Below are 47,509 nucleotides of genomic sequence, written 5' to 3'. Positions count from 1 at the left end.
CCCCCCCCCCCCCCCCCCCCCCCCCCCCCCCCCCCCCCCCCCCCCCCCCCCCCCCCCCCCCCCCCCCCCCCCCCCCCCCCCCCCCCCCCCCCCCGGGGATGGGGCTGGGGTGGGGTGGCGAGGGGGCGAGGGGGGCGAGAGGAGGGGTGGAGCTCGGTGGGTCAGGAGGTGGCGCGCTGCACCAGGGCGGTGGGGACCACGACGGGGGTGGGGACCCCCGCACCGTCGATCACCGACAGCAGCATGCGGGCCAGCTCCCGGCCCATCTCCACGACCGGCTGGCGCACGGTCGTCAGCGGCGGGGTGGCGGCGGAGGCCAGCGGGGCGTCGTCGAACCCGACGACGCGCACCCGCCCCGGCACCGCCATCCCCGCGGCGGCCAGCGCCTGCAGGACGCCGGCGGCCATGAGGTCGTTCGCGGCGAACACCCCGTCCAGGTCCGGGACCCGGGCGAGCAGCGCCTCGGTGGCCGCACGCCCGCCGGCGACCGTGAAGTCGCCGCTCTCGGCCAGCTGCGCGCTGAAGCGGTGCCGCCGGGCCTCCAGCTCCTCGCGGAAGCCCGCCAGGCGGTCGTGCCCCACCCGCATGTCCATCGGGCCGGTGACGGTGACGACGCGGCGGCAACCGCGCTCGATCAGGTGCCGGGTGGCGGTGCGGGCACCGCCGACGTTGTCGGCGGACACGTACGGCACCGTGGAAGCCGGGTCCAGCGGCTGACCGGACATCACCACGGGGATCCCGGCGTCGGCCAGGTGCTGCGGCAGCGGGTCGCGCCCGTGCACCGAGACGAGGATCGCCCCGTCCACGTGACCGCCGCGGGCGTAGCGCTCGAAGCGCTCCCGCTCGCGCGCCGTGGAGAGCACCACCAGCACCAGCTGCACCTCCCGCTCCGCCAGCTGCGCCTGCGCGCCGGTGAGCACCAGCGGGAAGTACGAGTCGTTGAAGAAGCGCTCCACCGGCTCCACGACCACGAGGGCCACCGACCCGCTGCGACGGGTCACGAGCGAGCGGGCCGCCTGGTTGGGCACGTACGACAGCTCGGAGGCGGCGCGCAGCACGGCCTCGCGGGCCGCGGGGCTGACCCGTTCCGAACCCGACAGCACCCGCCCGGCGGTGGCGCGGGAGACGCCGGCGAGGGCGGCGACGGACTCCAGGGTCGGTGCGCTCGCGCTCGGCACGGCTCCTCCAGCTCTCGGGGCCCCGGCGGGCCGTCGGGTCGGGTCAGGTGCGGGGGTGGCGGCGCGCCCCGCGCAGCCCGCGGACCCCGATGGCCGCGATGGCCGTGCCCAGCGCGAGGCTGACGACGACGAGCACCAGGTGCACCAGGAAGAAGGGCTGCGGGCCGTCCTCGAACGAGCGGGGGTCGTTCCAGATGTTGCGCAGGAAGTTGGGCCAGATGAACCAGCTCCACACCCCGAACGCGACGAGGAACCAGCTGGTGCGCGCCGAGAGGACCACGGCCCCATCCTCGCAGAGCCCGTGCGCGGACCGGATCACCCGTGGCCGGTCCCCGCCCGCGGCGGTTCAGCGGTGGCGCAGCCCCCGCAGCGCCCGGCGCGCCGCCACCAGGGCCCCGGCGCCCAGGGTCCCGACGGCGAGCGCGGAGGCCACCTGCTCGCGCCCGCGCCCGGTGCGGTCCTCCTCGGCGGGGTGGTCGGCCGGCAGCGGCCCCAGCGGCACCTTGTACTCGGCGACGACGCGCTCCAGCAGCGTGCCGGCGTCCTCGGCCACGGTGGCGGCCCACGCCGCGGCCAGCAGGATGAGCCGGCCGATGAGGTTCATGAGCACCAGCAGCACGACGATGCTGGCAGCGGCGCCGAGGAAGGCGTTGTCCTGCGCGCTCCTGCTGGCGATGCCGGTGCCGAACTGCTTGAGCAGCCCGATGCCGATCCCGCCGAGGACGGCGCCGGAGAGCAGGTGGCGCAGCGGCACGTCGGCGCCGGGCAGCACCCGGAAGACCGCGAGGAAGGTGCAGGTGTCGATGCAGAAGGCGACGAGGAAGCCTGCCGCGGTGAGCAGCCCCTCACCGGCCGCGGTGCTCTGCACGTCGAACAGCCCCAGCAGCCACTCCCCCGCCCCGCGGGTCAGGACCACCGACGTCACGCTCAGCGCCACGCCCAGCCCGATGACGACGAGCACGACGAGGTCGCGCAGCTTCAGCAGGACGGGGTTGCCGGCGCGCGCGTCCTCCCCGAAGGCGGCGCGGATCCCCTGGCGCATGCCGTCGATCCAGCCCAGGCCGGTGAACAGCAGCGTGCCCAGGGAGGCGAGCAGGCCGATGGTGAGGGTGGTGTCGTCGAGGTAGTCGTCGATGTAGATGCCGCCGGTGGCCTCACCGCCCGCCGGCGTCGAGCCGGCGTGCACCAGGCCGGGCAGGTAGTCGTCCACGCCCTCGACGAGGTTGCGCACGACGTAGTCGCGCACCTCGGGGAACCCCTGCATGGTGAAGCCCAGCAGCGTCAGCGCCACCGCGAGCGCGGGGAAGACGGAGAAGAACGCGAAGTAGGCGATGCCGCCGGCCAGCACGTTGCCGCGGGCGTCGCTGTAGCGCTGGTAGGCGCGCCCCGGGTGGGTGGCCTTGAAACGGGCGAGGAGGCCCTGGACCCGCTGAACGACGCCCACCGGTGCTGGGACTCCTCTACGGTGCGGTGAAGCCGAAGTCCTCCCGTGGCCGCCAGACGCCGTCGGCGCCGTGCTCGTAGAGGCTGAACCCCTTCACGGTGAAGGTGGCCTCCCAGTCCCGCAACACGAGCTCGGCGCGGTCCAGGGACCGTTCGGGCACGTCGTGGGCGACGGTGACGTGCGGGTGGTACGGGAAGGACAGCTCCCGGCTCAGCGGCCCGCGCCGCACCTGGCCCTGCAGCAGCTCGCACTCGGAGATGCCCCGGGTGACCTGCACGAACACCACGGGCGAGACGGGCCGGAACGTCGCGGTGCCGCGCAGGTGCACCTCGAAGGGGGCGTGCAGCGCCGCGGTGCGCCCCAGGTGCCGGCGCACCGCGTCCAGGGCGTCGGCCCGCAGCTCGCTGGGCGGCAGCAGGGTGATGTGCGGCGGCACGGCGTGGGCGAGGGGGTCGCCGAAGTCGGCGCGCCACGCCGTCAGCTGCTCGGCGTAGGGGTCCGGGACGGGGATGGACACGCCGATGGTGCGCGTGCCGGTGCGCCCGGCGGTCCCGGGGCGGCCGAGCGCCGCCCGGGCCCCGCCTCCCGGGACGCTCACCGCCGGCGGCCCACGAGCCCCACCCGGTCGTAGACGCGGGCCAGGGTCTCCTCGGCGATCGCGTTCGCCCGCTCGGCGCCGCGGGCGAGGACCTCGTCCAGCGCGCCGGGGTCCGCCGCGAGCTGCCGCGCGCGCTCGCGCACGGGGGTCAGGGCGTCGGTGACGACCTCGGCGAGCTCCTTCTTCAGGTCGCCGTAGCCGCGGCCGGCGAAGTCGGCCTCCAGCTGGGCGATGCTGCGCCCGGACAGCGCCGAGTGGATGGACAGCAGGTTGGACACCCCGGCCTTCTCGGCGGGGTCGTAGCGCACCTCGCGGCCGGTGTCGGTGACGGCCGAGCGGATCTTCTTGGCCGTGACCGCGGCCTCGTCCATGACGTCCACGATGCCGTTCGGCGAGGACGAGGACTTGCTCATCTTCGACCCCGGTTCCTGCAGGTCGTAGATCTTGGCCGTCTCCTTGAGGATGTACGGCTCGGGCACGGTGAAGGTGGCGCCGTAGCGGCTGTTGAAGCGCTGGGCGAGGTCTCGCGTCAGCTCCAGGTGCTGGCGCTGGTCCTCGCCGACGGGGACCTCGGCGGCCTGGTAGAGCAGGATGTCGGCGGCCATGAGCACCGGGTAGGTGAAGAGCCCCACTGTGGTGCCCTCGGCGCCCTGCTTGGCGGACTTGTCCTTGAACTGGGTCATGCGGCCGGCCTCGCCGAAGCCGGTGAGGCAGCTGAGCACCCACGCCAGCTCGGCGTGGGCGGGCACGTGGCTCTGCACGAACAGCGCCGAGCGCTCGGGGTCCACGCCCGCGGCGACGTACTGCGCGGCGGTGATGCGAGTGCGCTCGCGCAGGGCCGCGGGGTCCGGGCCGACGGTCAGGGCGTGCAGGTCGACGACGCAGTAGAGCGCCTCGTGGGTCTCCTGCAGGGCCACCCACTGCTTGAGCGCGCCGAGGTAGTTGCCCAGGTGCAGCGAGCCGGAGGTCGGCTGCATCCCCGACAGCAGGCGCGGGCGCGCCCCCGTCCCCTGCGCTGGTGACTGCTCCATGCCTCCATCCTGCCAGCCGCGCAGCGGTTGACCCGCCGTGGGGCGAGGGCCAGGCTGCGGGCGTGCGCGACTGGATCACCGGGCCGGGACTGGCCTTCGGAGCCGACTACAACCCCGAGCAGTGGCCGGAGGCGGTGCGCGCCGAGGACGTGCGCCTGATGCGCGAGGCCGGCGTGACGCTGGTCTCGGTCGGCATCTTCGCCTGGGGCCTGCTGGAGCCCGAGCCGGACCGCTTCGAGACGGGCTGGCTGGAGCGCGTCCTGGACGACCTGCACGCCGGCGGGGTGGGCGTGGACCTGGCCACGGCGACGGCCTCGCCGCCGGCGTGGCTCTCGCAGCGCCACCCCGAGGTGCTGCCGGTGGACCGCGAGGGCCGGCGGGTGGTCTTCGGCTCCCGGCAGAGCTGGTGCCCCTCCTCCCCCGTCTACCGCGAGCGCTCCCTGCGGCTGGTGGAGGAGCTGGCCACGCGCTTCGGCGGCCACCCGGCGCTGCGGATGTGGCACGTGAGCAACGAGCTGGGCTGCCACAACGCCCGCTGCTACTGCGACGTCAGCGCCACGGCCTTCCGCCGCTGGCTGACCGGGCGGTACGGCGACGCGGCGGCGCTGAACGAGGCGTGGGCGACGGCGTTCTGGAGCCAGCACTACACCTCCTTCGAGCAGGTGCAGGTGCCGGCCCTGTCCAGCTCCTTCCCCAACCCCGCGCAGGCGCTGGACTTCGCCCGCTTCAGCTCCGAGGAGCTGCTGGGCCAGCACCTGGCGGAGAAGGAGGTGCTGCGCCGGCTGACCCCGGACGTGCCGGTGACGACGAACTTCATGGTCTCGGCCGGGCTGGGCGGCATGGACTACGGCCGCTGGGCGCTGGAGCAGGACGTCGTCTCCAACGACCACTACCTGCTGCACACCGGGCCCACCGCGGTGGCCGACCCGCGCGCGGAGCTGGCGTTCTCCGCGGACCTGACCCGCGGGGCGGCGCGCGGGCCGTGGCTGCTGATGGAGCACTCCACGAGCGCGGTGAACTGGCAGCCGGTCAACCCGGCCAAGGCGCCCGGGGAGACGGTGCTGGACTCGCTGGCGCACGTGGCGCGCGGCGCGGACGGGGTGTGCTTCTTCCAGTGGCGCGCCTCCGCGGGCGGCGCTGAGCAGTGGCACTCGGCGATGGTGCCGCACGCCGGGGAGGACTCCGAGCGCTTCCGCGAGGTCGTCGAGCTGGGCGCGCTGCTGGGCCGCCTCGGCGACGTGCGCGGCGCGGCCGTGGAGGCCGACGTGGCGGTGCTGGTGGACTGGGTCAGCGCCTGGGCGATGGAGGCGCCGACCCTGCCGTCGGAGCGGGTGGGCCCGGTGGACGTGGCCCGCACCGCGCACCGGCTGCTGCGCGCCGCGCAGGTCGGGGTGGACGTGGTGCCGGTGGGCGCGCACCCGGACGACCTCGCGCAGGCGCTGGGGCGCTACCGGGTCGTCGTGGTGCCGACCCTGTACCTGTGCGACGACGCCACGGCCGCGGCGGTGCGGGCCGCCGCCGAGGGCGGCGCGCAGGTGCTGGTGACGTACTTCTCCGGGGTCGTCGACGAGCACGTGCGGGTGCGCCTGGGCGGGTACCCGGGGGCGTTCCGCGACCTGCTGGGCGTGCGCGTGGAGGAGTTCCACCCGCTGCTGGAGGGCGTGGCCACGGAACTGGACGACGGCTCGCTGGGCGACGTGTGGTCGGAGCTGACCACCGTCGCCGAGGACGTGGAGGTGCTGGCCCGCTACGCCGACGGCGCGGTCGCCGGGTGCGCCGCGCTCACCCGGCGCGAACTGCCGGGCGGTGGCGCGGCCTGGTACCTGGGCACGCTGCCCGACGACGAGGCGTTCGCCGGGCTGCTGCGGCAGGTGTGCGAGGCGGGCGGCGTGCAGCCGGTGGCGCAGGCCTCCGGGCCGGTGGACGTGCAGCGCCGCCGCCGGGCCGACGGCACCTCCTTCCTGTTCGCGCTGAACCACGGCGACGAACCCGGCACCGTGCGCGCCAGCGGCCTCGACGAGGTCTCCGGCGAGGAGGTGGACGGCGTGCTCGACCTGGACCCGGGCCAGAGCGCCGTCGTGCGCGAGCGCTGAGACCACCGGGCCCCCACCGGACCGGCACGCCTCCCCCGCGCGGCCCCCACGGCGATGCGCTGGGGGAGCCGCGCGGCGCGGTGGCAGGATGGCCGCGTGGTGAACCTGGGTCAGTCACGAAAGCTCGCCGACGTCCTCTACGACGTGCGCGGTCCCGCCCTGACGCGGGCCCACGAGCTGGAGCAGGCCGGGCACCGCGTCCTGAAGCTCAACATCGGCAACCCCGCCCCGTTCGGTTTCGAGGCCCCGCCGGAGCTGCTGGAGGACATCATCGCGAACCTCCCGGTGGCGCAGGGCTACAGCGACAGCAAGGGGCTGCTGTCGGCGCGCCGGGCGGTGGTGCAGCACGCCGAGTCCAAGGGCATCACCGGCGTGGACGTCGACGGCGTCTACATGGGCAACGGCGTCAGCGAGCTCATCGTCATGGCGATGCAGGCGCTGCTGGACGAGGGCGACGAGGTCCTCGTGCCCGCCCCGGACTACCCGCTGTGGACGGCGGCGGTCAGCCTGGCGGGCGGCCGGCCGGTGCACTACCTGTGCGACGAGTCCGCCGACTGGTCCCCGGACGTGGAGCACCTGCGCTCGAGGGTGACCCCGCGCACCAAGGCGCTGGTGCTCATCAACCCGAACAACCCCACCGGTGCGGTGTACGGCCCGGAGGTGCTGCGCGAGGTGCTCGCCGTCGCGCGCGAGCACGGCCTGCTCGTCCTGTCCGACGAGATCTACGAGAAGGTCCTCTACGACGGCGCCACCCACGTCTCGACGGCGGCGCTCGCCCCGGACCTGATGTGCCTGACGTTCAACGGGCTGTCCAAGGCGTACCGGGTGGCGGGTTTCCGCTCCGGCTGGATGGTCGTCTCCGGCCCCACCGGCCACGCCCGCGGGTACGTCGAGGGCCTGGACCTGCTGGCGAACATGCGCCTGTGCGCGAACGTGCCCGCGCAGCACGCGGTGCAGGCCGCGCTGGGCGGGCACCAGTCGATCAACGACCTCGTGCTGCCCGGCGGACGGCTGGCCGAGCAGGCGCGGCGCACCTGGGAACTGCTCAACGAGATCCCCGGCGTCAGCTGCGTGCGTCCGCGCGGTGCGCTGTACTGCTTCCCGCGCCTGGACCCGGAGGTCCACCGCGTCGAGGACGACTACCAGCTGATCTGCGACCTGCTGGAGCAGCAGCACGTCCTGGTGGTGCAGGGCACCGGGTTCAACTGGCCCAAGCCCGACCACTTCCGGATCGTCACGCTGCCGCGGGTGGAGGACCTGGAGATGGCGGTGGGACGCATCGCGGAGTTCCTGGGGAACCGCGCCCGCGCCTGATCCGGGAGGGCGGAAAACTCCTTGCGGCCCGCCGCCGGGCGGGTGCACCGTCGTGGTGTCCTGCCGTCGAGCCGAGGAGGCCCCGGGTGCTCGTCTGACGTGCTCCGCACCGAGGGATCCGCGCACGTGCGCGCGGTCCAGCGAACGCACGTCACGAGGAGGACCCGTGCCCGCCCACCCCCCTGCCCCCGCTGCGACCGGACCGTCCCCGCGCACCGGACCGTCCGCGCGCACGACGACGGGCGCCACGACCTCCCTCGCGCTGCGCGCGGTGACGAAGTCCTACGACCACCGCGTCGTCCTCGACGGCCTGACGGCCTCGATCACCCCCGGGGTGGTCACCGGGGTCGTCGGGGAGAACGGCTGCGGCAAGTCGACCCTGCTGCGGCTGCTCGCGGGCACCGAGGAACCCGACTCCGGGCACGTCGTCGCCGTCGCCACCGCGGGCCTGGCGCACCTGCCGCAGGAGTCCACCGCCCCACCGTCGTGGACGGTGCAGCGCGTGGTCGACGAGGCCCTGGCCGAGGTGCGCCGGCTCGCGCACCGGCTGCGGGAACTGGAGAGGTCGATGACGGACGCCGCGGAGGCGGACCTCGAGGCGCTGCTCGCCGAGCACGGCGAGGCGAGCACCGCGTTCGAGCTGCGCGACGGGTGGTCCGCCGACGCCCGCGTCGAACGCGCCCTCGCCGGCCTCGGCCTGGCCGGTCTGGACCGGTCGCGCCCCCTGGGGCGGCTGTCCGGCGGGCAGCGCTCACGCCTGCACCTGGCGGCGCTGCTGGCGGCCGACGCGGAGGTCCTGCTGCTGGACGAACCCACCAACCACCTCGACGACACCGCCGCCGGCTGGCTGGAGCAGCACCTGCGCTCGCGCCGGGGAACCACCGTGGTCGTCTCCCACGACCGGGAGTTCCTCGACCGCACGGCCGCCGACCTGCTCGAGGTCGGCGCCGGCCGCGCCACCCGGTACCCCGGCGGGTACGACGCCTACCGCGCCGCGAAGACCGCCGAGCGCGCCCGCGCCGAGCAGGAGTGCGCCGCGTGGGAGGAGGAGGTCCGGCGGCTGCGCACCACCGGGGACGCCGTCGCGCGGCAGGTGGCTCACGACCGCCCGCCGCGCGACGGCGCCAAGATGCTCTACGACTACAGGGGCGGGCGGGTGCAGGACTCGCTCGCGTCCCGGGTGCGGGCCAACGCCGAGCGGCTGCGCCGCCTGGAGGCCGCAGAGGTCCCGCTGCCGCCGCGGCCGCTGCGGTTCACCCCGCCCGCCGGCCTGCACGTGCGGGCCGGCGCGCACCTGGTGGCCGAGGGCGTCTCGGTCACCGGCCGGCTGGCGCGCACCGACGTCCGCGTGGAGCGGAGCACCCGGCTGCTCGTCTCCGGGGTCAACGGCAGCGGCAAGTCGACGCTGCTGGACGTGCTCGCCGGGACCCTGCGCCCGGACACCGGCAGCGTGCGGCGCCACGCCCGTGCCGGCCTGCTGCGGCAGGACCCTCCCGCACCCGTGCCCGGTCAGGACGTGCTGCGCGCCTTCGCCGCCGGCCGGCGCGGCGGCGCGGACGAGCACGTGCACCGGCTGCTGTCGCTGGGGCTGTTCGAGCGCGAGCAGCTCGGCGTGCAGGTGGCCCGCCTGTCCACCGGCGGCCGCCGGCGCCTGGACCTGGCGCGGCTGCTCGCCGACCCGCACGACGTGCTGCTGCTGGACGAGCCCACCAACCACCTCGCCCCGCAGCTCGTCGAGGAGCTCGAGCAGGCGATCGCCGCCTTCGACGGCGCGGTCGTCGTCGTCAGCCACGACCGGCGCTTCCGGGCGGGCTGGACCGGCGACCTGCTGCTCCTGGAACCGGTGCCGGGGAGCCCCGGGAGCGTCACGACCGGGTGCTCGCCCCGGGCGTGACGCACCCCGCCGGCACGCTCAGCCCAGCGGGCGCAGCACCAGCGAGAACGTGCGCGGCTGCGCCTCCAGGCGGTGCTGCGGCAGGGCGCCGGGCCCGCAGGACCCGGTGCCGATGCCGTGCTGGGCGACGTCCAGGTGCAGGTGCACCGATCCGGAGTCGGCCAGTTCCGGGGTGTGCGTCGCGGCGTCCAGCTCGGCGGTGCTCCACCGGCGCGCGGCGAAGCCGAGGACCGGCTCGCCCTCGACCCGCAGGCCCCCGGCGGGGCCGCGCAGTTCCACCCACCGCGCGTCGGCGCGCCGGCCGTTCTCCTGCGGGCGCACGTACGGCGTCTGCAGCTCCTCCACGGTGGCGTCGAACCGGCCGACGCGGGTGGCGACACCGGTGTCGGAGTACGCCTCCCCCGGCCCGCGCCCGAACCACGTCACCCCGGTCAGCCCCCTCGGCAGGCGCAGCCGGACCCCCAGGCGCGGCAGCGGGGCACCGAGGGAACCGGTGGGCAGTTCAGGGGTGAACTCCACCGCCAGGCGCACCGCGCCGGTGGCGTCCGCCGACCAGCGGAACACCGCGACGAAACCGGTGTCGGTGCCCGCGGCGGCGGTGCGGGTGGCCACGACGAACTCCTCGCCCTCCACCGCGGCCGAGGCGGTGCGGGTGCGCAGCCGGTCCAGGCCCAGCTCGCGCCACGTGGCCTCCAGCGCCTCGCCGTGCCGGCCGGCGTCGTTGTCGGTGGGGGCGCGGAACAGGTCCAGCACCGGACCCTCCTGCACCGCCAGGCCCCCCAGGGAGCGCAGCGCGCCCGTGCGGGCGTCCAGGACCGCCGGGCCCACCAGCACGTCCGCGCCCCGGCGCACCGGGGCGAGCGCGTCGCCGCGCGGAGCCGGTGCGGCCGGGGACAGCTGCACCTGCCCGGTGGACAGCACGTGCCCGGCCGGTGCCCACGACGCCGGCGCGGCCAGCGCCGCGGTCACGGTGAACCACCGCTCCCCCGCAGCCGGGGCCAGGGCCAGGACCTCCTCCGGAAGTTCCAGCAGGGCGGAGGCGCGCGGGGCCAGTCCCGGGGTGGGCAGCACGCCGCGGGCGACCTGCACCCCCTCGTCCTGCACGGTCCACGTCAGGACGACGTGGGAGAGGTCCACGACGTCGTAGCGGTTCGTCAGCCGCAGCAGGTCCCCGCCGGGGGTCTCCTCGACGGTGAACCGGACCTGGGAGACGACCGCGGCGTAGTCCAGCAGGCCCGGCGAGGGCGTGCGGTCGGGAAGCACCAGGCCGTCGGCGACGAAGTTGCCGTCGTGCAGGTCCTCGCCGAAGTCGCCGCCGTAGGCGAACCGCTCGCGCCCGGCGGCGTCGCGCTGGCGCAGGCCGTGGTCGATCCACTCCCACACGAAACCGCCCATGCACCGGTCGGAGGACTCGAACAGTTCCTGGTACTCCACCAGGCCGCCGGGGCCGTTGCCCATGGCGTGCGCGTACTCGCACTGCACGAACGGCATCGCACGCCGGCGGGTGTCGGCGTCGGCGTCGGCCAGCGCCTCCTCGGCCCGCTCGGCGATCGCGGCGACCTCCTCGTGGGAGGCGTACATGCGCGAGTAGACGTCGACGTAGGGGCTGTCCCAGTCGTGCTCGTAGTGCACCGGGCGGGAGGGGTCGCGGTCCTTCAGCCACGCCGACATCGCCCGCAGGTTCCGCCCCGTCCCGGACTCGTTGCCCAGCGACCACAGCACGATCGAGGGGTGGTTCTTGTCGCGCTCGACGGTGCGGCGGATCCGGTCCAGGTACGCCTGCTCCCACGCCGGGTCGTCGGAGGGGTTGCCGCGCCAGTCCAGGAACACGAACCCGTGCGTCTCCAGGTCGCACTCCAGCACGACCCACAGGCCGTGCTCGTCGCACAGCTCCAGGAAGCGCGGGTGCGGCGGGTAGTGGCTGGTGCGGACGGCGTTGACGTTGTGCCGCTTCATGAGCAGCACGTCGGCGAGCATCTCCGCCTCGGTGAGGGTGCGGCCGGTGTCGGGGGAGAACTCGTGCCGGTTGACGCCGCGCAGCTTCACCGGGCGGCCGTTGACGGTGAACACCCCGTCGGTGATCTCCACCCGCCGGAACCCGATGCGCAGGCGGGTGCGCTCGCCGGCGGCGACGACCTCGGCGTCGTACAGGCGCGGCACCTCCGCCGACCAGGGTTCCACCGCGCTCAGCTCGACGTCCTCGCCGCAGGCGGCGTCCACCCCCAGCTCCGGCACCAGCACGCGCGCGCCCACGGGGCCGCCGTCGGCACCGGTGGCGTCCACGCGCAGCAGCCCGCGGCCGGTGGCGGCGTCGAAGTCGGCGTGCACGAACACGTCCTCGGCGGCGCCGGCGGGGCGGGCCAGGAGGGTGACGTCGCGGAAGATCCCGGACAGCCACCACATGTCCTGGTCCTCCAGGTAGCTGCCCGAGGACCACTGGTGCACGCGCACGGCCAGGACGTGCTCACCCCCACCGCCGGCGGCGAGGGCGTCGGTGACGTCGAACTCGACGGCCAGGCGGCTGCCGACCGAGCGGCCGACCTCCACGCCGTCCACCCAGGCGGTGAAGGCGGAGTCCACCCCGTCGAAGCGCAGCACGGCGCGCGCGCCGGGTGCGCCGGGGAAACCGTCCGGGAGGGTGAAGGTGCGGCGGTGGTCGCCGGTGGGGTTCTCCTGCGGCACGCGGGGCGGGTCGACGGGGAAGGGGTAGACGACGTTGGTGTACGCGGGGGCGCCGTGGCCCTGCAGCTGCCAGTGCCCCGGCACGGTGATCGAGCCCCACGCGGCGTCGTCCAGCGTGGGGTCGGCGAGGTCGGCGGGGGTGTCGGCGCGCGCGGCGCAGCGGAAGCGCCAGCGGCCGTTCAGCGACAGGGCCGGCGCGTCGCTGCGCGTCCAGGCGCGCGCGGGCAGCGCCCCCCGCGAGGGCGCGTGCTCCTCGAACCACATCGTGCGAACCCCTTCGTCCGGAAGCTGTGCCACGCCCCCGACCCTGGCCCGCCGGGGCCCCTGCGTCAACAGCGACGCACAGCAACGAACACGTCGGTTGTTCGTCCGTGTTCGGCCGTGTTGACTCCGCAGGCCCGCAGGGGCATCCTCGACCGGTCGCCGGCCCGTGAGGAGGAGTGCCCCGCCGTGCTCGCCCGCAGCCGCCAGGAGGCGATCCTGGACGCCGTGCGCCGCCGCGGCGGCGTGCGCGTCGCCGACCTCGTCGAGCAGCTCGGCGTCTCGGACATGACGGTGCGCCGCGACATCGCCGAGCTGGCCCGGCGCGGGCTGGTCGAGCGGGTGCACGGCGGGGCCGCCGCCGCGGGCAGCAGCGCAGAGCCCGGTTTCGCCGCCAAGTCCACGATCCAGACCGCGCAGAAGCGGGCCATCGGCGCGCTGGCCGCCTCCCTGGTCGAGCCCGGCGCCTCGGTGGCGCTGTCCGCCGGCACGACCACCGTGGAGGTCGCCCGGCACCTGCGCGACGTGCCCGGCCTGACCGTGGTCACGAACTCCCCGCCCGCCGCGGAACTGCTGCACGACCCCGCGCGCACCGACCGCACCGTCGTGCTGACCGGCGGGATCCGCACCCCCTCCGACGCGCTCGTGGGGCCGGTGGCCGTGCGCAGCCTGCAGGACCTGCACGTGGACCACCTGTTCCTGGGCGTGCACGGCGTGGACGGGCGCGCCGGGCTGACCACCCCGAACCTCGTCGAGGGCGACACCGACCGCGCCCTCGTGGCCGCCGCCTCCCGCGTCGTCGTGGTGGCCGACGCCACGAAGTGGGGCGTGGTGGGCCTGACCACGATCGCGACGCTGGAGGAGGTCGACGTCCTCGTCAGCGACGACGGCCTGCCCGCCGACGCCCGCCGCGCGCTCGCCGAGCGCACCGGCCACCTGCTGCTGGCCGAGGTCCCCGCCGGCACCACCGCACCCCAGGAGGAGAACGCGTGAGCACCACCCCCGGCCCCGGGCACGCCCCCGAGGACGGCCTGCACCGCAGCGCCACCCACGAGTTCCGCCGCACCTCCACGCGCATGGCCGACGGCCGCGAGCTCATCCACTTCGACGACACCGACCCGTGGCTGTCCGGTGAGCGCCCCCGCGACGCGGTGGACTCGCGCCCGCTGCCGCCGGCCGACGAGGTCGTGCGCGGCGGTTCGCAGGTGCGGTACGACCCGCTGACCGGCGACTGGATCGCCATGGCCTCGCACCGCAACGACCGCACCCTCATGCCGCCGCCGGACCAGGACCCCCTGGCCCCCACCGTGCCGGGGGGCTTCCCCACCGAGATCGCCGACTCCAGCTACGACGTCGTGGTGTTCGAGAACCGCTTCCCCTCCTTCTCCACCCGGGTCGGCGGCGAACCCGGGCTCGTGGACGGCGAGGAGCTGTGGCCGGTGCGGCCCGGGATCGGCCGCACCGAGGTCATCTGCTTCACCAGCGACAGCGCCGGGTCGTTCGCCACGCTGCCGCCGCGGCGCGCGCGCACCGTCGTGGAGGCGTGGGTGGACCGCACCGAGGGGCTGGCCCGCACGCCGGGCGTGGAGCAGGTGTTCTGCTTCGAGAACCGCGGCGTGGAGATCGGCGTCACCCTGCCCCACCCGCACGGGCAGATCTACGGCTACCCCTACGTGACACCGCGCACGCGCACGATGCTGGCTCGCGCCGCCGAGCACCGCGCGGCCACCGGCCGCAACCTGTTCCGCGACGTCCTGGACGCCGAGCGCCGCGCCGGCACCCGCGTCGTCCTGCAGACCGAGCACTGGACCGCGTACGTGCCCGCGGCGGCCCGCTGGCCCGTGGAGGTGCACCTGGCCCCGCACCGCGACGTGCCGGACCTGCCGGCCCTGGACGACGCCGAGCGCGCCGACCTGGTCACCGCCTACCTGGACCTGCTGGGCCGGCTGGACCGCTACTACCCCGACGACCACCCGCTGCCGTACATCGCCGGCTGGCACCAGGCCCCGGTGCGCACCGGGCGTGAGGAGTTCCGCTTGCACCTGCAGGTCTTCAGCGTCCTGCGCGGCCCCGGCAAGGTGAAGTACCTGGCCGGCTCGGAGTCCGCGATGGCCGCGTGGATCAACGACACCACCCCGGAGAAGGTCGCGGCGCGGCTGCGGGAGGTGGCCGCGTGAGCACCCCCGCGTTCTTCCAGGCCCCGGAGCGCGCCGAGGCCGCCGAGGCCGTCGCCGACGCGTACCGCGACACGTACGGGGAGAGCCCGGAGGGCGTGTGGTCGGCGCCGGGGCGGGTGAACCTCATCGGCGAGCACGTCGACTACACCGGTGGGCTGTGCCTGCCGCTGGCGCTGCCGCACCGCACGTTCGTGGCGCTCAGCCCCCGTCACGACGACGTCGTGCGGGTCCGCTCGGCGCAGGAGTCGGGGGCGGACTGGGAGGGCTCCCTGGCCGAGGTCGGCCCCGGTTCCCCCGCCGGGTGGGCCGCGTACGTCGCCGGGGTGCCGTGGGCGATGGGCCACGAGCACGGCTTCGACGCCGTCGTGGACGGGCACGTGCCGCTGGGCTCGGGGCTGTCGTCGTCGGCGGCGCTGGAGTGCGCGGTGGCCATCGCCCTGGCCGACCTCGCGGAACTGCCCACCGACGACGCCGGACGCGCGGAACTGGCCGGGGCGTGCGTGCAGGCCGAGAACGTCGTGGCCGGCGCCAGCACGGGCGGCATGGACCAGGCCGCCTCGCTGCGCTGCCGGGCCGGCGGGGCGATCCTGCTGGACACCCGCGACGACACCGTCGAGCACGTCCCGCTGGACCTGGCCGGTGCGGGGCTGGCGCTGCTGGTGGTGGACACCCGCGCCGCGCACTCGCACTCCGGCGGTGAGTACGGCGCGCGCCGCGCCGACGTCGAGCGGGCCGCGCGCGTGCTGGGCGTGCCGGACCTGCGGGCGATCGCCCCCGCCGACCTCGACGACGCCCTGGAGCGGCTGGCCGGTGAGCCGGGCGCGCCGGTGCTGCAGCGGCGGGTGCGCCACGCCGTCACCGAGATCGAGCGGGTGGCCCGCACCGCGGAGCTGCTGCGCGCGGGGCGCGTGCGGGAGGTCGCCGAGCTGATGGACGCCTCGCACGAGTCGCTGCGCCACGACTACGAGGTCTCCTGCCGGGAGCTGGACCTCGCGGTGGACACCGCCCGCGCCGCCGGGGCGCTGGCGGCCCGGATGACCGGTGGCGGGTTCGGCGGGTCCGCGGTCGCCCTGGTGGAGCAGGACGCGGCCGGGACGGTCGCCGCCGCCGTGGCCGACGCCTTCGCCGCAGCGCGCCTGCGGGCGCCGCAGTTCCTGCGCGCGCTGCCCTCGGTGGGGGCCGGCCGGGACGCCTGAGGCGGAACCGGCCCGCACCGGCACCGCCTCCCCCGCGCGTTCGCCCGCGGTTCACCGCGCGTCCGCCCGGTGCTGGCCGGGCGGCGGCCGGAGGTGGGCAGCATCGAGCGGGTGCACGGGTGGGGCGTCGCGGCGGTGGCGACCTCCGCGCTGCTCTCCGGCGCGGTCCTGGCCGCGTCCTGGTGGCTGAACCGGCGCGCGTGGCGTTCGCGCGTGGAGGCCGACCGGCGCTGGCTGCGCACCCACGGCGTCGACGCCGGGGAGGTTCCGCGCACGCCGGCCGCCTGGCGGCTGGTGCTCACGCCCGACCTCGGCCCCGACGGCTCCTTCCTGCTGGACGTGGCCGAGCAGGGCGCCGTGGCACCGGACGCGGTGCGCTCGCCGCGACCCCGCCGCCGGGCGGTGGACCGGTCCCCGGACCCGGGTCGACGGTGAGGGAGCGGGGACGCAGCGCGACGGCGTGCGCTCCGTCCGGGCGAGCGCGGTGCTCCGGTCGGGTTCCCGCACCGACGCCCCGGCCGGAGCCGGGAGGGCGCGGCGGCACCCTGGGGTGAGCCCGGGACCCCGGCGCACCACCGCGACCCCGGGAGGACCGCACGTGCCCGACCTGCGACTGGACACGACCGACCTGGAGAGGGCCGCCACCGGTCTGGACGCCGTCGCCCGCGCGCTGGCCGGCACCGACACCCTCGCCGGCGACGGCGCCGGCGACCTCGGGCACGACGGCGCGGCCGCGGCGCTGCGCCGGTTCGCCGAGTCCTCCACCCGCCGCCGCGACGAGCTGGGGCGGGCCGTCGAGGAGTTCGCGGGCCACCTGCGCGAGTGCGTGAGCACCTTCGACGGCACCGAGCGCTCGCTCGCCGAGGGCCTGGGCGGTGCCGCGTGAGCCGCCGGCCCACCGGCTGGCACCCCCTGGCCGCGACCGACCCCGTGCCCGGCGACCCCGTCGCCGTGGCCGAGACCGCGAAGCGCGTGGAAGCGGTCGCCCGCGGGCTGGAGGAGCAGGCCGGGGCCCTGCGGCACCTGGCCCGCTCGAGCACGGCCGTCGCGAAGACCGTCGACGCCCTGGAGGAGAAGGCCACCGACCTGTCCACCCGGCTGACCGGTGCGGTCGAGCGCTACCGGCGCACCGCCGCCGCCCTCGGCGCCTACTGGCCCGAGCTGGAGGAGGCGCAGAGCGAGAGCGCCCGAGCCCTGCAGGACGCGCGCGACGCCGAGGAGCGGCAGCGGGCCGCCGAGGCGGTCGCCGCCGCGCACGCCACGCCCGCACCGGCCCCCGCGGACCCCGCCGACCCGGTGGCCGCCGACGCCCACGCCCGGGCCGAGCGTGAGCGGACCTCGGCCCGCTCCAGCGCGCAGCGCGCCGCCGCCCTCGCCGCCGGTGATCTGCAGACCGCCCGGGAGCGGCTGGCGGAGGCCGTCGAGCTGCGCGACCGCGCCGCGGCCCGCGCCCGCACCGCGATCGACGAGGCCTGCGACGGCGACCCCCTGGCCGACTCCTGGTGGGACGACGTGCAGCAGGCCGTCCACGAGCGGGCCGAGGACGTCTCGAAGTGGGCCGACCTGCTGGGGAAGGTCTCCGCCGCGCTGGGTCTGCTGGCCCTGTCCGTCGGCTGGATCCCCGTGGTCGGCCAGGCCCTGGCCGCGGTCCTGGGCCTGGCCGCCCTGACCCTGTCGGTGCTGACGCTCCTGCTGCACACCGCCCTGTTCGTCTCCGGGGACGGCGACTGGGTGGACCTGGCCGTCGACGTCGTCGGCCTGCTGACCTTCGGCGTCGGCCGGGCCGCCGCGCTGAGCCTGAAGGCGGTCGGCCCGACCCTCTCGACGGCCTTCACGGCCGCGCGCGCCGGGCGCGCCGCGCAGACCGCCATGGCCGCCCGCGTCGCCCGCGAGGGCGGGTCCGTGCACGGCCGCCTCGCCACCGGCGCCCCCGTGGACACGGCGCGCACCGCCCTGGCCATGGCCACCGACCGGCTCTCCACCCCGGCGCGCAACGCCCTGGCACGGGCCTGGGGGATCTCCGGCAACGCCGTGGACGACGTCACCGCCCGCACCCGCGCGGCGTGGCGGGCCCGGGACCCCGACGCGGCCACCGGCCTGGCGCTGGCGAACGCCCGGCTGCGACCGCCGTCCCTGCGCGAGTTCCTCGACGTGCCCGGGGAGGCCTGGCGCGAGAGCGCGGACGCCGTCGCGAAGCTGCGGCGCGGGGACCTCGGCGCCGAGCTGGGGGCGCTGACCCCCGCGCAGGTCGCGGGGCTCTTCGCGGACTCCGTGGTCGGCGCCTCCGTGCACCAGACGGTGCTGGCCGGGCGGGCCGGCGCCGTGGAGCTGAGCGGGCAGGTCGCCGCCACCGCGGCCCGCACCGTCGGCCTCGCGCTGGACGGCGCGCACCAGGCGGCCCACGACCTGACCGCGGCGGACGGGCAGGACCCGCCGTGGACGGTGGGAGGGGTCACCGAGCGGACCGGTCAGCTCGTCGACGCGGCGGTGTCCCGGTGAGCGCCGCGGCGCCGCAGCGCCTCGGCTACCGGCTGACGGTCCCGGCCGCCTGGGACCGGGTGGACCTGACCTCCCCGCACCGCGACCGGGTGGTGCGCGACCTCGTCGCCCGCCAGTTCGCCGGCCTGGACGACCAGCCGGTGGCACGCCGGCGCGCCACCGCCCTGCTGCTCGAGCAGGTCTCCCGGGCCCACGACCTCGGCGGCCTGGAGGCGCACCTGTCGGTGCGGCCCGTGGGGGGCGTGGTGGTGCCCGCGTCCCTGCTCGTGCACGCGCTGCCGGGCCGGCCGGGGCCGCGGGAGCTGCACGAGCGCCTGAGCGGCTCCGGCGACGTGACCGTGAGCCGGTTGCCCGCCGGGGACGCCGTGCGGCGCCGGCGCACCACGGGCGCCGGCCAGGGCGCGGACGACGCGGCCCGCTGCTGCCTGCTGGAGCACTTCGTGCCCGTCCCCGCCGCGCCGGGCCTGTCGCCGGCGGTGCTCGTGCTGGCCGGCACCACCGTCCCCGGCCCCCTGGAGGAGCCCCTCGTGGAGCTGTTCGACGTGATCGCGCGCTCGCTGCGCTGGACCGGGGAGGCGGCGGCGTGACGGCCGGACCGCGCGAGCGCGGGGTGCGGCTGGAGCTGGGGGCGCAGGGCTGGCTCGTGCTGCCGCGCGAGCGCACCGTGGACGCCGCCGGGTGGGCGCTCGCCGCGCACCGCTGGACGGGCACCGCCGGTGGCGGGGACGCCGGCGACGACCCGTCCGCGGCGCGGGCCAGCGGGTACCTGGCCGCCCTCGTCGAGCAGGCCCGCGACGTGCTCGGTGACGGGCCGGGCGTGGCGCTGGCGCACCTGCCCGACGGGTGCCGCCCGGCGACGGCGTGGGCCTTCGCGCAGGTGGCCGCGGACCCGGACGCGGTGGCCGAGGCCGACGACCTGGCCGCCCGCGCGCAGCGCCCCGGGCCTGCCGCCGCGGGCACCGCGACACCGGTGCGGCTGCCGGCCGGCGCCGCCGTGCGGCTCCTCACCGGCGTCGCGCCCGCCACCGGCGGGGACCCCCACGAGGGGTGGGCGGAACTCACGCACGTCGTGCGCCCCGACGCCGACGAGCGCACCCGCGTGCTCCTGCGCGCGGCCTGGTCGGTGCTCGCACCGGCCCCGGGGACGGAGCGGGCCGTGGACGAGCTCGCCCGGTCGGTCGCCGTCCACGTGCGCTGACCGGGCGACGGACACCCCGCACCGACCCGCCACCCCCACCACCTCCGCCACCCCGGGGGTGGACAGGACGAGGAGCACACCGTGACCCGGCTCAGCAGCGAGGACCCCACCCGCACCGTGCGGCCACCCGGCGCCGTGGCCGTCCCCGCCGACCGGGACCGGCCCTGGCGCTGGGTGGCCGCCCGGTGCCGGGCGCGGTACCGCGACGGCGCGATCGTCCTCACCGGCACCGGCCGCGAGCAGCGCTTCGAGCTCGGCGGTGCCGACCCCGTCGTCGACGCCCTCCTCGTCGACCTGCGCGGCGCCGGACAGGACGTGCGCCGCGACCTCGGCGGCGACTGGGGCGTGCTGCTGCTGCGCACCGCCGGGCGCGTGCGCCACGTCGTCGACCTCGACGAGTGGGGGCGCCTGCGCGAGACGGCGGAACGCGCCTCCCCGCGCGGCGGGCTGTACTGGGCCACCCCGCGGCAGGAGGCGCCGCAACCGCCCGGCGGGTACCCGCTGGGCACCGGCTTCGACGTCGACCTGCGCGACGTGCGCCAGGCCGCCGAGGCGTCCGGCTGGCTCGACGTGCTCGCGGAGGCCGGTGTCCCGGTGCGCGTCCTGTCCCCCGACGCCGGCGCGCGCGCCGCGCACGCCGACGTCACCGCGCGGGGCGGCCTGGCCGGTGCGCGGCGCGTCGAGCTGCCCGACGCGCCCTGGCGGCGCACCGCGCGCGTCGTGCGGCGGCTCGCCCGGCTGCACCTCGCCCTCACCCCCCTGCTCCTCGCGGGGCTGGTGGCGGGGTGGACCGGCGGCACCACCTGGCCCGTCCGGGCGGCCCTGGTGCTGTGGCTGCTGCCCGCGCTCGCCGCCGCCACCGCCGTGACCGTCCGCCAGTCGCCCGTGCTGCTGCGCGAGCTGCGCACCGGCCGGGTGCTGGAGCGCGTGTGGACGCCGCGCAGGGTCCCCGGGGCGACGCGCATGGGTCGCCCCGGCAGCGCCGGCATCGGCCGCGACACCCGCGGGGACCTGGTCCTGCGGCACCTGGGCACCCAGCGCTGGATCCCGGGCGCCGGTGCGCAGGCCGTCGCCGCCGTGCGCCGGGTGCGCCCGGGCGGGGACCGCGACCACGTCCTGCTGGAGACGGCCGGCGGACTGCTCCTGGCCGCCCTGCCGGTGCGCGACTGGTGCGCGGGGCCCGGCGACGACCAGGACCTGGCCGACGCGCTCGGCGTCCCCCTGCTGCCCGCCCGCGGCGAGGGGCCGGCGTCCGTGCCGTGGCCGGGGGCGGCCGACCCCGGCGGGGAGATCTCCCTGGTGGACCCGGAGCACCCGGCCTCGCCGAGGCCGGCGCGCGTGCCCGGCGCCTTCCGCCTGGACGCCGGACCGGTCGGGGGGCGCCTGCAGGGCTTCGGGACCGCGTCCACGGAGGTGACCTGCACGTCCAGCGGCGCGGTCCTGCTCGGGCTGGTGGCCGCCGGGGCCCTGACGGGCGCCACCGCCGTCGCGGCGGTGGCGGCGGCGGCCGTCCTGCTGTCCGGGTGGGTCAAGGTCCCGCTGCTCGTGGCGCTGGCCCGGCGCTCGCGACGCGGCGAGCTGGTGGACCCGGCGACGGCCGGCTGAGCGCCCTCAGCCGCCGTCGGAGGTGACGTCCATGCGCTGCAGCCGCCACGACGCCAGCACGACCGCCACGACGGCCACCCCGGCGAGCACCAGCGCCGACGTCGTCACCCCCGAGGCGGCGACCGTGCCCAGCGGCACGTCGCCGGGGGTGGCGAGGGTGACGACGCGGCGGCCGTAGGAGCCGATCGACAGCCCCCGCAGCGCGGGCGCCAGCCCCGCCAGGAACGTCTCCCACAGCACCACGTAGGCCAGGCCCGCCAGCAGGCCGCGCCGCGCCAGCAGCGACAGCAGCACGAACAGGGCGCAGTACGCCGCCGAGGTCAGCGCCGTGGCCAGCACCAGGCCGGCGACCACCTCGCCGGCGGGCAGGCTGATCGAGGTCCCCACCACCGCGCACGCCACGACCGCCGGCACGCACACCACGACCGTGGACACCCAGGCCGCCGCCGTGCGCGCCACCACGACGTGCCAGCGGGGCCGCACCAGGTTCCGCAGCAGCGGCAGCGTGCCGCTCTCGCGCTCGTCGCCGAACGCGCCGGTGCCCAGCACGAGCGCGACGATCGGCACCACCAGCCCCACCAGCAGGTCCCCCGCCAGCGTCGTCTGCAGCCCGTAGCGGGCGGGCACGCTGGTGGCGGCCAGCACCACCACGGCCACGGCCGCCACCGCCAGCGGCAGCAGCGCCAGCGCCGCGGTGCGCCCGCGCACCAGCAGGCCCCGCAGCGAGAAGCCGAACAGGGTCGTGGAGAACCCCCCGGAGCCGCCCCGGACCCGCGCGGCGCCGCCCGCCGTCCCGCCCCCGCCCGCCGTCCCGCCCGTCGTCGCACCCGTCGTGGCGCTCACCTGCCCGCTCCCCTCGCCCGGCGCACCAGGTGCGCGAACGTGCTCTCCAGGTCCTCACCCACCGGTTCCACCCGCCGCAGGGTGGCGCCCACCCGCCGCGCCAGCGCCGGCACCGCCTCGGCCAGCGCGGTGGCGCGCGGCGCCTGCACCAGCACGCCGCCGCGACCGCTCGCGTCGCGCTGCACGGACTCCACGACGCCCTCCGCCAGCAGCAGCCCGGCCAGCTCCAGCACGCGCGGGCCGTCCAGGTGGACGCTGCGCGGGCGGTCCACCAGCAGGTCGCGGATCGCGGCGGGCTCCCCCTCGGCGACCAGGCGGCCGTTGACGACGACGAGCACCCGCTGCGCCATCCGCTCCACCTCGGCCAGCACGTGCGAGGACACCAGCACCGTGCGCCCCTCCTCGCCGAGGGCCGCCACCAGGTCCACGTCGGCGCGGCGCTGCGCGGGGTCCAGGCCGTTGAACGGCTCGTCCAGCAGCAGCACCTGCGGGTCGTGCACGAGGGCCTGCGCCAGGCGCACCCGCTGGCGCATCCCCTTGGAGAAGCCGCCCACCCGGCGGTGCGCGGCCTCGCCCAGGCCCACCCGGCGCAGCACGGCCGCGGCCGCCGAGGAAGCGTCCCGCACACCGCGCTGGCGGGCCAGGAACGCCACCTGGGCGTGGGCGGTGGCGTGCGCCCAGGTGCCCTCCCCGTCGGGCACGACGCCCAGGGCGCGGTGCACGCCCTGCTCGGCGTGCGGGTCGCCGCCCAGCACCCGCACCCGCCCCTGGCTGGGCCGCACGACCCCCGCCAGCAGCGAGAGCACCGTGGACTTGCCCGCGCCGTTGTGCCCGAGCAGGCCGGTGACGCCCGGCCCCAGGGAGAACGACACGTCCGACAGGGCCACCGTGTCGCCGAACCAGCGGCTGACGCCGTCCACCTCCACCACGGCGCGCGCCGACGCACCCCCCACCGCGCCCACCGGGCCGCCCGCTGTTCCGCTCACCGTCGCGCTCACGCGTCCTCCCCCCTGCCGTAGCGGCCGACCAGGACGGCCGAGCCCGCGACGACCAGCGCCGCCCACACCACCCACGCCAGCGCGCCCTGCGGAGCGGGCGAGCCGTCCACCACCGTCGTCGCCAGCAGCACCGGGCCGCCGGCCGGGTCGAACGCCAGCGGCCAGTCCGCCTCCACGACCACCGCCACCAGGCGGGTCAGCACCGGCCCCACCAGCACCACCGCCAGGTAGCCGCCCACGGCCACGACCCGCCGCGACGTCAGCGACGCCACCGCCAGCCCCAGCGCCGCGTTCGGCAGCACCACCACCAGCGAGGCCAGCAGGATGCGCGGCAGGTCCCCGGCGGAGTCGGCGAACCAGCGCCCCGGGTCGTCCGCCGTGGCGATCGAGCCGACGAACAGCACCAGCGCCGGCCCCAGCACGATCAGCAGCAGCAGCGCCACCGCCGACAGCGCCATCCCCAGCACGTACTCCGCGCGCGAGAGCGCCGTGGCGAAGTACAGCGACAGCACCCGGTCGCGCCGGTCGCGCGTGAGCACCGCGGGCACCGCGGTGGCGACGAACGCCAGCACCACCACCGAGTTCGTCGCCAGCAGCTGCGGGTAGCCGATGAGCTCGGTGGGCTGCACCCCCACCTGCGGCACCAGCAGCGGCACCGCCACCACCGCCAGCGCCGGCATGTACGCCACCGCCAGCAGCAGGAACGGCCACACCTTCGCGCCCGCGCTGCGCCGCAGCCCCAGCGGCCGGCGCACCCCCGCCGCCACGAGCGCGCCCACCGCGCTGCGCCGCGGGCGCAGCGCACCCGTGAACCGCGAGTACCGCACGTCGTGCAGCACCGCCCGGGGCGCCCCCGCTCCGCCGGGCACCCCGCCCGGAACCCCGTCGAACGCCCCGCTCGGCACCTCAGCCACCGGTCCGCTCACCGCGCCCCTCCATCGCGTCCAGCACCACGTCCTCCAGGCCGCGCCCGGAGCTCACCAGCCGCACCAGCGCACGGCCCTGCTCGGCGGCCAGGTCCCGCACCGCGTCCAGCGCCGCGTCCGTGCCGGCGCTGAGCCCCACCTCCCCCGCCGGCGTCGGCGCGACGCGCACCCCCAGCGGTTCCAGCCGCTGCGCCAGCGCGGCCGCGAACGCCGCGACGTCCCCGCCGACGCTCACCCGCACCGCGCCGCCGGGGTCGTGGCCCACCGCCACGGGGCGCTGCGCGGCCAGCGCACCGGCGCGCAGCACGACGACCTCGTCGCAGGTGCGCTCCACGTCGTCCAGCACGTGCGAGCTGGTCACCACCCGCACCCCCAGGTCGCGCGAGAGCCGCCGCACCAGTTGCAGCATCTCCTCGCGCCCCGCCGGGTCCAGCCCCGACGTCGGCTCGTCCAGCAGCACGAGCTCCGGGCCGTGCACGAGCGCCTGCGCGAGCTTGGTGCGCTGCTGCATGCCCAGCGAGTACGTGCCCACCGGCCGGCGGCGCTCCTCCTCCAGCCCGACCGCGAACAGCACCTCGCTGGCGCGGCGCACCGCGTCGCGCCGCCCCAGCCCGCGCAGCCGGGCCAGGTGCACGCACACCTCCTGCGCCGACATGTCCAGCGGCAGGCACGGGTGCTCGGGCATGAACCCCACCCGCCGGCGCACCTCGCCGCGCTCGCGGGCCGCGTCCATCCCCAGCACGCGCAGCGTCCCGGAGTCCGGCCGCACCAGCCCGAGGGCGGCGCGCATGAACGTGGACTTGCCGGCGCCGTTGGCGCCCAGCAGGCCGGTGGCGGGAGCGGTGAAGGCGACGGTCAGGCCGTCCAGCGCGCGCACCTCGCCGAACCCCTTGCTCAGCCCGGCGCACTCGATCGCCGGGACGTCCGTGGTCAGCACGACGCCAGACAACCACTCCGCGCGCCCTCGCGGGTCGGTCGTGCGGCGCGGGTAGGTCGGACGTTCGGTGGTGATCCTGTGCGCCGCCCGTGCGACGGGCGGGCACGGGCGGCGGCGGCCCCGCTCAGCGGACGGCGAGCAGCTCCTCCACACCGGCGCGCAGCGCCTCGGCGGCCGCGGCGGGGTCGGCGAGGTAGCCGGCGACCGTGGCACCGTCGCGCAGCACGAGCCAGCGCTGCGCCGCCGCGGCCGGGTCGGGGTGGCCGGAGCGCTCGAAGGCCCCGGCGACGGTGTCCGTCAGCCACCGCCGGTGGACCTGCACGGCCCGGCGGACGGGGCCGGTCGCGTCGGGGTGCTCGGCGGCGGCGTTGATGAAGGGGCAGCCGCGGAAGCCGCTGCCGCACAGCTCCTGCGAGAGCCGCCCGGACAGCCCGCGCAGCCAGTCCGCCGCGGCCGCGGCGCCCTCCGGCACGGGACCGGCCTGCTCGCGCACCACGGCGTCGACCGCGCGGAGGTAGGCGACGACCAGGTCCTCCTTGCCGGGGAAGTGCCGGTAGAAGGTCGCGCGGGTCACGCGGGCCTCGGCGACGACGCGGTCGACGCCGACCGCGCGCACCCCCTCGGCGTAGAACAGCGCGGACGCGGTGCGCACCAGCCGGTCCCGGGCCGCGGAGGGGCGCGCGGCGCGCGGGTGCTCGTTCACCGCCGTCGTCACCCGACCACGGTAACCGCGCCCGCGCCCGCTTGACCCGGGCGGCCCACCGGTGTCCACTGAGGGAGAACGAACGTTCTCTCTACTCCTTCGGAGGACCCCGTGCCCGCGATCTACACCGCCGTCGCCACCGCCACCGGTGAGGGCCGCGCCGGCCACGCCCGCACCGACGACGGCCTGCTCGACCTCGACCTCGCCCTCCCCCGCGAGATGGGCGGTCCCGGCGGCGCCACGAACCCCGAGCAGCTCTTCGCCGCCGGCTACGCCGCCTGCTTCCACAGCGCGCTGAAGTCCGTCGCCCGCGAGCGGGGGAGCACCTTCACCGACTCCGCGGTGACCGCCGAGGTCGGCATCGGCCCGAACGGCGCCGGCGGCTTCGGGCTGGAGGTCACCCTGCACGTCGAGCTCGGCGGGCTGGAGCAGGCGGCGGCCGAGGAGCTCGTCGAGGCCGCCCACCGGGTCTGCCCGTACTCCAACGCCACCCGCGGCAACGTCGAGGTCACCCTCGAGACCGTCACGGCGTGAGCGCGCCCGACGACGCGCGCCCGGCCCCGCGCTCCCGCGCCGTGCGCGCCGTCGCGCAGGCCGCTCTCGGCCTGGCGCTGGCCGGTGCCGGCACCGGCCACCTGACCACGCTGCGGCAGGAGTTCCAGGCGCAGGTGCCGCCGTGGCTCCCGCTGGACCCGGACCTCGTCGTCCTCGCCTCCGGGGTCGTCGAGCTCGCGCTCGGCGGGGCGCTGCTGCTCACCTGGCGCCAGCCGGCGCGTGCCGTCGTCGGCGCCACGACCGCGGTGTTCTTCGTCGCGGTCTTCCCCGGCAACGTCTCGCAGCTGGTGACCCGCACCGACGCGTTCGGCCTGGACTCCGACACCGCCCGCGCCGTGCGCCTGGCGTTCCAGCCGGTGCTGGTGGCGTGGGCGCTGTGGGGCACCGGGGCGTGGCGGCTGTGGCGCGAGCGCGTCAGACGTCGTAGGTGACGACGACCGGGGCGTGGTCGCTGAAGCGTTCCGCGTAGGAGGCGGCGCGGTCCACCACCGCGGCGCTCGCGCGCGCCGCGAGGTCCTCGGTCGCCACGTGCAGGTCGATGCGCCAGCCGGTGTCGCGGTCGAACGCCTGGCCGCGCCAGCTCCACCAGGAGTACGGACCCTCCACCCCGGGGTGCAGGGAACGCACCACGTCCACCCAGCCCGCCTCGAACCAGCGGTCGTAGTACGCCCGCTCCTCGGGCAGGAAACCCGCCTTCTTCAGGTTGCCCTTCCAGTTCCTGATGTCCTCGTTCCGGTGGGCGACGTTGTAGTCGCCGCACACGACGGCGTGGTTCCCGCTGCGGCGCAACTGCTCCAGCCGCTCGGTCACCGCGTCGAGGAACGCGGTCTTGTCGTCCTGCTTGGGGGTTCCCGCCTCGCCGGTGTGCACGTACACCGACACCACCGTCACCGTGCCCGACGGCGTCTCGACGTCGAGCTCCACCCAGCGGCCGGCGCCGTCGAAGCGCGGGTGCAGGGCGGTGCGCTGCTCCCCCACCGGCAGCCGGGTGGCGACCGCGACGCCCGCGCGGCCCTTGGTGCCGGCGTCGGTGGGCTCGCAGTGCGCGACGTGCCAGCCCTCGCCCAGGGCCTCGTCGAGCACCGCGCCCAGGACCTCGTCGGGGGCGCGGACCTCCTGCAGGCACAGCACGTCCGGGTCGCGCTCGGCGAGCCAGGAGGCCATGCCGCGGCGCGCGGCGGCGCGGATGCCGTTGACGTTGACGGTGGCGACGGTGAGCACCCGCCCATCCTCCCGCCGGCCGGGCGCCGGCCCGGCAGGGGGGCCACCCGGCAGCCGAGCACCCCGGGGCGCGCTCAGCGGTAGACGACGTCCACCCGGCGGAAGGCCCCCAGCGCGTGGTCGGCGCGGAAGGCGGCGTGGTCGGCGCGGGCGCGCTCGGCGGCCTCACCGGCGAACCGCACGACGTCGTCGACGAACAGCTCCTCCGGACCGATCGCGGCGGTGATCGCCGGTTCCACGTCGTGGTCCAGCCCGCCGCCCTCGTCGGACAGGGCGTGCACCTGCGCGACGACACCTCCGCAGACCCGGGCGTACTGCACCCACTGCGAGGTGGACAGGGCTCCCAGGTCCAGGGAGTTGCGCAGCGGTGAGCGCTCGCGCACCAGCAGGCTCAGCCCGTCGTGCTCGACGCTGCCGTAGAAGACGTCAGCGCGCGCCAGCTGGGCCCGCTGGGCGTGCGCCACCCGGTCGCCGTGGCCGGAGGAGTCGAAGTCGGACGGCGGCACCAGCCCGTCCAGGGCGGAACGACGGGCCTGCTTGAACTCCAGCACCACGTCGTCGGTGCCGTCGCCCGTGCACCCCTCGACGAGGACGTAGTAGCGGGTCAGGCCCAGGGACGCGGTGCCCTGCCCCTTGCGCTCGGCGACGTCCTTCACCCGCATCCCCGCGGTGCGCTCGGGCACGTCGAGGTCGTTGGCGGCGACGTACCGGTCGACGACGCCCTGGAACTCCTCGCGCCGGCTGGAGACCGGCACGAGCTTCTTGCTGGCCTTGAACCCGCGGCGGTGCTCGTCGAGGTAGCCCTCGGCCAGCCACCGGGCGCGGCCCGGGGACAGGGCGTCGTCGATGAGGTCCCGGACGAGCTTCGGGGAGTTGTCGCGGCGCAGCTCGTGCTCGAGCTCGTTCTCCTCGGTGGCGTAGGAGCCGATCGCCTCCACGTAGCCCTCCACGAACGCCCGGGCGATCCGCTGCTGCTTGCCGCGGCCCTTCCCCCCCAGCTCGTCGGCGGCCAGGACGAAACCCGTGGCGCCGCGCTTGAGGTCCCAGGTGAACGGGGCGAAGAACGCCTCGTCGTGGTCGTCGATGCCGAAGACCGGCACCTCGTCGCGGTTGGGCAGGACACCGAAGTTGTCGGGGTGCACGTCACCGGCTGCCAGGACCGTGGGCATCCAGGCGTCCTCACCGGCCATGTCGCGGTAGAACAGCAGGCTCGTGCCGCGGAAGAAGCTGAACAGCGAACCGGCGAGCTTGTCGAACTTCGCCCGAGACTCCTCGTCGCCGCGGGCGATGCGGACCTGGTGGTCCTCCCGGATCGTCTGGCGCACGTGGACGCGCCGGTCGTCACCGGTCAGGACGCGCGGCAGCAGCACCATGTCGCCGTCCGCGCGGGCCTGCGCGAGGCGCCGGAACGGCTCCAGCCGAGAGGCGATCGGGGGCTGGCGGTCCGGGTGGGTCTCGGCGTTCGTCCCCGCCTCCGGCGCGTCCTGCGCGGTGGCGCCGCCGGCCAGGTGCCGGGCCAGCTCACCCTTCGTCATCCGGTCGCGCCCGGGGACGCCGCGCTCACGGGCCAGGTCGAGCAGTTCGCGGCGGGTGGGGCTCGGGGCGGGGGCGAGGTCCATGCCAGGACCAGTACCCCCCGCCCCCGGCGGGTCATGCGCCGAGCGGCCCGACGTCACACGACCGCAAGGTTCGTCACCCGCGGGCCGCACGGGCGATCGCCGCCCGTGACGCGCCGCTGCGGTGCGTCAGCGCAGGCCGGCGGCCCGCTCGGCGCTCTCCACCACGTTCGTCAGCAGCAGCGCGCGCGTCATCGGCCCCACCCCGCCGGGGTTGGGGGCCATGAACCCGGCGACCTCGGCCACGTCGAGGGCGACGTCCCCGGTCAGCTTCGCCCTGCCCGTGACCGGGTCCGGCACGCGCGAGACGCCCACGTCGAGGACCGCGGCGCCCGGCTTGACGACGTCCTTCGTCACCAGACCCGGAACGCCCGCCGCCGCGACGACCACGTCGGCGCGGCGCAGGTGGGCGGCGAGGTCCCTGGTACCGGTGTGGCAGAGGGTGACCGTGGCGTTGGGGTGCCGGCGGGTCAGCAGCAGCCCGATGGGGCGGCCCACCGTGACCCCGCGCCCCACGACGACGACCTCCGCACCGTCCAGCGGGACGTCGTGGCGCAGCAGCAGGTCGATGACGCCGCGCGGGGTGCACGGCAGCGGCGAGGTGATCTCCTCGCCCACCCGCAGCACCAGCCGGCCCAGGTTCGTCGGGTGCAGGCCGTCGGCGTCCTTGGCCGGGTCGACCATCTCCAGCACCCGGTTGGCGTCGACGCCCTTGGGCAGCGGCAGCTGCACGATGAACCCGGTGCAGTCCGGGTTCGCGTTCAGCTGCGCGATCTCCGACTCGATCTCGCCCTGGGTGGCGGTGGCGGGCAGTTCCACCTGGATCGAGGAGATGCCGACCTCGGCGCAGTCGCGGTGCTTGCCGCGCACGTACGACGCCGAGCCGGGGTCGTCACCGACCAGGACGGTGCCCAGGCCCGGCACGACGCCGCGCTCGCGCAGCACCGCCACGCGCTCCTTCAGGTCGGCCTTCACGGCCGCCGCGGCGGCCCTGCCGTCGAGGACGACCGCGCTCACGCGAAGGTCTCCGCGGCCGGGTACAGCGGGAACGCCTCGGTCAGCTTCGCCACGCGCGCGCGCAGCGCCTCCGCGTCGAACTGCGGCTTCAGGGCCTGCGCGATGACGTCGGCGACCTCGGTGAACTCCGCCGCGCCGAAGCCGCGGGTGGCAAGCGCCGGGGTGCCGATGCGCAGGCCGGAGGTGACCATCGGCGGGCGCGGGTCGAACGGCACCGCGTTGCGGTTCACGGTGATGCCGACCTCGTGCAGGCGGTCCTCGGCCTGCTGGCCGTCCAGCTGCGACTCGCGCAGGTCCACCAGCACCAGGTGCACGTCGGTGCCGCCGGTCAGGACGGACACGCCGGCCTGCTTCGCGTCGGCCGCGGTGAGGCGCTCGGCGATGATCTTCGCGCCCTCCAGGGTGCGCTCCTGGCGCTCGCGGAACTCCTCTGAGCCGGCCACCTTGAACGCCACGGCCTTGGCGGCCACGACGTGCATGAGCGGGCCGCCCTGCTGGCCGGGGAACACCGCGGAGTCGATCTTCTTCGCGAACTCGCCGGTGGTGAGGATCAGGCCCGAGCGGGGCCCGGCGAGGGTCTTGTGCACGGTGGAGGTGACCACGTGCGCGTGCGGGACCGGCGAGGGGTGCAGCCCGGCGGCGACCAGGCCCGCGAAGTGGGCCATGTCCACCATGAGGTGCGCGCCGACCTCGTCGGCGATCTCGCGGAACGCGGCGAAGTCGAGCTGCCGCGGGTACGCCGACCAGCCGGCGATGATGAGCTTGGGCCGCGCCGACAGCGCCGTGGCGCGCACGACGTCCATGTCCACGCGGAACGTCTGCGGGTCCACCCCGTAGGCGGAGACGTCGTACATGCGGCCCGAGAAGTTGATCTTCATGCCGTGGGTGAGGTGGCCGCCGTGGGCCAGCTCCAGGCCCAGGATGCCGTCGCCGCCGCGGATGAACGCGTGCATGGCCGCAGCGTTCGCGCTGGCGCCGGAGTGCGGCTGCACGTTGGCGTGCTCGGCGCCGAACAGCTCCTTCGCGCGGGTGCGGGCCAGCTCCTCGGCGACGTCGACGTGCTCGCAGCCGCCGTAGTAGCGCTTGCCCGGGTAGCCCTCGGCGTACTTGTTGGTCAGCACCGAACCCTGGGCCTGCAGGACGGCGCGCGGCGCGAAGTTCTCGCTGGCGATCATCTCCAGCGTGTCGCGCTGACGGCCCAGCTCGGCGTCGAGGACCGCGGCGATCTCCGGGTCGACCTCGGACAGCGGCCGGTCGGTGACCCCCGCGGCCGCGGTGGGGGTGGGCAGGACGTCGGTCACGTTGCGCTCCTCTGGCTCGGGCGGCGGTGGCGACGCGAGGCCCAGGCGGACGACCCCGTGAACGGCGGGCGAGCCCGCTGCGCGAGCCGCCCGTTGCCGCTCCCCGGTGGTGACCACCTTCGCCAGTCGCGGCGCGGCCAGCCTAGCCCAGCGCAGCACGAGGCAGCAGCGCACCGGCCGGTGGTGCGCTGCTCAGCGGCGCACGGCCGCCTCCAGCACCGTGCGCATCTTCGCCGCCGTCTCGCGCACCTCCGCGTCCGGGTCGGAACCGGCCACGATCCCCGCACCGCCCAGGATGCGCAGCAGCCGCCCGGCGACCTCCGCGCAGCGCACCCCCACGACCCACTCGCCGTCGCCGTCGCCGTCCTGCCAGCCGACCGCACCCGCGTAGCAGCCGCGGTCGACCTCCTCGACCTCGCGGATCACCTGCGCCGCCGCCCGGCGCGGGGACCCGCCGACCGCCGGGGTGGGGTGCAGCGCCGCCACCAGGTCCACCGACGTGGTGGTGGTGTCGTTCAGCAGGGCCGTCACCCGGGTGGCCAGGTGCCACACCGTCGGCGTCGCCAGCAGCTCCGGTTCCGGTGCGCTGACCGTGCGGCACAGCGGCCGCAGCGTCTCCACCACCGCCTCCACCACGTACGCGTGCTCGCGGCGGTCCTTGTCGGAGGCCATCAGCGCGTCCGCGCGGCGCAGGTCCTCCTCCGGCTCCGGCGAGCGCGGCACCGACCCCGCCAGCGGGCGCAGCAGCACGCTCGGCCCCCGCCGGCGCAGCAGCAGCTCGGGGCTGGCGCCGACCAGCCAGCGGCCCCCGGCCTGCGCCGGGTCGTCCACCGGCACCGCCAGCGTCGTGGCCGCGGGGTTGCGCGCGGCCAGCTCGGCCACCAGGTCGGGCACCGACCAGTCCACCAGGGCGGTCAGCTCCAGGGAGCGGGCCAGCACCACCTTCTGCACGTCGCCGGACTCGATGCGCGCCAGCGCCTCGCGCACCGCCGCCGCGTACCGCGCCGGCGAGGGGTGCGGGCGGCTGCGCGCCACCGTCGCCGGGCGCACGACGCGGGCGGCGTCCGGCGTCAGCGGGCCCCGGGTGCGCACCGCGGGACCCACGCGCAGCGCTCCCGGCGCGGACAGGTCGAAGGGCACCGCCCCGGCGACGAGCACCCCCTCGGGCTCCTCCTCGAGGGCGCGGGCGGTGCGGCGCAGCTGCTCGGCACCCGAACCGCCCGGCACGAGCGGGCGCGGGCCCGTCTGCACCAGGGTGCTCTTGGCGTCGGAGAAGACGGTGGCGCCGGCGTGCACCGCGAGGGTCGCCGCGGCGGGTTCTGGCACCCGCTCACCATAGGCTTCACCCCCGTGAGCGCACGCCCGAGGGTCCTGACCCTGTCCTGCCCCGACCGCCCCGGCATCGTCCACGCCGTCACGGGGGCCCTCGTGGCGCTGGACGCCAACATCACCGAGAGCCAGCAGTACGGGGACCCCGATACCGGGCTGTTCTTCATGCGGGTCGCCTTCGACGCCGCCGCCAGCGACGAGGCGCTGCGCGAGACCGTCGGCGTCGTCGCCGCCCGCTTCCAGCTGACGTGGGACCTGCGCGACGCCGCCGCCCGCCTGCGCACCCTCGTGCTGTGCTCCAAGCAGGGGCACTGCCTCAACGACCTGCTCTTCCGGCACCGCTCCGGCGACCTGCCCGTGGACGTTGCCGCGGTGGTGTCCAACCACACCGACCTGGCCCCGCTGGCGGAGTTCTACGGCGTGCCCTTCCACCACGTCCCGGTGGTGACGGGGGACGCCGCCTCCAAGGAGGCCGGCGAGGCGCGGCTGCTGGAGCTGGTCGCCGAGCTGGACGTGGAGCTGGTGGTGCTGGCGCGCTACATGCAGATCCTGTCCGACGGCCTGTGCCGGGAGCTGTCCGGGCGGGCCATCAACATCCACCACTCGTTCCTGCCGAGCTTCAAGGGCGCCCGCCCCTACCACCAGGCCCACGCGCGCGGCGTGAAGATCATCGGCGCGACGGCGCACTACGTGACCGCCGACCTCGACGAGGGCCCGATCATCGAGCAGGAGATCGAGCGCGTCGACCACCGCCACACCCCGGGCGAGCTGGTGCGCCTGGGCCAGGACGTGGAGGCCCGCACGCTGGCGCGCGCGGTGCGCTGGCACGCCGAGCACCGGGTGCTGCTCGACGGGCACCGCACGGTCGTCTTCCGCTGACGCGCGAGGGCGGGGCAGAACCTCGATCGGCGATCAGGACCAGTCCCGTGGACCTAGGTGACGTCGTGATCCACCGTGATCGCGTCCGAACGGCGGCACGTGCGTGGAGCCGGGAGCGACCACGCTGAAGACCTCCTCACCGGCATCGAGCCGATCTGCAGGAAGCGGTCGCGGCGCCCACCGGTCCGCGCCGGCGACGAGCGCGCGGTCGAGCGGGCCACCCCGAGCGCTCCGGTGCGACTGAACGCTCACCCACGCACGGCGACCCGCCGGCGCGCTCGACGCCGGACGCGAGCACCTGGAAGCGCTTCGGTCCCGGCCCGGCGCGAGGTCGAGGACCTGCTGCAGCCGTGCACCCAGCACCTCCCCGCAGGAGGCTGATGGTGGTCACGCGTCCCGGCACGTGGATCGGTGCTGCCGGCGGTGCTGCACTGCTGAGACGCACCGGGACCGGTGGCGGCACCACGGCGGGGTACCGCGGCACAGCCCCCCTGACGCCCCCCGTGCTCGCGGACGCAGCGCGACACGGTGGTGACCGGTGGACCGTCGGACACCCGGGTCGCCCCGCACCTGCGCGGAAGCGGTCAACGCAACGGGCTGGCACCGTCGAAGCCGTGAGGAGCCGACCGACGGCGAGAGCCGCGATGAGAGCTGGGACGAGCCCCTGACCCACCTGCCCTGCCGTCGCCCCCCTCCGAGGACCGCCGCGACCTCCAGCGCGCTCCACATGCCGGCTGAGCTCTGAACGTGACGGTGTCGGCGCACCTGCCACCGGTGCAGGCGGTGACCGCGCTGGTCGAGAACTGGACGTCGATGTGACCGCATCCCCTGCCGCGCCCATCAGGACCCGACGCGCACCGAGGGGGTAGACGCTCACGACAGCTCTGCCGGGCTCCGGACCGAGCGCCGCGCGCGTGGGCCCTGGCGGTGATCAGGAGGTCCGTCGTGCGGCCTCGCGGTTGCCGGTCGACCCCGACGATCGCAGCGGCCAGTTGCCCGACGCTGGCGGCGACAGCTTCGCCGAGGGGACAGAGGGGCTGCCGACGGCGCCAGTGGCAGGTCCACTCGGTCCAGGTCCCGATAGCGATGCGCAACTCCTCCCGAGCGGCCCGGGATCGACGGTCGAAGACGTTGTCCTGCGGCCCGCGGTCGCTGCGGATCACGCAACCGGCCACACGCATGCCCTGGACGCGGCGGACCAGCACCGGGCAGCGCGTTGACCACCGGTCGGCAGTTCAGCCGCATGTCGATGAAGCACCCGACGACCCACCGGGAAGGGCGCCTTCGACGACGCGGAGGTGGAACTCGCTCTCGGCCGTGAGGTGCCAGGGGAGGCACCGCACGCTCGCGGGAGGGGCGGTGAACCGGAGCTTCTCGGACGCCCTGGCGGTGGGGGCACCGAACCCGGGGGCAGACACGCTGGACGAGGTCGCCGTGAACAGGCGACCCAGGGCGCCTGCCGTTCCTACTGCGCCGCCCGTTCTCGCTGCGACGCTCGGCGGACACACTCCACCAGCCCGTGTCCGAGCGGATCCGTCAGGAGGTCCGCTCGGCCATCACCCGCCCGGCAAGACCTCCTGCTCCGGGTTCAGGAACTCGATCCAGCGATCAGCCTCGCGCAGTTTCGTGCCCTCATCGGTGGAGGTTCCCGGCTTCGCACCGGGATCGACGTCAGCCTGGCGCATCCACGTCGACAGCGCACGACACGGATGCCGAAGCCGACGGCGATCTGCACCAGCGTCACACCGGGCTCGCGGCCTCGGGCGAGGCGCACGACGTCGCCTCGGCGCTCGCGGGGCAGGTTTCAGGCACAGGGCCATCCTTCCAGGCCGCCGTGCGGGCGAGCTAGCACCGGTGTCACCGATCAGTGCAGCGAACCGGGGCGCTTCGAATGAGTTGCGCCTCTACCTACTGCGTCCTACTATGTAGTCAATGGCACTCATCGACTGGACCGCCGAACTGGCGCGTGGCGTACTCAGCCAAGCCGTCCTGGCCGCACTGGCGCACAAGGAGCGCCACGGCTATGAACTCGTGTCTGTCATGCGCAGGCACGGCTTCCCCCGCGTGCAGGGCGGCACCCTCTACCCCCTGCTGCGACGACTGGAGCAGCAGCAACTGGTGACCTACGCGTGGGACACCTCCATCGCCGGTCCTGCGCGCAAGGTGTTCAGCCTCACCGAGGTCGGCAGAGCTGAACTGCACCACGCACGATCCGCCTGGGACCAGATGGGCCAAGCACTACTCTCGCTCGAAAACGCTGACCGGAAGGTGCCGAAGTGAGCTACACACACGATCTAGCGTTCGCGCTTCGACTCCGAGAAGCCGACGAGGACTTCATCGCGGACGTGATCCGCGAAACCGAGGGCCTGCGCCTTCGCGATGAGGCCCTGGAGGAGGAACTGGGCTCGCCGTACGAGTACGCCGAACAGCTCGTACCACAAGCACCCGCCAAGAAGAAGCGCGTCGGCCCGATCCTGGCAGCGAGCTTGTGCCTAGCCCTGCTGTGGCTGGTCTTCGTCCACACGGCCCACTTCTGGGGCTGGAACGCCAAGCAGGACCTGGGACGGATGTTTACGTTCCCGGCGTGGGCGCTCCTGGCGGCAGGGATCCTCGGTCAGTTCCTCGCCGACTACCTGCGCCCGACCCCCAAGAAGCGGGGTGGGTCCAGGGCTCCGGCAAAGTCATTCAGCTGAGCCGTTGAAGGATCCGCAGCGGTCGGGCCCGGTCGTAGGAGTGGTGCTCCAGGGCGGCTCGGATGTTGTCGCAGCCGAGTAGTCGCAGCACGGTGATGACGAGGTTGCGCAGGCTGGCCAGGACCGCTGCTCCGTGGCCGGTGCGGGCTCGGCAGCGGTCTTCGTCGAAGGCGGTGTCGCGGACGTAGTGCAGCCGGTTCTCCACCGCCCAGTGCCGGCGGACGAGTCCGGCGAGGACCTCGGGGTGGTGACGGTCGGAGCTGATCGAGGTGATCACGTAGACGATCTCGATGCTGTCGTGGAGGGGCTTCTGGTGCAGGCCGCGGCGGCGGCGGACGATGCGCAGGGCTGTCCGCGCTCCGGGGAAGTTCAGCAGGCCGCCGAGGTTGGCGGCGATTTCGGCGATGCTGGTGTGGCGTTCCTCGATCCGGCCGTAGCCGCGGTCGACCTCGGAGTGCGCGGTGGGGATCTGGTCTCAGGGCAGGGCGGCGAGGTGGTCGTGCAGTTTCGGCTGGTTGCGTTTGACGGTAAGGGCGTAGTCGATGCCGAGATCGGTGATGGCTTGGGCGGTGTCGCGTTGGGTGTGCAGTGCGTCGGCGGTGATGACGGCGTCTGCGGGCAGCAGGTCACGCTCGTTGAGCGTCGTCAGAAGTGTTGGTAGGTGAGTGACTTCGTTGGTCTTGGCGTCGACGGTCGCTTGGCCCAGGACGGTGGCGGTGTCGGTGTGCAGGGCGGCGAGCAGGTGGGCTCCTGGGCGGTGTCCGTCGCGGGAGCCTCGGACGGTCTTCCCATCGATGGCGATCACGCATGCCGTCAAGAGCTCGCCGTGGGTGCGCGCGGCGGGTTTTTCCGCTGCCCGTGACCGTTCTCGTTGGCGCTGCTACAGGTTCTGCAGTCGGTCGAGGTGCCCGGCCAGCCAGGTGGCGATGAGGAGCATCAATTCGTCGGAGTCCAGGGCTTGCAGGATGCGGCGGAAGGTGGACTCGCTGGCGATCGCTGCGCGGTGAGAGTCCAGGGCCTCCAAGGTTTCGGGGGAGGGCTTGGGCGCTCCAACGCCAGATCGCGGTGTAGCCGCGGGCCCCGGTCAGGACGGCCATGATCGACAAGGCCAGGACAGCGAAGAAGTCGTGGCGGACGCCGCGGCGGGCGCGGGGGTCGGGTACTTGGCGCAGCATGTCCAGCAGGCCCGGCGCAGCGGTCAGGGCTTCGTCGAGGTCGAGTGGTGGCGTGTCGGTGGGCAGGGTGATGGGGCAGGGTGATGGGGCAGGATGGAGCGGCGGGCATGGTTCCTTCAGGTGATCAGGGCGGTGTGAGAACTCCATGATCACCTCTGGGGCCATGCCCGTCTTGCGTGGGTCTGCGCGGCGTCTCGCGCTTGACCTACCTCACCTCACCGGACTTTGCCGGACCCCTGGGGGTGGGTCCCTGCTGAAGTAGCAAGGACCCACCCCACCACATCGACGCAGGCGTCAGCCGATGCCGAAGAGCCACACCGCCGTCTCGTAGATCTCCTCCGCCGAGACGGTGCCGAAGATGGCCTTGACCCAGCCAGGGGTCGTCTTCCACCACTTGACGAATGCGATCTTCCCCTTGGCCACCTGGCGCAGGACGGCCCAGTACCAACTCGCGTTCGTCTTCTTCAACACCTGGAAGGCGGCCTTGATGGCGATGCGGACGACGATCGGTACAGCTTGAGTGCCTTGCTGGCCGACGACCTTGGGGGTCGCCGAACCCTTGGGCGAGGCGGGAACGCCGGGAACCACCACGACAGCGCCCGCCTGACCGACCACTCCTGATGCCTGGAGCGACACGGACGTGGTGAGGCTCGCCACGGCCGAGGTGGTTACCGACGGACTGCTGGTCGTGGTCGGCGCTGCGACGGCTCCCGAACCGAGTCCGAAAACCATGGAACCAGCGAGGGCGGCGCCCAAGGCGGCCTGAGAAACGCGCTTCCGCTTGCTCATTGTCCAAGTCCTATCTGCTCGAATGACCAGTCACCCCACATCAACGCGGGGTGCCGCTACATCACGGGAAAACGCCAGAACGTCCGCGGATGCACCACCGGACAACCGGGTAAGGCACCGAGAGTTTCTTGGCGGCCGCTAGTGGCCTACGAGGTGGATGACCTCGTCATTACTTCAACCCTGTTGGGGTGTAGAACCACGTCGAGGCTCGGCGGTCAGGTGCGAGAACCGGTGACGGGCGAACTCGTTCCCCACGACCTTCTGCGCTCACGCCGACTCGAGCGAGCAGCGCGTGGGACTACTTTCCGCCGAAGATCACGTACACCGCCCGCACAACATCGACGGAAGCCCCGGCGGCCAGCGGATAACGAGGGACCACCCGCTTCTTCCAGTACTCGGCCCAGAAGTGGTTCCACCCCTTCTTGGCTGCTGCCGCCGCCTCCTTGGCCGCGGCGGGCACCTTCTTCAGCATTTCGACGATCGCCTTGATCAGGACAGAGTCCCTGGAGGGCAGGATCGTCGCCGCGGAGGTACGAGTGACGGCGGAAGGTGCTTGGGTCGACGCGCTGGCTGTCATCGCTTCCGCCGATGCGGATGAGGCTCCGACACCCAGACCTGTCACCACCAGAAGGCCTGCAGCAATTGTCCGCTTGAACGTGCTGGTGCGCATCGTGTACCCCAGAGGACTAGGAGGAGGACGCGTTGAAGTGGCCAACGCGAGAGCCGTGGATATTCGGGGGAGGACGACGTGGGCGGCTGCCCGGAGCCGATAGCCGCCCCCGATGCGGACGATCCTGGGCGAGCTGGGCGTTCGGCGCAATGCACATTACTTCTTGCGAAGAAACTCTGCAGATCGACCGGTTCGCACTGCTGAACAGGCCGAGTTGGAAGATCTCTCGGTGGCCCACCTCCTTGTCGTTCAGGCAGCGGATCACCGCCCTCCCCGCCGGTAGTGGGCGGCGCCGAGCGCGCTGCTCCGGCGCACCGTTTTCGAGATCGACCATCGCGCGCCCGGGCGTCGAAGTTTCCGGGGCGCCGCTGCGCTCGCCTCGAGGGGCACTTCGCGCGACGATAGAAACCAGTTCTCGGACGTGGCGAACGCCGCCGCGACGTGGCGCCTCGTGGTGCCGGCCCCGGAGGCCGCACTGAGGTCACAAGCCACCTGGGGATCGCTCCTCGAGTGCTCCCGCCCTCTGCGGGGGCAGCGGTGAGCTGAGTTGGCGGTGGTTGAAGGTGCGGTTCGACACTGCGCCGAACCTCGAGCATCCCCCGACTCTCGACCACGGTGCGGTACCGCTCACACTGGAACACCAGTCCGGCTCGGTGCGCACCACCCCAGCAGGGCGAGGCGGAGGAGCTGCCCATGATGGTTTCGGGTGCCAGTCCTGACCACCGGCTTCCCGAGCCCACCGCCCGGCAGGGACGTAGACGGCACCGGCGCCGATGTCAGCGACGCGGGATGGCAATGCACGGATGCAGCACCTGACGCACAGGGCTCAGGCTGGACAGCACCAGAGCCTCTTCCATGCACCGCGCAAAACCCGCCCTTGTCGTGTCGGCAGCACCCGGCGCTCGGGCTGCTCGCGCACCGACCTCACGAAATCCTCCTCACCGCACCGCCTGCGTCGATGTGGTGGGGTGGGTCCTTGTTACTTCAGCAGGGACCCACCCCGCTTCTTGGGGGTCGGGCGCAGGTAGTCGGCGAGGAACTGACCGAGGATCCCTGCCGCCAGGAGCGCCCACGCCGGGAACGTAAACATCCGTCCCAGGTCCTGCTTGGCGTTCCAGCCCCAGAAGTGGGCCGTGTGGACGAAGACCAGCCACAGCAGGGCTAGGCACAAGCTCGCTGCGAGGATCGGGCCGACGCGCTTCTTCTTGGCGGGTGCTTGTGGTACGAGCTGTTCGGCGTACTCGTACGGCGAGCCCAGTTCCTCCTCCAGGGCCTCATCGCGAAGGCGCAGGCCCTCGGTTTCGCGGATCACGTCCGCGATGAAGTCCTCGTCGGCTTCTCGGAGTCGAAGCGCGAACGCTAGATCGTGTGTGTAGCTCACTTCGGCACCTTCCGGTCAGCGTTTTCGAGCGAGAGTAGTGCTTGGCCCATCTGGTCCCAGGCGGATCGTGCGTGGTGCAGTTCAGCTCTGCCGACCTCGGTGAGGCTGAACACCTTGCGCGCCGCTGCGGTGGTCCGGTCGACGAGCGCTATCAACTGCACAGTAGGAGGCACTAGGTAGAGGCGCAACCCATTCGAGACACCGCCCGGCCACGGCGAACGACTCGCCCGGCCGGCTGCCCGAGCAGTGCGCTGCCGGTGGCGCGTGGCGATGGATCGTCTGGGCGACGACCCCGGCTCGCAGCCCTCCGGTCCGCACCTGCCTCTCCCGCCAGAGGGACCCCGCGATGAGGCTGAACTCCTGCACTCCAATCGCCCGCTCCGCGCGCGTGGCGGGAACTCGAGCACCCGCCGCGACAAGCTACGACCGCCTGCAGCCACCCCCGCGACGCCTCGGCGGGCGGAGCGACCACATGTCGAGTCCTCAAGCACTCGAAGTGACGCTGGTCACAATCGGGCGAGTTCTCCGCGGAGCCTCGGGCAGGCTACTTAGAGTGCCCACGCCAGTTACTGTGAGCAATGGGTGCTCGAGTGCGCCGTACTGGAGGTGCAGGGGTGTCAAGCTTTTGCGACAAAGTCAGCGTCAGGGACCTGGAGATACTCGAGATGGTCGCTCAAGGTAGGTCGAACGAGCAGATCGGCACCGCGCTGCACCTGTCTACCCAGTCGATCGGCAGGTACATCAGCTTGCTCATCGCACGCATGCACGTCAGCAACCGGGCGGCGCTCGTGGCGCGGGGGTACACGGAGGGGTTGCTGGACGCCTCCACGTGGCCTCCCCGGGCACCCCACGCGCAGGACCACGCCGAAATCGCGTTTCCCACGACGAGCCGGCGCGCCACCCCGGCACGCGTGCTCGTCAGGCTGGACGAGCACGATGACGTCTCTGGTGACCTGGTGAACCGGCAGCGGTGAACAGGACCGTGCGGCAGTCCGGTCCCCCCGTCCCGGATCCACCGGACCCCGCGCAGTGAGCGAGCGCTGCTCAGCGGCCGTTACGACTCCCGAGGCTCATCCCGAGCGCCGTCCCAGACGAGCAGGCCGTCCGGCTGCCGGCGGGCGCCGGCCGCCACCGGGTGCGGGGTCGTCCGCCCGTCCGGCATGACGTGCTCGACGTCCACCCCGCGCCCGAGCACGGCCACGTCGGCGATGAGGCGGCGGTGGCAGCGCCACCACACCCCCTCGCTGCACACCACCGCCACCGGGACGCGCGCGGCCTCGGCGAGGAGGTCGTCCAGGGCCTCGGTGAACTCCGGGGTGCGGGTGTGCGCGGCGTAGGCCCGGAAGGCCGCCACGGTCCACCAGGTGTCCGCCTCAGGCGTGCCGGCCGGCACGTGGCGCCGCCCGCCCAGGCGCGGTTCCCAGCGGTAGCCGACGCCCTCCTGCGGCAGCCACTCCTGCAGCGCGTCGCGCGCGACGTCGGGCGAGGTGCGGCTGCCGGGGAAGCGCCGCACGTCCACCAGCAGCTCCACCCCGGCGCCGGCGAGGCGGCGGCCCAGCTCGGCGCGGTCGGTGCGGCCGTGCCCGAGGGTCCGCAGGGGCGGCCCCACGTCAGTCCGCGCCGGCCATGACCGGCAGGAGCTCGACCTCCGGGTGCAGCCGCTGGAAGCTGGCCAGACGCCAGCGGTCGGCGAACAGGGCCAGCGCCTGCCCGTCGCTGCGGAAGACCACCTCGCTGCCGCGGTCGGCGTCCACGACCGCGGCGTGGCGCGCGTCGATGCGGCGCACCTCGGAGTACGGCAGCGGCTCGATGCGCAGCGGGGCGCGGAACTCCTGCGCCATGCGGTGCGCGGCGACCTCGTACTGCAGCGGCCCGACGGCCGCGACGACCGGCTCGCCCTGACCGCGGCGCTCGGAGTGCATCAGCTGCACCACGCCCTCGGCGTCCAGGGCGGCCAGACCCTGGCGGAACTGCTTGCCGTGGCTGAGGTCCAGCGCCTGGGCGATGCCGAAGTGCTCCGGCGTGAAGGCCGGGATGGGGGGGAACGTCACCGCCGGCCCCTGGAAGAGGGTGTCGCCGACGCGGACGTGGGCGGCGTTGACCAGGCCGATCACGTCACCGGGCCAGGCGTGCTCGACGGTCTGGCGGTCCGAGCCGAACACCGTCTGCACGTGCTTGAGGACCAGCGGGCGCCCGGTGCGGGACTCGGTCACCGTCATGCCCCGCTGGAAGGCGCCGGTGCGGATCCGCGCGAAGGCCAGCCGGTCCCGGTGGGCGGGGTTCATGCCGGACTGGACCTTGAAGACCTGCGCGCTGAAGGGGGCGTCCAGGGCGCGCTCGCGGCCCTGCGCGTCCAGGGGCGCCAGCGGGGGCGGGGCCAGGTCGGCCAGGGCCTGCAGCACCTCGCCCACGCCGAAGTTGACGACCGCGGCGGTGAACAGCACCGGGGTGCTGCGGTGCCCCAGGAAGGACTCCCGGTCGAAGTCCCCGCCCAGGGCCTCCAGGAGCTCGCTCTCCTCCTGCGCCTGGACCCAGGCGTCGCCCTCCGCGCGGGCGGCGGCCGCGGCGTCCATCCGCTCCACCCCCGCCAGGCTGGCGCCGCCGGGCGTGCGGGTGAAGCGCGCGTAGTCCCCGGTGCGGCGGTCCAGCACCCCGCGGAAGTCGCCGGCGATGCCCACCGGCCAGTTCAGCGGCGTGGGCTGCAGGCCGGTGACCTCGGCGATCTCGTCGAGCAGCTCCAGGGCCTCGCGCCCCGGCCTGTCCCACTTGTTGATCACGGTGACGATGGGGATGCGCCGGTGGTGGCAGACCTCGAAGAGCTTGCGGGTCTGCTGCTCCATGCCGTTGGCGGCGTCGACGAGCATGACGGCGGCGTCCACGGCCGCCAGGACCCGGTACGTGTCCTCGGAGAAGTCCGAGTGCCCGGGGGTGTCGAGCACGTTCAGCACGCGCCCGTCGTGGTGCAGCTGCAGGACGGCGGAGCTGATGGAGATGCCGCGCTGGCGCTCCATGTCCTGCCAGTCCGAGACCACGCCGGCACGGCCGGCCTTGCCGTGCACGTGCCCGGCCTGCCGGATGGCGCGGGCGTGCAGGGCCAGGGCCTCGGTGAGCGTGGACTTGCCCGCGTCGGGGTGGCTGATGATCGCCAGCGTGCGCCGGCGCGCGGCCTCGGCCACGACCTCCGGCCCCACCGGCACCTCCGTGCCGACCGGCGCTGCGCTCACGACACCCCCCGCTCCTCGTGCTCCTGGACCCCCGACCCTACGTCCGGGAGCGGGCGCGGCCGGACCGCGCCCGCTCCCCGCGCCGCTCACCCCGCCGCCGGTCCCCCGCCGAGGCGCAGGTGGTCGGCGTCGATGCTGTCGGCGCGCACCAGGTCGTCCTCGAAGTCGACCTCCACCACGTCGAAGCGCGAGACGTCCACCGGCACGATCCGCACGCCCCGCTCGATCGCCGTCTCCAGGCCCCGCTCGAAGTAGTCCGTGGCCGCGCAGGCGCCCAGCTCCTCGATCAGGACCTGCTTGTCCGCGCCGGACACGTAGTTGATGCCCACGGCCTCGCCCAGCCCGCCGACGACGGTCTTGGACAGCTCGCGCACGAAACCCTCCGCGTCGACGGTGTACTTGACCTCCTCCTCGCCCACGGCGGCGGTGTTCACGCACACGAACGTCTCGTCGCGCTGCAGCCACGGCAGCACGTGCTGCAGGACGCGCGGGTCGAAGACGACGTCGCCGTTCATCCACAGCACCCCGCCGGGGTGGGAGGTCGTCAGCGCCCGCAGCAGGCTCTTGGAGGTGTTCGTGGAGTCGAACAGCTCGTTGTACGCGAACAGCACGTCCGGGCGGGCCTCCATGATGACGGTGGCCTTGAAACCCACCACCACGGTGATCGGCACGTCCTCGCCGAGCACCGAGCGCAGGTTCTCCACCTGCTGCTCCATGATGGTGCGCCCGTCGCGCAGGCGGGTCTGCGACTTCGGCAACGGCCGGCCCAGCCGGGTGCCCAGGCCCGCGGCCAGGATGACGACCTGCACCCCGGTGCGCTCGTGGCCCGTGGTGCTCGTGCCCGTGGCGCTCACGCCCGCACCTCCCCCGCCGGCAGGACCAGGTCGAGCACGCGGTCGGCCGCGTGCCCGTCCTCGGCGTGGCAGAACGTCTCCCGGAACGCCGCGTAGCGCTCCGCGAAGCGGGAGCGCACCCCGTCCAGGTCGGCGAGCGCGTCCAGCACCTCCTCCGACTCCGCGACCATCGGCCCCGGGGCGATCTCGTGCGGATCGAAGTAGAACCCGCGCAGCACGTCGCGGTACCGGTCCAGGTCGTAGACGTAGTAGACGATCGGCTTGCCGGTCACGGCGAAGTCGAACTGCGTCGAGGAGTAGTCGGTCACCATCGCGTCAGCGGCCAGGTACAGGTCGCTGATGTCGGGGTGGAACGACACGTCCAACACGCCGGGCACGTCCAGGCCCTGCAGGGCCGCGGAGACCATGTAGTGCAGCCGCAGCAGCAGCACGTGGTCCGGGCCCAGGCGCTCGGTGAAGCGCTGCAGGTCCAGGGCCAGGCGGAAGTCCGGGCCGTCGCCGAACAGGTCGTCGTCGCGCCACGTCGGCGTGTACAGGACCGCCGTCGTGCCGTCCGCGACACCCAGCTCGGCGCGCACCCGGGCGCGGCGCTCCTCGGCGTCGCCGGCGCTGAGGACGTCGTTGCGCGGGTACCCGGTGACGTGCACCGGGCCGTCGAAGCGGAACGCCCCCGCGAGCGGGCCGACGCTGGCGTCGTTCGGGGACAGCAGCAGGTCCCAGCGGGCCACGTCGTGGTCCAGCCGGTCCAGGCGACCGGCGGGGGCGAACAGGACGTCGCGGTGGATGCGCTTGAGCGGCGTGCCGTGCCACGTCTGCAGGTACGTGGTGCCCGGGCGCTTGTCCCAGTCGAAGTCCAGGTGGGTGTTGGAGACGACCAGGTCGGCGGACTCCAGGGCCGCGACCGCCTCCGGGGAGTCGATGTCCACCGTGGCGGTGCCCGCGGGGAAGCCGTGCGCGTGCGCCGGGGTGGACAGCCAGACGTGCTCGGCGTCGACGCCACCGCGCGCCAGCAGCCGCTCGTGCAGGGCGCGCGGGTTGTCCGAGTACCGCCCCTCGAAGCTGTGGTAAACGATCTTCACGGCACCCCTCGTCGTTCCGGGCCGGGGCGGACTCCTGGTTCGGTCGTGCCCGCGGCGAGATCGTTCCCGATGATGGGGCACGGCCGCGCAGCGCGCAGCACCGCGCCCCGCCCGGTCCCCGCACCGGGTGGTGCGGGGCCCGGGTGGCGAGCCGGGGACTCAGCCCGCGACCGCGTCCAGCCGCAGGTGCTCGGCGTCGATGCTGTCGGCGCGCACCAGGTCGTCCTCGAAGTCGACCTCCACCACGTCGAAGCGTGAGACGTCCACCGGCACGATGTGCACCCCGCGCCCGATGGCCGTCTCCAGGCCCCGCTCGAAGTAGTCGTCGTCCGCGCAGGCGCGCAGCTCCTCGATCAGCAGGGCCTTGTCCGCCGCGGAGACGTGGTTGATGCCCACGGCCTCGCCCAGCCCGTCGACGACGGTCTTGGACAGCTCGCGCACGAACCCCTCCGCGTCGACGGTGTACTTGACCTCCTCCTCGCCCACGGCGGCGGTGTTCACGCACACGAACGTCTCGTCGCGCGCGATCCACGGCAGCACCGACTGCAGCAGGCGCGGGTCGAAGACGACGTCGCCGTTCATCCACAGCACCCCACCGGGGTGCGAGGTGCTCAGCGCGCGCAGCAGGCTCTTGGAGGTGTTCGTGGAGTCGAACACCTCGTTGTACGCGAACAGCAGGTCGGGGTGGGCCTCCATGACGACCATCGCCTTGAAACCCACCACCACGGTGATCGGCACGTCGGGGCCCAGGACGGCGCGGACGTTGTCGACCTGCTGCTGCATGATGGTGCGCCCGTCGCGCAGGTGGGTCTGCGACTTCGGCAGCGGCCGGCCCAGCCGGGTGCCCAGGCCCGCGGCCAGGATCACCACCTGCACGTCGAGGGGTCCACGGTTCGGGGTGGTCACGCTCGCACCTCCGTGCGGTTCAGGGCCAGGTCGAGCACGCGGTCGGCCGCGTGCCCGTCCTCGGCGTGGCAGAAGGTCTCCTGGAACACCTCGTAGCGCTCCTTGAACGCCACCCGCACGCCCTCCAGGTCGGCCAGGGCCTCCAGGACCTCCTCGGAGGTCCTCAGCAGCGGGCCGGCGGCGATCGCCTGCGGGTCGAAGTAGAACCCGCGCAGCACGTCGCGGTAGCGCTCCAGGTCGTAGACGAAGTGGACGATCGGCTTGCCGGTGACGGCGAAGTCGAACACCGCGGAGGAGTAGTCGCTCACCAGGACGTCCGCGGCGAGGTACAGGTCGTTGATGTCCGGGTGCCGCGAGACGTCGACGACGCCGGGCACGTCCAGGCCGCGCAGCGCGTCGGGCACGAGGTAGTGCAGCCGCAGCAGCAGCACGTGGTCCGGGCCCAGGCGCTCGGTGAAGCGCTGCAGGTCCAGGGCCAGGCGGAAGTCCGGGCCGTCGCCGAAGCGGTCGTCGTCGCGCCAGGTGGGCGCGTACAGCACCGCCGTGGCACCGTCCGCGACACCCAGCTCGGCGCGCACCCGGGCACGCCGCTGCACGGCGCCGGGTGCCAGCAGCGCGTCGTTGCGGGGGTAGCCGGTGACGGGCACCGGCCCGGGGAAGCGGAACGCCCCGCGCAGCGGCACGGCGGCGGCCTCGCTGGGCGCCAGCAGCACGTCCCAGCGGGTGACGTCGTCGTCGAGGAGGCTCATGACGTCCTCGCCGTCGGGCTGGGTGAAGTGCGCGTCGCGGTGGATGCGCTTGAGCGGCGTGCCGTGCCAGGTCTGCAGGTACGTGGTGCCCGGGCGCTTGTCCCAGGCGGGCAGGTGGTTGTCGGCGATCACCAGGTCGGCGGACTCCAGCGCGGCCAGGGCGCCGGGCGTGCCCAGGCCGACGGTGCTGGTGCCCGCGGGGAACGCCCCCGCGTGGTCGGGACCGGCCAGCCAGACGTGCTCGGCGTCGACGTCGCCGCGGGCCAGCAGTCGCTGGTGCAGGGCCCTGGGGTTGTCGGAGTACCGCCCTCCGAAGCTGTAGTAGACGATCTTCACGGTGTTCCTGTCGTTTCGGGCCGGGACGGGCTCGTGGAGGCCCGCCCTCGGCGCAGGCGCCCATGATGCCCGCTCGAGCCGCCTGCCGGGTCCGCTCCGGGCTCGCCGGGACCCGTTCGGGCGCGCTGCAGCCCCCGCGCGCACCGCGCGCGGGGGCT

General features: G+C 74.8%; 44 protein-coding genes and 2 pseudogenes. 18 read left to right on the top strand and 28 right to left on the bottom strand.

Annotated features, from left to right (window positions below):
* Positions 1-161 precede the first annotated feature (161 nt).
* The 5 genes from ACRYR9_RS08930 to trpS all read right to left on the bottom strand — a co-directional run bounded on the left by ACRYR9_RS08930 (position 162) and on the right by trpS (position 4,251).
* On the bottom strand, positions 162-1,178 hold the full coding sequence (locus ACRYR9_RS08930; protein WP_432495940.1) for a LacI family DNA-binding transcriptional regulator: 1,017 nt from the start codon (positions 1,176-1,178) through the stop codon (positions 162-164).
* A 43-nt stretch (positions 1,179-1,221) separates the two neighbouring features.
* Complete coding sequence (locus ACRYR9_RS08925; protein ID WP_432495937.1) at positions 1,222-1,458, bottom strand: SCO4848 family membrane protein; 237 nt, start codon at positions 1,456-1,458, stop codon at positions 1,222-1,224.
* A gap of 66 nt (positions 1,459-1,524) precedes the next feature.
* The gene (locus ACRYR9_RS08920; protein WP_432495935.1) at positions 1,525-2,622 is read right to left on the bottom strand and encodes a YihY/virulence factor BrkB family protein; all 1,098 of its coding nucleotides are present in this window, start codon (positions 2,620-2,622) and stop codon (positions 1,525-1,527) included.
* A 16-nt stretch (positions 2,623-2,638) separates the two neighbouring features.
* The gene (locus ACRYR9_RS08915) at positions 2,639-3,145 is read right to left on the bottom strand and encodes a 2'-5' RNA ligase family protein (protein WP_432495954.1); all 507 of its coding nucleotides are present in this window, start codon (positions 3,143-3,145) and stop codon (positions 2,639-2,641) included.
* Between the two features lie 71 nt (positions 3,146-3,216).
* Entirely contained in the window at positions 3,217-4,251 is a 1,035-nt protein-coding gene (gene trpS / locus ACRYR9_RS08910) for a tryptophan--tRNA ligase (protein ID WP_432495932.1), read from the bottom strand.
* A 62-nt stretch (positions 4,252-4,313) separates the two neighbouring features.
* On the opposite strand from trpS, the gene ACRYR9_RS08905 reads away from it, so the two are divergent.
* The 3 genes from ACRYR9_RS08905 (at position 4,314) to ACRYR9_RS08895 (ending at position 9,552) form a co-directional block, all read left to right on the top strand.
* Entirely contained in the window at positions 4,314-6,344 is a 2,031-nt protein-coding gene (locus ACRYR9_RS08905) for a beta-galactosidase (RefSeq protein ID WP_432495929.1), read from the top strand.
* A gap of 99 nt (positions 6,345-6,443) precedes the next feature.
* On the top strand, positions 6,444-7,658 hold the full coding sequence (locus ACRYR9_RS08900) for a pyridoxal phosphate-dependent aminotransferase (protein ID WP_432495951.1): 1,215 nt from the start codon (positions 6,444-6,446) through the stop codon (positions 7,656-7,658).
* Positions 7,659-7,929: 271 nt separating this feature from the next.
* Positions 7,930-9,552 carry an ABC-F family ATP-binding cassette domain-containing protein gene (locus ACRYR9_RS08895; protein WP_432495948.1) on the top strand — a complete coding sequence of 541 codons (1,623 nt, stop codon included), beginning with the start codon at positions 7,930-7,932 and terminating at the stop codon, positions 9,550-9,552.
* Between the two features lie 18 nt (positions 9,553-9,570).
* On the opposite strand, the gene ACRYR9_RS08890 is transcribed toward ACRYR9_RS08895, so the two are convergent.
* The gene (locus ACRYR9_RS08890; RefSeq protein ID WP_432495946.1) at positions 9,571-12,498 is read right to left on the bottom strand and encodes a glycoside hydrolase family 2 TIM barrel-domain containing protein; all 2,928 of its coding nucleotides are present in this window, start codon (positions 12,496-12,498) and stop codon (positions 9,571-9,573) included.
* 186 nt (positions 12,499-12,684) lie between these two features.
* Here ACRYR9_RS08890 and ACRYR9_RS08885 point away from each other — a divergent pair, with 186 nt between their 5' ends.
* From ACRYR9_RS08885 to ACRYR9_RS08845, 9 genes are all read left to right on the top strand, one after another.
* A complete protein-coding gene (locus tag ACRYR9_RS08885; protein WP_432495927.1) occupies positions 12,685-13,488 on the top strand; it encodes a DeoR/GlpR family DNA-binding transcription regulator in 804 nt (267 codons plus the stop codon).
* 83 nt (positions 13,489-13,571) lie between these two features.
* On the top strand, positions 13,572-14,672 hold the full coding sequence (galT, locus tag ACRYR9_RS08880) for a galactose-1-phosphate uridylyltransferase (RefSeq protein ID WP_432495943.1): 1,101 nt from the start codon (positions 13,572-13,574) through the stop codon (positions 14,670-14,672).
* Positions 14,669-15,868 (top strand): galactokinase, encoded by a 1,200-nt coding sequence (galK, locus tag ACRYR9_RS08875; protein ID WP_432495925.1) that lies wholly within the window; start codon positions 14,669-14,671, stop codon positions 15,866-15,868. The genes galT and galK overlap by 4 nt, the downstream gene beginning before the upstream one ends.
* A 111-nt stretch (positions 15,869-15,979) precedes the next feature.
* Entirely contained in the window at positions 15,980-16,303 is a 324-nt protein-coding gene (locus ACRYR9_RS08870) for a hypothetical protein (protein ID WP_432495923.1), read from the top strand.
* Between the two features lie 163 nt (positions 16,304-16,466).
* A complete protein-coding gene (locus ACRYR9_RS08865) occupies positions 16,467-16,754 on the top strand; it encodes a hypothetical protein (protein ID WP_432495921.1) in 288 nt (95 codons plus the stop codon).
* The gene (locus tag ACRYR9_RS08860; RefSeq protein WP_432495919.1) at positions 16,751-18,367 is read left to right on the top strand and encodes a hypothetical protein; all 1,617 of its coding nucleotides are present in this window, start codon (positions 16,751-16,753) and stop codon (positions 18,365-18,367) included. Before ACRYR9_RS08865 ends, ACRYR9_RS08860 begins: the two co-directional genes overlap by 4 nt.
* Positions 18,364-18,954, top strand: coding sequence for a hypothetical protein (locus tag ACRYR9_RS08855; RefSeq protein WP_432495917.1), 591 nt, complete (start codon positions 18,364-18,366; stop codon positions 18,952-18,954). Before ACRYR9_RS08860 ends, ACRYR9_RS08855 begins: the two co-directional genes overlap by 4 nt.
* Positions 18,951-19,565: a hypothetical protein gene (locus tag ACRYR9_RS08850; RefSeq protein ID WP_432495915.1), complete on the top strand. Its 615-nt coding sequence runs from the start codon at positions 18,951-18,953 to the stop codon at positions 19,563-19,565. The genes ACRYR9_RS08855 and ACRYR9_RS08850 overlap by 4 nt, the downstream gene beginning before the upstream one ends.
* Before the next feature lie 81 nt (positions 19,566-19,646).
* Positions 19,647-21,170: a hypothetical protein gene (locus ACRYR9_RS08845; RefSeq protein WP_432495913.1), complete on the top strand. Its 1,524-nt coding sequence runs from the start codon at positions 19,647-19,649 to the stop codon at positions 21,168-21,170.
* 6 nt (positions 21,171-21,176) lie between these two features.
* Here the strand turns inward: ACRYR9_RS08845 and ACRYR9_RS08840 are convergent, their stop codons facing one another.
* The 5 genes from ACRYR9_RS08840 to ACRYR9_RS08820 form a co-directional block, all read right to left on the bottom strand.
* Positions 21,177-22,013 carry an ABC transporter permease gene (locus tag ACRYR9_RS08840; RefSeq protein ID WP_432495910.1) on the bottom strand — a complete coding sequence of 279 codons (837 nt, stop codon included), beginning with the start codon at positions 22,011-22,013 and terminating at the stop codon, positions 21,177-21,179.
* Positions 22,010-23,011 carry an ABC transporter ATP-binding protein gene (locus ACRYR9_RS08835; protein ID WP_432495907.1) on the bottom strand — a complete coding sequence of 334 codons (1,002 nt, stop codon included), beginning with the start codon at positions 23,009-23,011 and terminating at the stop codon, positions 22,010-22,012. Before ACRYR9_RS08835 ends, ACRYR9_RS08840 begins: the two co-directional genes overlap by 4 nt.
* Positions 23,008-23,937: a hypothetical protein gene (locus ACRYR9_RS08830; protein WP_432495905.1), complete on the bottom strand. Its 930-nt coding sequence runs from the start codon at positions 23,935-23,937 to the stop codon at positions 23,008-23,010. Before ACRYR9_RS08830 ends, ACRYR9_RS08835 begins: the two co-directional genes overlap by 4 nt.
* Positions 23,918-24,874 carry an ABC transporter ATP-binding protein gene (locus ACRYR9_RS08825; protein ID WP_432495903.1) on the bottom strand — a complete coding sequence of 319 codons (957 nt, stop codon included), beginning with the start codon at positions 24,872-24,874 and terminating at the stop codon, positions 23,918-23,920. The genes ACRYR9_RS08830 and ACRYR9_RS08825 overlap by 20 nt, the downstream gene beginning before the upstream one ends.
* A gap of 124 nt (positions 24,875-24,998) precedes the next feature.
* Positions 24,999-25,589, bottom strand: a complete 591-nt coding sequence (locus tag ACRYR9_RS08820) for a TetR/AcrR family transcriptional regulator (RefSeq protein ID WP_432495901.1) — start codon at positions 25,587-25,589, stop codon at positions 24,999-25,001.
* A gap of 99 nt (positions 25,590-25,688) precedes the next feature.
* Here ACRYR9_RS08820 and ACRYR9_RS08815 point away from each other — a divergent pair, with 99 nt between their 5' ends.
* On the top strand, positions 25,689-26,111 hold the full coding sequence (locus ACRYR9_RS08815) for an organic hydroperoxide resistance protein (RefSeq protein ID WP_432495898.1): 423 nt from the start codon (positions 25,689-25,691) through the stop codon (positions 26,109-26,111).
* A complete protein-coding gene (locus ACRYR9_RS08810) occupies positions 26,108-26,563 on the top strand; it encodes a DoxX family protein (RefSeq protein WP_432495896.1) in 456 nt (151 codons plus the stop codon). Before ACRYR9_RS08815 ends, ACRYR9_RS08810 begins: the two co-directional genes overlap by 4 nt.
* Here the strand turns inward: ACRYR9_RS08810 and ACRYR9_RS08805 are convergent.
* From ACRYR9_RS08805 to ACRYR9_RS08785, 5 genes are all read right to left on the bottom strand, one after another.
* Positions 26,547-27,353, bottom strand: a complete 807-nt coding sequence (locus ACRYR9_RS08805) for an exodeoxyribonuclease III (protein WP_432495893.1) — start codon at positions 27,351-27,353, stop codon at positions 26,547-26,549. The two genes, ACRYR9_RS08810 and ACRYR9_RS08805, sit on opposite strands and share 17 nt — an antisense overlap.
* A 74-nt stretch (positions 27,354-27,427) precedes the next feature.
* The gene (locus ACRYR9_RS08800; RefSeq protein ID WP_432495890.1) at positions 27,428-28,972 is read right to left on the bottom strand and encodes a DUF2252 domain-containing protein; all 1,545 of its coding nucleotides are present in this window, start codon (positions 28,970-28,972) and stop codon (positions 27,428-27,430) included.
* A 126-nt stretch (positions 28,973-29,098) separates the two neighbouring features.
* Positions 29,099-29,986 carry a bifunctional methylenetetrahydrofolate dehydrogenase/methenyltetrahydrofolate cyclohydrolase gene (locus tag ACRYR9_RS08795; protein ID WP_432495888.1) on the bottom strand — a complete coding sequence of 296 codons (888 nt, stop codon included), beginning with the start codon at positions 29,984-29,986 and terminating at the stop codon, positions 29,099-29,101.
* A complete protein-coding gene (gene glyA / locus ACRYR9_RS08790; protein WP_432495886.1) occupies positions 29,983-31,287 on the bottom strand; it encodes a serine hydroxymethyltransferase in 1,305 nt (434 codons plus the stop codon). Before glyA ends, ACRYR9_RS08795 begins: the two co-directional genes overlap by 4 nt.
* Before the next feature lie 192 nt (positions 31,288-31,479).
* Positions 31,480-32,613 carry an isochorismate synthase gene (locus tag ACRYR9_RS08785; protein ID WP_432495884.1) on the bottom strand — a complete coding sequence of 378 codons (1,134 nt, stop codon included), beginning with the start codon at positions 32,611-32,613 and terminating at the stop codon, positions 31,480-31,482.
* 24 nt (positions 32,614-32,637) lie between these two features.
* On the opposite strand from ACRYR9_RS08785, the gene purU reads away from it, so the two are divergent.
* The 3 genes from purU (at position 32,638) to ACRYR9_RS08770 (ending at position 36,188) form a co-directional block, all read left to right on the top strand.
* Entirely contained in the window at positions 32,638-33,495 is an 858-nt protein-coding gene (gene purU, locus ACRYR9_RS08780) for a formyltetrahydrofolate deformylase (RefSeq protein ID WP_432495882.1), read from the top strand.
* A 1,932-nt stretch (positions 33,496-35,427) separates the two neighbouring features.
* The gene (locus tag ACRYR9_RS08775) at positions 35,428-35,775 is read left to right on the top strand and encodes a PadR family transcriptional regulator (RefSeq protein WP_432499179.1); all 348 of its coding nucleotides are present in this window, start codon (positions 35,428-35,430) and stop codon (positions 35,773-35,775) included.
* A complete protein-coding gene (locus tag ACRYR9_RS08770) occupies positions 35,772-36,188 on the top strand; it encodes a hypothetical protein (RefSeq protein WP_432496176.1) in 417 nt (138 codons plus the stop codon). Before ACRYR9_RS08775 ends, ACRYR9_RS08770 begins: the two co-directional genes overlap by 4 nt.
* On the opposite strand, the pseudogene ACRYR9_RS08765 reads toward ACRYR9_RS08770, so the two are convergent.
* From ACRYR9_RS08765 to ACRYR9_RS08740, 6 genes and pseudogenes are all read right to left on the bottom strand, one after another.
* Positions 36,181-36,993 (bottom strand): annotated as a pseudogene (locus ACRYR9_RS08765) (ISAs1 family transposase). The gene ACRYR9_RS08770 and the pseudogene ACRYR9_RS08765 overlap by 8 nt on opposite strands.
* A 75-nt stretch (positions 36,994-37,068) precedes the next feature.
* Positions 37,069-37,212: a hypothetical protein gene (locus ACRYR9_RS08760; protein ID WP_432496240.1), complete on the bottom strand. Its 144-nt coding sequence runs from the start codon at positions 37,210-37,212 to the stop codon at positions 37,069-37,071.
* 25 nt (positions 37,213-37,237) lie between these two features.
* Positions 37,238-37,363, bottom strand: a pseudogene (locus ACRYR9_RS08755) (transposase family protein); the annotation flags it as partial.
* Positions 37,364-37,657: 294 nt separating this feature from the next.
* Positions 37,658-38,020 (bottom strand): hypothetical protein, encoded by a 363-nt coding sequence (locus tag ACRYR9_RS08750; protein WP_432526056.1) that lies wholly within the window; start codon positions 38,018-38,020, stop codon positions 37,658-37,660.
* Between the two features lie 430 nt (positions 38,021-38,450).
* Positions 38,451-38,822 carry a flagellar basal body-associated FliL family protein gene (locus tag ACRYR9_RS08745; RefSeq protein ID WP_432496170.1) on the bottom strand — a complete coding sequence of 124 codons (372 nt, stop codon included), beginning with the start codon at positions 38,820-38,822 and terminating at the stop codon, positions 38,451-38,453.
* Positions 38,823-39,801: 979 nt separating this feature from the next.
* A complete protein-coding gene (locus ACRYR9_RS08740; protein WP_432509684.1) occupies positions 39,802-40,203 on the bottom strand; it encodes a hypothetical protein in 402 nt (133 codons plus the stop codon).
* A gap of 614 nt (positions 40,204-40,817) precedes the next feature.
* On the opposite strand from ACRYR9_RS08740, the gene ACRYR9_RS08735 reads away from it, so the two are divergent.
* Positions 40,818-41,177: a response regulator transcription factor gene (locus ACRYR9_RS08735; RefSeq protein ID WP_432496179.1), complete on the top strand. Its 360-nt coding sequence runs from the start codon at positions 40,818-40,820 to the stop codon at positions 41,175-41,177.
* Positions 41,178-41,257: 80 nt separating this feature from the next.
* On the opposite strand, the gene ACRYR9_RS08730 is transcribed toward ACRYR9_RS08735, so the two are convergent.
* From ACRYR9_RS08730 to ACRYR9_RS08705, 6 genes are all read right to left on the bottom strand, one after another.
* Positions 41,258-41,812 carry a DUF488 domain-containing protein gene (locus tag ACRYR9_RS08730; RefSeq protein ID WP_432496181.1) on the bottom strand — a complete coding sequence of 185 codons (555 nt, stop codon included), beginning with the start codon at positions 41,810-41,812 and terminating at the stop codon, positions 41,258-41,260.
* A 1-nt stretch (position 41,813) separates the two neighbouring features.
* Positions 41,814-43,427: a peptide chain release factor 3 gene (locus ACRYR9_RS08725; RefSeq protein WP_432496184.1), complete on the bottom strand. Its 1,614-nt coding sequence runs from the start codon at positions 43,425-43,427 to the stop codon at positions 41,814-41,816.
* An 86-nt stretch (positions 43,428-43,513) separates the two neighbouring features.
* Complete coding sequence (locus ACRYR9_RS08720; protein ID WP_432496186.1) at positions 43,514-44,281, bottom strand: phosphocholine cytidylyltransferase family protein; 768 nt, start codon at positions 44,279-44,281, stop codon at positions 43,514-43,516.
* Entirely contained in the window at positions 44,278-45,360 is a 1,083-nt protein-coding gene (locus tag ACRYR9_RS08715; RefSeq protein WP_432496189.1) for a CDP-glycerol glycerophosphotransferase family protein, read from the bottom strand. The genes ACRYR9_RS08720 and ACRYR9_RS08715 overlap by 4 nt, the downstream gene beginning before the upstream one ends.
* Positions 45,361-45,519: 159 nt before the next feature.
* Positions 45,520-46,266 carry a phosphocholine cytidylyltransferase family protein gene (locus ACRYR9_RS08710; RefSeq protein ID WP_432496192.1) on the bottom strand — a complete coding sequence of 249 codons (747 nt, stop codon included), beginning with the start codon at positions 46,264-46,266 and terminating at the stop codon, positions 45,520-45,522.
* On the bottom strand, positions 46,263-47,351 hold the full coding sequence (locus ACRYR9_RS08705) for a CDP-glycerol glycerophosphotransferase family protein (RefSeq protein ID WP_432496195.1): 1,089 nt from the start codon (positions 47,349-47,351) through the stop codon (positions 46,263-46,265). The genes ACRYR9_RS08710 and ACRYR9_RS08705 overlap by 4 nt, the downstream gene beginning before the upstream one ends.
* Positions 47,352-47,509: the final 158 nt, after the last annotated feature.

Source organism: Kineococcus auxinigenes, assembly GCF_050871525.1.
Classification (GTDB): domain Bacteria; phylum Actinomycetota; class Actinomycetes; order Actinomycetales; family Kineococcaceae; genus Kineococcus.
Note: the sequence above shows the minus strand (reverse complement) of the source record. Positions and strands in the feature narration are given on the sequence as shown.

Bases quoted from the DNA above. Each gene is read 5' to 3' on its own strand.
- ACRYR9_RS08775 (WP_432499179.1), top strand. From the start codon at position 35,428: ATGGCACTCATCGACTGGACCGCCGAACTGGCGCGTGGCGTACTCAGC.
- ACRYR9_RS08890 (WP_432495946.1), bottom strand. From the start codon at position 12,498: ATGTGGTTCGAGGAGCACGCGCCCTCGCGGGGGGCGCTGCCCGCGCGC.
- trpS (WP_432495932.1), bottom strand. From the start codon at position 4,251: ATGGAGCAGTCACCAGCGCAGGGGACGGGGGCGCGCCCGCGCCTGCTG.
- ACRYR9_RS08800 (WP_432495890.1), bottom strand. From the start codon at position 28,972: ATGGACCTCGCCCCCGCCCCGAGCCCCACCCGCCGCGAACTGCTCGAC.
- galT (WP_432495943.1), top strand. From the start codon at position 13,572: ATGGCCGACGGCCGCGAGCTCATCCACTTCGACGACACCGACCCGTGG.
- ACRYR9_RS08745 (WP_432496170.1), bottom strand. From the start codon at position 38,822: ATGCGCACCAGCACGTTCAAGCGGACAATTGCTGCAGGCCTTCTGGTG.